Source organism: Geothrix limicola, assembly GCF_030268085.1.
Taxonomy (GTDB): domain Bacteria; phylum Acidobacteriota; class Holophagae; order Holophagales; family Holophagaceae; genus Geothrix; species Geothrix limicola.
The window spans coordinates 912740-969892 of record NZ_BSDE01000001.1 but is presented as its reverse complement, the minus strand read 5'-3'; the positions used below and the strand labels follow the sequence as shown (position 1 = coordinate 969892).

48 protein-coding genes (2 of these 48 only partly in view) are annotated in these 57153 nt (G+C 66.6%); 26 read left to right on the top strand and 22 right to left on the bottom strand.

Going from position 1 to position 57153, the window contains the following annotated elements; genetic code table 11:
• A protein-coding gene (locus tag QSJ34_RS04130) for a hypothetical protein (RefSeq protein WP_285570696.1) crosses the window boundary here: on the top strand, positions 1-190 show its 3' portion. 20 nt of this gene lie to the left of the window's left edge; the window shows 190 of its 210 coding nt (coding positions 21-210); the start codon falls outside the window, past its left edge; it ends in the stop codon at positions 188-190.
• Between the two features lie 17 nt (positions 191-207).
• On the opposite strand, the gene QSJ34_RS04125 is transcribed toward QSJ34_RS04130, so the two are convergent.
• The 10 genes from QSJ34_RS04125 to QSJ34_RS04080 form a co-directional block, all read right to left on the bottom strand.
• A complete protein-coding gene (locus QSJ34_RS04125) occupies positions 208-963 on the bottom strand; it encodes a LytR/AlgR family response regulator transcription factor (protein ID WP_285570694.1) in 756 nt (251 codons plus the stop codon).
• Positions 960-2024, bottom strand: a complete 1065-nt coding sequence (locus QSJ34_RS04120; protein WP_285570693.1) for a sensor histidine kinase — start codon at positions 2022-2024, stop codon at positions 960-962. Before QSJ34_RS04120 ends, QSJ34_RS04125 begins: the two co-directional genes overlap by 4 nt.
• Complete coding sequence (locus QSJ34_RS04115; protein ID WP_285570692.1) at positions 2024-2734, bottom strand: LiaF transmembrane domain-containing protein; 711 nt, start codon at positions 2732-2734, stop codon at positions 2024-2026. The genes QSJ34_RS04120 and QSJ34_RS04115 overlap by 1 nt, the downstream gene beginning before the upstream one ends.
• Entirely contained in the window at positions 2731-3156 is a 426-nt protein-coding gene (locus QSJ34_RS04110; RefSeq protein WP_285570686.1) for a LiaF transmembrane domain-containing protein, read from the bottom strand. Before QSJ34_RS04110 ends, QSJ34_RS04115 begins: the two co-directional genes overlap by 4 nt.
• 199 nt (positions 3157-3355) lie before the next feature.
• Positions 3356-3964 carry an IMPACT family protein gene (locus QSJ34_RS04105; protein WP_285570683.1) on the bottom strand — a complete coding sequence of 203 codons (609 nt, stop codon included), beginning with the start codon at positions 3962-3964 and terminating at the stop codon, positions 3356-3358.
• Positions 3965-4029: 65 nt separating this feature from the next.
• Complete coding sequence (locus QSJ34_RS04100) at positions 4030-5088, bottom strand: S41 family peptidase (RefSeq protein WP_285570681.1); 1059 nt, start codon at positions 5086-5088, stop codon at positions 4030-4032.
• 153 nt (positions 5089-5241) lie between these two features.
• Positions 5242-7467 carry an NADP-dependent isocitrate dehydrogenase gene (locus QSJ34_RS04095; RefSeq protein ID WP_285570679.1) on the bottom strand — a complete coding sequence of 742 codons (2226 nt, stop codon included), beginning with the start codon at positions 7465-7467 and terminating at the stop codon, positions 5242-5244.
• Between the two features lie 156 nt (positions 7468-7623).
• On the bottom strand, positions 7624-8574 hold the full coding sequence (locus QSJ34_RS04090; RefSeq protein ID WP_285570677.1) for a bifunctional metallophosphatase/5'-nucleotidase: 951 nt from the start codon (positions 8572-8574) through the stop codon (positions 7624-7626).
• Between the two features lie 9 nt (positions 8575-8583).
• Positions 8584-9381: a 5'-nucleotidase C-terminal domain-containing protein gene (locus tag QSJ34_RS04085; RefSeq protein WP_285570674.1), complete on the bottom strand. Its 798-nt coding sequence runs from the start codon at positions 9379-9381 to the stop codon at positions 8584-8586.
• Positions 9362-10291, bottom strand: a complete 930-nt coding sequence (locus QSJ34_RS04080; protein WP_285570672.1) for a hypothetical protein — start codon at positions 10289-10291, stop codon at positions 9362-9364. Before QSJ34_RS04080 ends, QSJ34_RS04085 begins: the two co-directional genes overlap by 20 nt.
• Positions 10292-10615: 324 nt before the next feature.
• Between QSJ34_RS04080 and QSJ34_RS04075 the strand changes: the two genes are divergently transcribed.
• The 8 genes from QSJ34_RS04075 (at position 10616) to QSJ34_RS04040 (ending at position 18713) form a co-directional block, all read left to right on the top strand.
• Positions 10616-12001 (top strand): anthranilate synthase component I family protein, encoded by a 1386-nt coding sequence (locus QSJ34_RS04075; RefSeq protein WP_285570671.1) that lies wholly within the window; start codon positions 10616-10618, stop codon positions 11999-12001.
• Positions 12002-12015: 14 nt separating this feature from the next.
• Complete coding sequence (locus QSJ34_RS04070) at positions 12016-12597, top strand: anthranilate synthase component II (RefSeq protein ID WP_285570669.1); 582 nt, start codon at positions 12016-12018, stop codon at positions 12595-12597.
• Positions 12594-13631 (top strand): anthranilate phosphoribosyltransferase, encoded by a 1038-nt coding sequence (trpD, locus tag QSJ34_RS04065; RefSeq protein WP_285570668.1) that lies wholly within the window; start codon positions 12594-12596, stop codon positions 13629-13631. Before QSJ34_RS04070 ends, trpD begins: the two co-directional genes overlap by 4 nt.
• The gene (locus QSJ34_RS04060) at positions 13628-14464 is read left to right on the top strand and encodes an indole-3-glycerol-phosphate synthase (protein ID WP_285570667.1); all 837 of its coding nucleotides are present in this window, start codon (positions 13628-13630) and stop codon (positions 14462-14464) included. Before trpD ends, QSJ34_RS04060 begins: the two co-directional genes overlap by 4 nt.
• Positions 14461-15081: a phosphoribosylanthranilate isomerase gene (gene trpF, locus QSJ34_RS04055; protein WP_285570666.1), complete on the top strand. Its 621-nt coding sequence runs from the start codon at positions 14461-14463 to the stop codon at positions 15079-15081. Before QSJ34_RS04060 ends, trpF begins: the two co-directional genes overlap by 4 nt.
• On the top strand, positions 15078-16262 hold the full coding sequence (gene trpB, locus QSJ34_RS04050; RefSeq protein ID WP_285570664.1) for a tryptophan synthase subunit beta: 1185 nt from the start codon (positions 15078-15080) through the stop codon (positions 16260-16262). Before trpF ends, trpB begins: the two co-directional genes overlap by 4 nt.
• Position 16263: 1 nt before the next feature.
• Positions 16264-17037, top strand: a complete 774-nt coding sequence (gene trpA, locus QSJ34_RS04045; protein WP_285570662.1) for a tryptophan synthase subunit alpha — start codon at positions 16264-16266, stop codon at positions 17035-17037.
• A gap of 146 nt (positions 17038-17183) precedes the next feature.
• Positions 17184-18713: an OmpP1/FadL family transporter gene (locus QSJ34_RS04040; protein WP_285570660.1), complete on the top strand. Its 1530-nt coding sequence runs from the start codon at positions 17184-17186 to the stop codon at positions 18711-18713.
• Between the two features lie 68 nt (positions 18714-18781).
• On the opposite strand, the gene QSJ34_RS04035 is transcribed toward QSJ34_RS04040, so the two are convergent.
• From QSJ34_RS04035 to QSJ34_RS04025, 3 genes are read right to left on the bottom strand one after another with little or no spacing between them, the layout of a single operon-like run.
• Positions 18782-19954: a thiolase family protein gene (locus QSJ34_RS04035; RefSeq protein ID WP_285570658.1), complete on the bottom strand. Its 1173-nt coding sequence runs from the start codon at positions 19952-19954 to the stop codon at positions 18782-18784.
• A gap of 28 nt (positions 19955-19982) precedes the next feature.
• Complete coding sequence (locus QSJ34_RS04030) at positions 19983-20519, bottom strand: DivIVA domain-containing protein (protein WP_285570656.1); 537 nt, start codon at positions 20517-20519, stop codon at positions 19983-19985.
• 35 nt (positions 20520-20554) lie between these two features.
• Positions 20555-20812 (bottom strand): YggT family protein, encoded by a 258-nt coding sequence (locus tag QSJ34_RS04025; protein WP_285570654.1) that lies wholly within the window; start codon positions 20810-20812, stop codon positions 20555-20557.
• 50 nt (positions 20813-20862) lie between these two features.
• On the opposite strand from QSJ34_RS04025, the gene bshA reads away from it, so the two are divergent.
• The 4 genes from bshA to QSJ34_RS04005 all read left to right on the top strand — a co-directional run bounded on the left by bshA (position 20863) and on the right by QSJ34_RS04005 (position 27156).
• Positions 20863-21972 carry an N-acetyl-alpha-D-glucosaminyl L-malate synthase BshA gene (bshA, locus tag QSJ34_RS04020; protein ID WP_285570652.1) on the top strand — a complete coding sequence of 370 codons (1110 nt, stop codon included), beginning with the start codon at positions 20863-20865 and terminating at the stop codon, positions 21970-21972.
• Positions 21973-22046: 74 nt separating this feature from the next.
• Positions 22047-24608 (top strand): ligand-binding sensor domain-containing protein, encoded by a 2562-nt coding sequence (locus QSJ34_RS04015; protein WP_285570650.1) that lies wholly within the window; start codon positions 22047-22049, stop codon positions 24606-24608.
• Between the two features lie 122 nt (positions 24609-24730).
• Complete coding sequence (locus QSJ34_RS04010) at positions 24731-26608, top strand: methyl-accepting chemotaxis protein (RefSeq protein ID WP_285570646.1); 1878 nt, start codon at positions 24731-24733, stop codon at positions 26606-26608.
• Between the two features lie 92 nt (positions 26609-26700).
• Complete coding sequence (locus QSJ34_RS04005) at positions 26701-27156, top strand: aminoacyl-tRNA deacylase (RefSeq protein WP_285570641.1); 456 nt, start codon at positions 26701-26703, stop codon at positions 27154-27156.
• On the opposite strand, the gene QSJ34_RS04000 is transcribed toward QSJ34_RS04005, so the two are convergent.
• A complete protein-coding gene (locus tag QSJ34_RS04000) occupies positions 27149-31264 on the bottom strand; it encodes an acyl-CoA dehydratase activase (protein ID WP_285570639.1) in 4116 nt (1371 codons plus the stop codon). The genes QSJ34_RS04005 and QSJ34_RS04000 overlap by 8 nt on opposite strands.
• Before the next feature lie 108 nt (positions 31265-31372).
• Positions 31373-31903, bottom strand: coding sequence for a flavin reductase family protein (locus tag QSJ34_RS03995; RefSeq protein ID WP_420798828.1), 531 nt, complete (start codon positions 31901-31903; stop codon positions 31373-31375).
• A gap of 292 nt (positions 31904-32195) precedes the next feature.
• On the opposite strand from QSJ34_RS03995, the gene QSJ34_RS03990 reads away from it, so the two are divergent.
• Together QSJ34_RS03990 and QSJ34_RS03985 are read left to right on the top strand one after the other, a co-directional pair.
• Positions 32196-33449 carry an NfeD family protein gene (locus QSJ34_RS03990; protein WP_285570634.1) on the top strand — a complete coding sequence of 418 codons (1254 nt, stop codon included), beginning with the start codon at positions 32196-32198 and terminating at the stop codon, positions 33447-33449.
• Entirely contained in the window at positions 33446-34213 is a 768-nt protein-coding gene (locus QSJ34_RS03985) for a slipin family protein (RefSeq protein WP_285570631.1), read from the top strand. The genes QSJ34_RS03990 and QSJ34_RS03985 overlap by 4 nt, the downstream gene beginning before the upstream one ends.
• On the opposite strand, the gene asnA is transcribed toward QSJ34_RS03985, so the two are convergent.
• The 3 genes from asnA to QSJ34_RS03970 form a co-directional block, all read right to left on the bottom strand.
• Positions 34214-35341, bottom strand: coding sequence for an aspartate--ammonia ligase (asnA, locus tag QSJ34_RS03980; RefSeq protein ID WP_285570628.1), 1128 nt, complete (start codon positions 35339-35341; stop codon positions 34214-34216). It lies immediately after the preceding gene.
• 147 nt (positions 35342-35488) lie between these two features.
• Positions 35489-36634, bottom strand: a complete 1146-nt coding sequence (locus tag QSJ34_RS03975; RefSeq protein WP_285570625.1) for a chromate transporter — start codon at positions 36632-36634, stop codon at positions 35489-35491.
• Entirely contained in the window at positions 36631-37596 is a 966-nt protein-coding gene (locus tag QSJ34_RS03970) for a chromate resistance protein ChrB domain-containing protein (protein ID WP_285570623.1), read from the bottom strand. The genes QSJ34_RS03975 and QSJ34_RS03970 overlap by 4 nt, the downstream gene beginning before the upstream one ends.
• A gap of 103 nt (positions 37597-37699) precedes the next feature.
• Here QSJ34_RS03970 and QSJ34_RS03965 point away from each other — a divergent pair, with 103 nt between their 5' ends.
• Positions 37700-38434 carry a superoxide dismutase gene (locus QSJ34_RS03965; RefSeq protein ID WP_285570621.1) on the top strand — a complete coding sequence of 245 codons (735 nt, stop codon included), beginning with the start codon at positions 37700-37702 and terminating at the stop codon, positions 38432-38434.
• A gap of 7 nt (positions 38435-38441) precedes the next feature.
• Here QSJ34_RS03965 and QSJ34_RS03960 read toward each other — a convergent pair whose 3' ends face one another.
• From QSJ34_RS03960 to QSJ34_RS03950, 3 genes are all read right to left on the bottom strand, one after another.
• Complete coding sequence (locus tag QSJ34_RS03960; protein WP_285570619.1) at positions 38442-39971, bottom strand: MFS transporter; 1530 nt, start codon at positions 39969-39971, stop codon at positions 38442-38444.
• A 17-nt stretch (positions 39972-39988) separates the two neighbouring features.
• Positions 39989-41515 (bottom strand): MFS transporter, encoded by a 1527-nt coding sequence (locus QSJ34_RS03955; RefSeq protein ID WP_285570617.1) that lies wholly within the window; start codon positions 41513-41515, stop codon positions 39989-39991.
• 93 nt (positions 41516-41608) lie between these two features.
• A complete protein-coding gene (locus QSJ34_RS03950; RefSeq protein ID WP_285570614.1) occupies positions 41609-42094 on the bottom strand; it encodes an RrF2 family transcriptional regulator in 486 nt (161 codons plus the stop codon).
• Between the two features lie 360 nt (positions 42095-42454).
• Here QSJ34_RS03950 and QSJ34_RS03945 point away from each other — a divergent pair, with 360 nt between their 5' ends.
• The 10 genes from QSJ34_RS03945 to QSJ34_RS03900 are packed head-to-tail and all read left to right on the top strand — an operon-like array spanning position 42455 to position 56919.
• Complete coding sequence (locus QSJ34_RS03945; protein WP_285570611.1) at positions 42455-43264, top strand: c-type cytochrome; 810 nt, start codon at positions 42455-42457, stop codon at positions 43262-43264.
• A 16-nt stretch (positions 43265-43280) separates the two neighbouring features.
• Positions 43281-46907 (top strand): nitrate reductase subunit alpha, encoded by a 3627-nt coding sequence (locus QSJ34_RS03940; RefSeq protein ID WP_285570608.1) that lies wholly within the window; start codon positions 43281-43283, stop codon positions 46905-46907.
• A 10-nt stretch (positions 46908-46917) separates the two neighbouring features.
• Entirely contained in the window at positions 46918-48414 is a 1497-nt protein-coding gene (gene narH, locus QSJ34_RS03935) for a nitrate reductase subunit beta (protein ID WP_285570605.1), read from the top strand.
• A gap of 2 nt (positions 48415-48416) precedes the next feature.
• Complete coding sequence (locus QSJ34_RS03930; RefSeq protein ID WP_285570602.1) at positions 48417-49043, top strand: nitrate reductase molybdenum cofactor assembly chaperone; 627 nt, start codon at positions 48417-48419, stop codon at positions 49041-49043.
• Complete coding sequence (gene narI / locus QSJ34_RS03925; protein ID WP_285570600.1) at positions 49033-49707, top strand: respiratory nitrate reductase subunit gamma; 675 nt, start codon at positions 49033-49035, stop codon at positions 49705-49707. Before QSJ34_RS03930 ends, narI begins: the two co-directional genes overlap by 11 nt.
• A complete protein-coding gene (locus QSJ34_RS03920) occupies positions 49704-50288 on the top strand; it encodes a cytochrome c3 family protein (RefSeq protein WP_285570597.1) in 585 nt (194 codons plus the stop codon). Before narI ends, QSJ34_RS03920 begins: the two co-directional genes overlap by 4 nt.
• 9 nt (positions 50289-50297) lie before the next feature.
• Positions 50298-53210: a Fe-S-cluster-containing hydrogenase gene (locus QSJ34_RS03915; protein WP_285570595.1), complete on the top strand. Its 2913-nt coding sequence runs from the start codon at positions 50298-50300 to the stop codon at positions 53208-53210.
• Positions 53200-54597 (top strand): NrfD/PsrC family molybdoenzyme membrane anchor subunit, encoded by a 1398-nt coding sequence (gene nrfD, locus QSJ34_RS03910; RefSeq protein WP_285570592.1) that lies wholly within the window; start codon positions 53200-53202, stop codon positions 54595-54597. Before QSJ34_RS03915 ends, nrfD begins: the two co-directional genes overlap by 11 nt.
• A complete protein-coding gene (locus tag QSJ34_RS03905; protein WP_285570589.1) occupies positions 54584-55780 on the top strand; it encodes a quinol:electron acceptor oxidoreductase subunit ActD in 1197 nt (398 codons plus the stop codon). Before nrfD ends, QSJ34_RS03905 begins: the two co-directional genes overlap by 14 nt.
• On the top strand, positions 55777-56919 hold the full coding sequence (locus QSJ34_RS03900; RefSeq protein WP_285570587.1) for a hypothetical protein: 1143 nt from the start codon (positions 55777-55779) through the stop codon (positions 56917-56919). Before QSJ34_RS03905 ends, QSJ34_RS03900 begins: the two co-directional genes overlap by 4 nt.
• A 169-nt stretch (positions 56920-57088) precedes the next feature.
• Here the strand turns inward: QSJ34_RS03900 and QSJ34_RS03895 are convergent, their stop codons facing one another.
• Positions 57089-57153, bottom strand: the final stretch of a protein-coding gene (locus tag QSJ34_RS03895) for a DUF6755 family protein (protein ID WP_285570584.1). 148 nt of this gene lie beyond the right edge of the window; 65 of the gene's 213 nt are visible here — the last part of the coding sequence; its start codon lies beyond the right edge, outside the window — the gene reads right to left on this strand; its stop codon occupies positions 57089-57091.

Below are 57153 nucleotides of genomic sequence, written 5' to 3'. Positions count from 1 at the left end.
CAAAGCCGAGCCCGTGTCGAAATCCGAGGGGGAAGGCGGCGTGGTGCGCACCACCAGGGTCATCCCGGCGATCAAGCGCCTGGAGCACCTGGACGAAGAAGAACCGCTGGACCTCCCGCCGTCCCTCCCGTGTAGCGGTCGGTGCGGCCACTGCGATTGCCATCCCTGCCGCCTGCACGCCCCGATTTGAAGGTCCAGGCCTGAAGCTCAGGCGCCTTCCCAGAGTTCCCGCAGCCGCTGGAAGCCCGCCCGGCTGACGGGCAGGCGGGTGCCGTCCCGCAGGATGGCGTCACGGTGTTCCTTGGTGTCCTGTTCGACGCGCACAAGGCGGTCGAGGTTCAGAATGTAACTGCGGTGGATGCGGATGAAACAGCTCGGATCGAGCTGCGATTCCAGGCTGGCCAGGGTCTGCTGCTTGAGCAGGTTCTTGCCCTCGGTCCGCAGCAGGACGTAGTCATCCTGGGCCTGCACCCAATCCAGCCGGTCGAGGTGGACCACCGTGACCTTGGGGCCGTCCTTCACGACGATGCGCTCCAGGGGCTTGCCCTGGCGGGCGGCCGCGGCGAGCTCCGTAGCCGCCGGGGTTGGCGTGGCCGGCGCGGCGGTCTGCAGGGCCCGCGCCTTGGCGAGGGCGGCGTCAAACCGCTCCTTCGAAAAGGGCTTCAGTAGGTAGTCGACTGCATGGGCCTCGAAGGCCCGCATGGCGTGCTGGTCGTAGGCGGTGACGAACACCACGGCCGGGCGCTTGCCCTCGGCCTCGAGCAGTTCGAGCACTTCGAAGCCGTCCAGCTTGGGCATCTGGATGTCGAGGAAGATGAGGTCGGGCTGATGCTGGGCCGCGGCCTTGAGGGCCTCGAAGCCGTTGGCGCATTCCGCGGCCACCTCCACGTCCGGGTGGGCGGACAGGTGCTCGCGCACGACGGCGCGGGCGAGATCCTCATCGTCGATGATCAGGGCTTTCATGGTTCGGTCTCCAGAGGGAACACCAGGGTGATGCGATGGATGCCGTCCAGCGCGCCGGCCTCGAAGCGGGCCCGGTTGCCGAATCGGCCGAGGAGGCGCTGGCGGACCTGGCGGAGGCCGATGCCGAGCCCCTTGGGAGCTGGAACGTCCGCATCCATCGGATTCTCCACCTTCACGATCACGTGGCCTTCCTGCACCTCGGCGCTCAGGCTCAGGGTGCCGCCTTCGGGCAGGGCCGCGATGCCGTGCTTGATGGCGTTTTCCACCAGTGGCTGCAGGAGCAGGGTGGGGAGCAAGGCCGGTTCGGCCGCAGGATCCACGGCCCAGGCCAGCTGTAGGCGGGCGCCGAAGCGGATCTGCTCGATGGCCAGGTAGGCCTTGGCCAGGTCCAGCTCCTCGCGGAGCGCCACCAGGCGGCGCTCGCCCAGGCCCAGGCTGCGACGGAGGAAATCGGACAGCAGGACGCACATTTCCCGGGCGCGGGCCGGATCCACCGCCGTGAGGGCGGACAGCGAGTTCAGGCTGTTGAAGAGGAAGTGCGGATTCAACTGGGCGCGCAGGGCCTTCAGCTCGGATTCCTGGGCCAGCAACTGCAGCTCCGCGCCCTTGCGCTCCGCCTCGATGGCGCGCTCCTGCGCGAGCATCAGATAGCTCAGCGCCACCGAGGCCAGGTAGAGCAGCACGCCGAGGCCCGTGAGCACGGGCAGGGCCGTGCCCACGCGCTGGGGCAGGGCGCCCAGGCCGGGGATCCAGGCCAGCAGGCGGGAGAGCAGCCAGGCGAGGCCGGACCAGAGGCCGCCCATCAGCACCGCAGCCATGCCCCAGGCCGCGCCATGGGCGCCGAGGCCTTCGAGGGTGCGGCCCAGGGGAAGGGCGCGGCAGAGAAACCAGGTGGAAAGGAAGAGCAGGGCAGCGAAGAAGCAGAGCGGCAGGGCCAGGGCCGCCGCCTCGGCCCAGCTCCAGTCCTGGCTGCGGGCGATGCCCGTGAGCAGCGCGGCGATGGGAGCCCACCCCAGAAGGTAGGCCCCCAGTCGGGCCCGGCTGGTGAGCAGCGGGTGCATCAGGACTTCACTTCCGTGCCGCCGAAGAGGATGAGGCCGGTAACCACGAGCCTGGGCCGTCCTTCGGTCGAGCCGGGGCCGTGGTGAGTGCTGTCATTCAGGGCGCCGAACATGGCGGTGGCGCGGTTGACGATTTCCCAGCCGTCGGGCACGCGGATCTCGCCGCCACCGAAGAGGACAAAGACATCGATGCGGGCCATGCCGTTCTCCACGGCCGCCTGGCGGAGATCCACCTCGTAGCCGCCGAAGATGGCCGTCAGCTCGCCGCCCTTGAAGGTCTGGGTCAGCATGCGCCGCTTGAAGGCGCCGAAGATGGCCGTGCCTTGGAGGAAATTTTCCGAGTGGGCGAGTTCGGGGGGAACGCCGCGATGCTGCTTGAGGGCCTTGGTGACGATGAGGATGCCCAGACCCACCACCAGCATGGGTCCCAGCGCATCGGAGAGATGGCCATGCGCGAAGGTGACGAGCAGGAGGAAGGCGCCGCCCGCCACGAGGAACCAGCCGCCCATCCCGCCGCCACTGCCGTCCTGGCGGATCTTGGCGACGCCCATGGCCACGAGGACGAGGGGCCAGAGCTTGAAGATGGTGTGGGCCTCGATGAGGTTCAGGTTGTCGAGGGTGAGCACCAGGCCCGCGGCGATGATGGCGATGCCGAGCACCAGCTTGGGGCTGAAAGAGCTGGGCGTCTTGGTGTCGTCGAGGGGGTTCATGGTTTCACCTGCGTGGGATCGACTTCAGGATCACCGGAAACGGTGGTGTTTGGCGATGGGCGTCCCCGCTTTGATCTGCGGCTGCGCTTGGGCTGGGGGAAGATGGCCCGCAGGGTGACGATGACGCCGCCCCAGATGATGAAGGCCGGCCACCAGCGCTCCAGCAGGCCCCAGGGGCCGAACTGCTGGATGAAGGCCGCCGTGGCGAAACCCAGCCAGATGTGGCCGCCCAGGCTGAGGATGCCGTCCTGGGCGAGGCGGGCGAGACCGAAGGCCGCCAGCACGAGGGGCCACCAGGTGAGCAGGTGCCAGGCGTCGTACCAGTGCAGGGTGTCGGCCATGAGGATGAGCCCGACCGCGACGACCGTCAGTCCGAACACCAGCCTGGTGGAGAAAAGGGGAGGGCGTTCCTGGGGGTTCATGAGCGGTGTTCCTTTCTGCCTGATCCGAAGGGGAAGATGAGGGCCAGCGAGGGCAGCCACAGCGCCAGCCACCACCAGGGGCCGTCGATGAACCATCCCGCGTAGGCCATGGTGTTTCCTCCCGCATGACCAAGTTACGGGCTTCGGGATCCGATTCCGGGCAGGGATCGGCGAATGACGGGTCAGGACCGGCGAACCATCATTCCCAACGAATCAGGCCGCCCCGGCTGCGTTCCCGCCAGGCGTGATCGAGGGCCGGCACCAGGTCCGGAGGACACTCGAAGCGCAGCCGGGCCGAATCCTCGTCGAAGGTCTGTTCGAGCACCGACGCTTCGGGGAAGGCCCCCAGCAGAGCGAAGGGCAGGTGGGCCTGGGCGCTGGGTACCTGCACCTCGCCGATACGGAGAATGCGGACCTCCTCCCAGGCCCCGCGGGCATCGGCTTCGGCCAGGGCTCCTTGCACGCCCTCCGTGTAGGCACGCACGAGGCCCCCGGTGCCGAGCCTCGTGCCCCCGTACCACCGGATGCAGACGGCGATGAGATCCGTGGCTTCCGCGCCTTCCAGCACCGCCAGCATGGGCCTTCCGGCGGTGCCCGAAGGCTCGCCGTCATCATCGGCGCCGAAGGCCGAGACCGGCACACCCTCCCGCCAGGCGCTGCAGTGGTGGGTGGCGTCGAAGTCGCGCTTGCGAAGCAGCGCCAACACCGCCGCCCGTTCGGCCGCATCCCGGGCGGGATGCAATTCCGTGAGAAAGACCGAAGCCTTCTCGCGGAAGCGGTGGGTGGCAACTTCCTTCAATCGGCGCATGGAACCAGCATGGGTGGGGGTGCCGCTGGAATCAACTCGCCCCTCATTCGCCAGACACCCTCATCTCATCGGCCTTCGAGCAGGCGCAGGTGGCTTTCGAGGGCATCGCGCCAAGTCCCGCTGTGTGCGCTCTTCAACAGCCTCTGGAGCGCACGGGTATGGGCGATGCGTAACGAATCGGAGCTGGTCGCAGGAATGTCTGGCAGCACGCCCTTGCCTTCCCAGCTTTGATTTCGAATGGCCGTTCGAACGCTTCCGTTCGGGATGGTCACGTCGAATCGGGAGTTGAGGCGATGCGTTTGTGCTTGATTCCCGGCCCCTTGAGTCACCTCGCCAATCACCTCGGCCCGATGGCGCTCCTGGAGGAGGAAGGCGAGTCCCTCACCCGCCGACCATGTGTTTCCGGAAACCAACACATAGGTGGGTCGCCGTTCATTTCGATCTTGGAGAGCGGTGGCTTCAGTCGTAAACGTGGTCACCTTTCCGGGTGGCCTAGGAACCACGTCGAAAAGGGGAAGGCCCTGGGCTTCGCAGAAATAGCTCGCCATCAAGGCGAGGGTTCCCGAGGATCCTCCACCGTTGTCACGGAGATCGAGGATGAGCGCATCCGTGTGGCGCAGGATGGCCATCGCCGAAGCGATGGCTTCGCGGGCTTCGTTCGGGCGATAGAAGGCTGTGAGGTGGAGGTATCCCACATTGCCCGGCAGGATTTCAATGCGCTGGATGCCGAAGTTTGCTCGCCGCGCCGTGACTTCACGCGGTGTATTGGCCGCTGCAGTAGCTTCGACTGCGCCAGGCGGAGTCACCGGAGCGATGGACACCTGAAGGTGCTTGTCGTTCGTCATCGCATAGAGATCATCTGTCAGCGTTTTTGCCAGTGACTCGAGTGTCGAAACCCGCTGATAGCGGCCTTCGGCTAGACGCCTTTGCAACCCTCCGGAAACCCTGGAGGCCACAACCGGATCGAAGTATTCACGACGCAAGGCGGTTCCGAGGGCCTCCACGGTCTCCCCAATGAAAGCAGGTTCGACGGTGGCTTCTGCAACCTGGGAGGGTCGGGAAGGCGCCTCGGCCGGCAGGTTCGCGCACAGAACCAGACCGACGAGAAGCAGCGCATGTACCATGGTGGTTCACCTATCAAGAGACGATCCGATCATCATGACAAGGACCTTGGCGGTTCAAAACCGTTGGCCAGGCTGGGTCCTGTTCGACCGGTTTTGCGATGGCAAGCAAACGGCCCGCGGATGCGGGCCGTTTCTGATGGCTGGATCAATCGACTACTTCAACCCGTCGATGATGGCGTTGAAGGTGGCGCTGGGGCGCATGGCCGCGCCGGTCTTTACCTTGTCGGGGTGGTAGTAGCCGCCCATGTCGACGGGGCTGCCCTGGGCGGCGATGAGTTCGCCGTTGATCTTGCCTTCGTTCTCGCTCAGGGCTTTGGCGACCTGGGCGAAGCGGGCCTTCAACTCGGCATCCTTGGTCTGGGCGGCCAGGGCCTCGGCCCAGTAGAGGGCGAGGTAGAAGTGGCTGCCGCGGTTGTCGATCTGGCCGACCTTGCGCGCCGGGGACTTGTCGTTGTCGAGGAACTTGGCGATGGCCTGGTCCAGCGTCTCGGCCAGCACGGCGGCCTTGGCGTTCTTGAAGGCGTTGGCCACGTGCTCCAGCGAGGCGCAGAAGGCGCTGAACTCGCCGAGGCTGTCCCAGCGGAGGTAACCCTCCTTCTGGAACTGCTGCACGTGCTTGGGGGCCGAGCCGCCCGCACCGGTCTCGAAGAGGCCGCCGCCGCCCAGCAGGGGCACGACGGAAAGCATCTTGGCGCTGGTGCCCAGCTCGATGATGGGGAACAGGTCCGTGAGGTAGTCGCGCAGCACGTTGCCGGTGACGGAGATGGTGTCCAGGCCCTTGCGGATGCGCTCGCAGGAGAGCTTCATGGCATCGACGGGATGCAGGATGCGGATGTCCAGGCCCGTCGTGTCGTGGTTCTTCAGATACTTCTCGACCTTGGCGATGATCTGCACATCGTGGGCGCGGTTCTTGTCGAGCCAGAAGATCGCAGGCGCGCCGGTGATGCGGGCGCGGGTGACGGCCAGCTTCACCCAGTCCTGGATGGGCGCGTCCTTGGCCTGGCAGGCGCGGAAGATGTCACCGGCTTCCACCGGCTGGCTGAGCAGGGTGGCGCCGTCGGCGTCGACGATGCGGATGGTGCCGTTGGCCGGGGCGAAGAAGGTCTTGTCGTGGGAGCCGTATTCCTCGGCCTTCTGGGCCATGAGGCCGACGTTGGGCACGCTGCCGATGGTGGCGGGATCGAAGGCGCCGTGCTTCTGGCAGTCCTCGATGACGGCCTTGTACATCGTCGCGTAGCAGCGGTCCGGGATCATGGCCAGGGTGTCATGCAGCTTGCCGTCGGCGCCCCACATCTTGCCGGAATCACGCACCACCACGGGCATGGAGGCATCCACGATGATGTCGTTGGGCACGTGCAGGTTGGTGATGCCCTTGTCGGAATCCACCATGGCGAGGGCGGGCCGGTTGGTGTAGACGGCCATGATGTCGGCCTCGATCTCGGCGCGCTTGGCTTCGGGCAGGGCCTGGATCTTGGCGTAGACGTCGCCCAGGCCGTTGGCGGTGTTGACGCCCAGCTCGCTGAGGGTGGCGCTGTGCTTGTCGAAGAAGGGCTGGAAGAACACCGACACGGCATGCCCGAACATGACGGGATCAGAGATCTTCATCATGGTGGCCTTCAGGTGCAGAGAGAGCAGCAGTCCCTCCTGCTTGGCCGTGTCGATCTGCTCGGCGTAGAAGGCCCGCAGGGAGCGGACGTTCATCACGGAGGCGTCGAGCACCTCGCCTTCCTTCAGGGCGAGCTTGTCCTTCAGCACCTTGACCGAACCGTCGCCGGCTACGAACTCGATGCGGGCCGTGGTGGGCTTCGGCAGGGTGGTTGATGTTTCGCTGCCGTAGAAGTCGCCGGCGCTCATGTGGGCGACGCGGGCCTTGGAATCGGGAGCCCAGGCGCCCATCTTGTGCGGGTGCTTCTTGGCGTAGTTCTTCACGGAGAGCGGCGCCCGGCGGTCGGAGTTGCCCTCGCGGAGGACCGGGTTCACGGCGCTGCCCAGCACCTTGGCATAGCGGGCCTGGATGGCCTTCTCCACCTCATCGGAGGGCTGCTCGGGATAGTCGGGAAGGTTGTAGCCCTGGGACTTCAGCTCCTTGATGGCCGCGATGAGCTGGGGGATCGAGGCGCTGATGTTGGGCAGCTTGATGATGTTGGCTTCGGGCTTCTGCGCAAGCTCGCCCAGGCGGGCCAGGTTGTCGGGAACCCGCTGGGCCTCGGTGAGGTTCTCCGGGAAGTTCGCGAGGATGCGCCCGGCCAGGGAGATGTCCGAGGTCTCGACCTCGATGCCGGTGCCACGGGTGAAGGCCTGGATGACGGGCAGCAGGGAATAGGTGGCGAGAGCGGGCGCTTCGTCGATCTCGGTCCAGATGATTTTCTGCGTGGTCATGGCTGCTCCTTAGGTGTCAGGCTCCGCCTGGGTCGGGCGACTGGCGGCAGGCGAATCCGAAGAACGGGTAACAAGGCAGACTCCCATGGGGGAAGGCTCGCATCAAGCGGCATTCCCCACGGAACCGGCGGTTTGGGACTTCGGTCACGACAGCAATCAACTCCCGACGGGCAGGGCCGATCCTGAGGCCGCGCGGACCTTCCCCTGGGTCATGGCGAAGTCCATGCGACCCAGATTCACGCCCCCGAAGCCCACCTGGAAGATGAGGGTTTCGCCCTGGGCCTGAGGCACCTTGGTGGGCTTGTCCAGGAAGGTGTGGCTGTGCCCGCCGATGATGGCGTCGATGCCCGCCACCTGGCCGGGCATCTGCAGGTCGTCCGGGGCCGTGCCGTGCAGGTCGTAGCCCAGGTGTGAGAGCACCACCACCAGGTCGACCTTCTCCACCTCGCGCAGGTGCTTCACGACGGGCTTCAGGGATTCGTAGGGATCCTTCCAGGTGATGCCCTCGTGGTTCTTCGGGGCCACCAGGCCCGCGAAGGCCACGCCCACGCCCGTGAGGCCCACGCGCAGGCCCGGGAACTCGCGCACCAGGTAGGGGCGCAGCCGCTTGCCGAGGGCGGGGGCGCCTTTGCAGTCGAAATTGCAATTGAGGAAGACGAATGGCGGATTGGCGTGCTGGAGCTGTTCCATGGATTCCATGGCTTCGACCAGCATGCCCACGCCGTTGTCGAAATCGTGATTGCCCAGGGTGCCCGCGTCGTAGCCCACCATGCGCATGAGCTGGTAGTCGAGGCGGCCCTTGTAACGGTTGAAGTAGGGCGTGCCCTGGAAGGTGTCGCCGGCATCCAGCAGCAGCACGGCGCCGAGCTGCTGGCGCAGTTGGCGGACGAGGGTGGCGCGGCGGGCCATGCCGCCCAGGCCGCTGAGGTTGCCGTTGCCGGGGCCGAAGGGCTCGATGCGGGAATGGGTGTCGTTGGTGTGCAGGAGGGTGATGCGGCCCGAGGCAGAAGGGGCCTGTTCGGCGCCGGCCCTCAGGGGGATCTGGCTGGTGACGGCGCTGGCGAGGGCGGTGGCGCTGAGGGAGGCGAGGAAATCGCGGCGATCCATGGTCAGCACCTACAGCTTGAATTTCTTGTCGCGGATGGCCGCCTGGATCGGCTCGGGGATGGTGTAGCGGCCGAGGGCCGGAGGCAGCAGGTCCTGCTTGGCCTTGGCCAGGGCGCCGCATTCGTCCAGCAGCATCTGGCGCAGCGTCACGCCCGTCGTGAAGGGCTTGCGCCCCTTCTTCAACGTCGGGATGGAGTCCCCGCCGCCGTAGAGGTAGTCCGAGGTGGCGACCTTCACGAGGGCTTTCGGATCGATGGGGCTGCCGTCCTCCCAGGTGAGGGTGTAGGTCCCGGCCTCGGGGGTGCCGCCCACCACGGCCTTCACGCCGGAGCAGGGCTCGCCACCGCGGCGGACGATGCCTTCCTTCACCACCTCGATGACTTCGGCGCCCGTGAGTTCGACGACCACCAGTTCGTTCTCGAAGGGCATCAGTTCGAAGATATCGGCCACCTTGAGCTGGCCCGGCCGCAGGTTCGAGCGCAGTCCGCCCGCATTGGTGATGGCGAAGCGCACGGGTGCGCCGATGACGTTCTGGGCCGCCTTGCGCATGACGTCGCTCACCCAGTAGCCCAGCAGGTTCTCCTCGCCCTTGCGGCCCCGGAACACGCCCTGGGGCGCCTGCACCAGGGGCAGGTCGAAGCTGGCCTTGATCTCGGCGGCGAGGGGCGCGATGACCTTCTGGATGGCAGGATCTTCGGGAATGGTGGCGTTGACCGGGATGACCTCGGCCTTCGTCGCCGCGACCTGCGCCGTCAGGGACAGCGACAGCAGGGAGAAGAGAAGGGCGCTAGCTGATCTGTGCTTCACGGACGGATTCCTTCAAGGCCACGCGGGCTTCCCGCACGGCGACATCGTGATTCCAGAAACGGGCTGTCGTCCTCAGCAGCCAGCCCATCAGCCAGCCGTTGAGGCCCGTGACCAGGAGCTGGAGCCCGAGAAAGAGCCAGACGCGGAAGGTGGTGCCGCCACCCATCCGCCAGGCCAGCAGCAGGACGAGGAAGGGCAGCAGGGACCGCAGCGCGGCGCCACCCACGGACACCAGGCCCCACTGGATGGGGTGCAGCCATAGGCGCAAGAACGAATCACCCAGGTGCGCGAGGTAGCCTCGGCTCAGTCCCGCGGCCCGGCCCATGCGGCAGAACCACCACTGCAGGTTGAGGGCCGCCACCAGCGCCATCCAGGCGAGGGGCCGGCCGAAGAAGGCGATCCAGCCGAGGAAATCCAGGCCAGATCCGCCGAGCTGTCCGAGGATCGAGGCGATGGCCCAGGTCAGGGCGCCCAGGGGCAGGAAGCCGATGAGGACCGTGTCCAGCGCGCCTAGCAGCCACGGGCCCAGGCGGGCCTTCAGTTCGGCGCTTTCGGCCTGCATCCGCCACCCGCACCAGAGGACGATGACCATGCCCAGACCCAGCAGGTGCACGGTGGGCGAATTGGTGAGGCGGTGCTGCAGGCCACCGTTCTCCCAGAGCTCCCAGATGTCGCGGGTGGTCAGGCTCTCGCCCCAGTGGCTGGGCAGGGCGCTCCACCCGGCGGCCCGGCGCAGGTGGCCGGCCCAGCCGAGGGCGGGCCCCAGCAGCACGAGCATCCACCCGCCCATGAGGCCCCAGCCCCAGCGGGTGAAGCCGCCGGGCAGGGAGGCCCGCAGGAAGTGCCAGGGCGCCCGGGGTGCCAGGGCTTCCTCGGTGTGAATGGTGGAGGGCCGTTCTGAAGAATCCATGTCCATCCGCAAGCAATCCCCCATCAAACCACACTTGCCGGAAGGAGGCCCGCCAGGACTTGACAGAAGGCACGGGAATCGGGTTTCATCGCTTCCATGCTGCTGTCCTTCCCGATCCCCTGCCAGGGCCTCTCTTGCGAGGCTTGGTGGTGGCGTATGGGCTCGGACGGCTCCCTGTGCGAGGCCTGACGGCCGACGCCATTCCGGACCCTCCGAGCCCGACCTTCTGGTCGGGCTTTTTCGTTCATGCCCGCCGGTGCTTCCGCGCTTCGCGCACACCCCCGAACCCCCACACCCCATCTGGTTTTCTCCAAGGTCTTCCCCATGCACCTGATCCGACATCCCCTCCCCGCGGACCTGCTGACGCCCCTCGCGACCTACCTCGCGCTGCGGCCCGCGGGCGCCAGCCTGCTGCTCGAATCCTGCGACCAGGGCGAGCGGGTGGGCCGCCACAGCTTCGTTCTGCTCGAAGGCCCTGCCGAATGCCGCATGGAGGCCCCCGCCAGGGGCTGGGTGGAGGCCCTGCGCGAGCTGGGGGGCGAGACGCCCGCCGACACGATCCATGATCCGGAGGCTGTCCTGCCGGCCTTACGTGAGGGCCTGCCCGTGGGCGTGGGCTGCGCCGGGTACCTGGGCTTCGAGGCCATGGGGGCGCAGGAACCCAGCCTGGCCCTGCCCGCGCGGAACAGCCTCGGTCTGCCCGGCCTCTGGGTGCGCCGCTTCGACACGGCCCTCGTCTTCGACCACCTGCACCAGGTGGCGGAGTTGCAGACCCTGGATGCGGATCCGGCGGCGGGCTTTGCACGGCTGGCGGCCCTGAAGGCCCTGCTGCTGGAAGGGGCGAAGGATCCGGGCCCCGGCCATTTCGAGCCCAAGGCCCGCCCGCTCATGGCCCGCGAAGCCTACGAGGGTGCCGTGGCCGCGGCCCAGGAGCTGATCCTCGACGGCGACATCTACCAGCTGGTGCCCAGCCAGCGCTTCCGCATCGAGGATCCGCCCCGGCCCATGGAGGCCTACCGGCGCCTGCGCCGCCTCAACCCGAGTCCCTATGGCTTCCTGCTCGAATGGGGTGATTTCGCATTGGTGGGCGCCTCGCCGGAAATGCTCGTGCGCGTCCAGGGCGATGAGGCCGAAACCCTGCCCATCGCGGGCACCGTGCCCCGGGGCGCCAATGCCGAAGAGGACGCCGAGCGCTTCGAAGCCCTGAAGCGCGATCCCAAGGAACTGGCCGAGCACCAGATGCTGGTGGACCTCGCCCGCAACGACCTGGGCCGCGTCGCCGTGCCCGGCGGCGTCCGGGTGGAACTGCCGCTGGCCCTGCAGCGCACCAGCCACGTGCTGCACCTGACGACCACGGTGAAGGCGAAGCTGAAACCTGGCGTGGACGCGCTGGACGTGCTGGCCGCGGCCTTCCCCGCGGGCACCGTCAGCGGCGCGCCCAAGCTCCGCGCCTGCCAGCGCATCGCCGAACTCGAAGGCGAGGTGCGCGGCCCCTACGGCGGCGTGCTGCTGAGGCTGGGCGCCGACGGCGTGCTCGACACGGCGCTGATCCTGCGCACGGCGGTCTACACCGGCGGGTCGGCTTACATCCAGGCGGGGGCCGGCGTGGTGCGCGCCTCGAAACCCGAAGCGGAATATTTTGAAACCCTGCACAAGCTCGGCGCCATCGCTCAGGCCCTGGGCGTCCAGTTGCCCGGAGCCTCCCGATGATCCCAGTGGCCCCCATGAAGGTTCTTCTGATCGACGCGCTGGATTCCTTCACCTACAACCTGGTGCAGGCCTTCGAGACCCTCGGCGCCGAGGTGCGCGTGGTCCGTCACGATGCGATCACCTTGGCCGATGCGAAGGCGCTCCATCCCGACGCCGTGGTGCTCTCGCCGGGCCCCGGCCACCCCACGGAAAGCCCCGCCCACATGGCCCTGGCGGGTTCGGACTGGGCCGTGCCGCTGCTCGGCGTCTGCCTCGGTCATCAGGCCCTGGCCGCCGCCACGGGCGGCCGCGTGACCCGCGCCCTCGAACCCCTGCACGGCGAAGCCACTTCGCTGGAACACGACGGCACCGGCCTCTTCACGGGCCTGCCCGCGGGGCTGCCCGTGGGCCGATATCACAGCCTCATCGCCGATCCGGCCTCTCTTCCGGATTGCTGGCGCGTCACGGGCCGCAGCCCCGGCGGCGAAATCATGGCGATGGAACATCGCCACCTTCCGCGCTGGGGCGTCCAGTTCCACCCCGAAAGCATCCTCACGCCCGATGGCCCAGCCATGCTCGCCAACTTCCTCCGACTCGCCCAGGAAAGATCCCGATGACCCTGCTGACCACCCACAACCCCATCCGTCCCCTGCCGGCGGAAACGGCCTCCGAACTCATGCGCATGTTCATCGACCAGGATACGGACGCCCTGCTGGTGGGCGCCTGCCTGGCCCTGCTGGCCCAGCGCGTGCCCGAGGCCCACGAGCTGGCGGCCTTCGCCGACGCCCTGTCGGACGTGGCCGTGCCCTTTCCCTCCGTGCCCTCAGATGCGCTTGATACCTGCGGCACGGGGGGAGACGGTTCCTCCACCGCCAACCTCAGCACCCTGGCGGCCCTGCTGTTGCCCCACTTCGGCGTGCCCGTCGTGAAGCACGGCAATCGCGCCGCCACGGGCGTCTGCGGCAGCGCGGACCTGCTGGAGGCCCTGGGCTACGATCTGGCGCGCCCCAGCGCCGATCTGGCCGAGGATCTGAAGACGCGATCCTTCGCCTTCCTGTTCGCGCCGGCCTACCACCCGCTGCTGGGCCGCCTGCGCGAGATCCGCAAGCGCCTGGGCATCCCCACGATCTTCAATCTGCTGGGCCCCCTGCTGAACCCCGGCAAGCCGCCCCTGCAGCTGCTGGGCGTGGCCCGCGAAGACCTGCTGGCCCCCATGGCGGGCGCCCTGGCGCGGCGTCCCAGCCTGCGTCGCGCCTTCGTCATCCACGGCAAGGACGCGGAAGGGAAGGGCCTCGACGAGGCCTCCATCGAAGGTCCCACCACCGTGCGCGCCGTGGTGGACGGCCAGGTGGCGCCGCCCCAGGTGCTGGTGCCCCGCGAGCTGGGCATCGCGCCGCCCCCGCGTCATGCCCTGCGCGTCAGCGACCGGGCCGAGGCGTTGGCCGTGGCGCGGGGCCTCTTCGGCGGCGTCTCCCACGCGGATTTCCGGCCCCCCGTGGCCGAGGCCGTGGCGCTGCAGGTCTCCCTGGGCCTCCACCTTCACCGGAACCTCGGCCTCGAGGGCCTGGGCGACACCCTGCGGGAAGCCCGCCTGCGGCTCGACCGGGGTTTCAGCCTGCCTTTCACCCTGCCTCCCCAGGTGCCCGCATGATCCGCCTTCCCGAGCCGGCCTCCCTCGTCCACACGACTGGACTGCCCTCTACCTCCCACCTGCAGCGGGTGCTCGTTTCCGAACTGGCCCGCGTGTCGAAGCTGCCCGCGACTCCCGCGCCCCGGCGCCCGCGCCTGAATCCGCCCGGCCCCTTCGAAGCGGCCCTGCGCCGTGATGCGGCGGCCAGGGGCGGCGCCGTGATCGCCGAGTACAAGCAGGCCTCGCCCTCCCTCGGTCCCTTCGCCATGGGCACGCCGCTGCTGGCCCAGCTACGGGCCTACCTCGAAGGTGGCGCTTCGGTCTTCTCCATCCTGGCGGAGCCGGCCTATTTCAAGGGCTCCTCCGAGCACCTTCGGACCGCGGCGGAACTGGGTGCGCCGAGGCTCTACAAAGGTTTCGTGATCTCCGAAGCCCAGCTCGCTGAAGCGGAATCCGCGGGCGCCGAAGCCGTGCTGCTCATCGCGCGGGTGCTGAAGGGCCACACGGCGGCCTTCGCCGAGGCGGCACGCGCCCGTGGCCTGGAGCCTCTGGTCGAACTGCATGACCTCACGGAGGTGGGTTTCGCCCAGGCAGCCGAGGCGCGCCTCGTCGGCATCAACGCCCGCGACCTCTCGACCTTCACCCTCGGCGAACCCACGGCGGCGCCTCTGCGGAAGGCCTTTCCGGAGGCGGTGCTCATCCGCGAATCGGGACTGGCCACGCCCGAGGACGCGCGGGCGGCCCTGCGCGCGGGCTTCGATTCCGTGCTCATCGGTGAGGCGCTGATGCGCAGCCCCGATCCCCGCGACTTCCTCGGCCGCATCCTCACGGGCCTGCGAACGGAGGTTTCGTGAAGGCCCTCGCCAAGGTCTGCGGCCTGGTCCGCGCGGAGGACGTCGCCCATGCGGCGGCGGAGGGCGCCGATCTGCTGGGTTTCGTGTCGCATCCGCCGAGTCCCCGGCACTGCGCCGACTTGTCGGTGGCCTCGCCCTACCTGGATCGCGCCGTGCTCGTGCAGGTGGCGGAGCGCGGCGAAGCCATCCTGGAAGCGGCCCGCCGCCACGGTTTCCGCCGCGTGCAGCCCCACCTGCCGCTGTCGGAGCGGGAACGCGGCGCGCAGCTGCTGCGCGAGGCGGGCCTGTTCGTCCTGCTGCCCTGGTCCGACGAGCCCGACCAGGCCGTGATTCCCGCGGATCTCTACCTCTGGGAGCCCAGCGCCAAGGCCACGGGCCTGGCGGGGGGATCGGGGCAAGGCCACGCCATGGTCCATCCGCCGCCGGGGCCCTTTCTGTTGGCCGGTGGGCTCGAGGCTTCGAATCTGAGTGAACGCCTCGCCTCACTTCCCGGCTCGTCACGCGCTCAATTCCAAGGCGTTGACGCTGCCAGTCGCCTCGAAGCCTCGGCGGGCTGCAAGGACCCCGCGAAGGTTTCGGCCTTCATCCGCACCGCCCACGCACTGGAGTTCCCATGACCGAAGGATTCGGCCTTCCCTCGCGCTTCGGCGCCCAGGGCCTCGGTGGCTGCTATGCCCCGGAAACCCTCGTGCAGCCGCTCCTGGATCTGGAAGCGGCCTTTCGCGCCGCGATCTCGGACGCGGCCTTCCAATCGGAACTGAAGGCGGAGTTGCGCCATTTCGTGGGCCGTCCCACGCCGCTGACCTCGGCGCCGCGGCTCGCTGCGAAGCTGGGCCTGAAGGCCCTCTTCCTCAAGCGCGAAGATCTCACCCACACGGGCGCGCACAAGATCAACAACGCGCTGGCCCAGGCGCTGCTCGCCCGTCGCATGGGCAAGAGCGAGATCATCGCCGAGACCGGCGCCGGCCAGCACGGCGTCGCCACGGCGGCCGCCTGTGCGCGTCTGGGCCTGGACTGCACGGTCTACATGGGCGTGGTCGACATGGCTCGCCAGGCCCCGAACGTCGCGCGCATGCGGCTCTTCGGTGCCAAGGTGGTGCCCGTGGAGGCGGGGCAGGGCACCCTCAAGGAGGCGGTGAACGAAGCCCTCCGGGCCTGGGCGGGGCGCTGCGACAAGGCCCACTACATCCTGGGTTCGGCATTGGGTCCCCATCCGTTCCCGACTCTGGTGCGAAGCTTCCAGACGGTGATCGGCGAAGAGGCGCGCGCCCAGATGCTGGAGCAGTCCGGCGTTCTGCCAGAGGTCGTTCTCGCCTGTGCGGGTGGCGGCAGCAACGGGCTGGGGCTGCTGGTGCCCTTCCTGGGAGATGACCTCCGTCGCGTCGTGGTGGAGGCCGGCGGCCACGGTTCGGCCCTCGGCGAACACGCCGCGCGCCTCGATGGCGGACGCATGGGCGTGCTGCATGGTTGCAAGACCCTGCTCCTTCAAGATGAGCACGGCCACACGGCGGAAACCGCCAGCATCAGCGCGGGCCTGGACTATCCGGCCCTGGGGCCCGAATTGGCGGCCCTCGCGCTGGATGGGAAGGTGGAGGTGCGTCGCGCCTCCGATGATGAAGCGCTCTCCGGCGCGCGCGCCCTGTGTGAAGCCGAAGGCATCCTGCCGGCCCTGGAAAGCAGCCATGCCCTGGCCCTCTTGCCCGCCCTCGCCGCCGAGGGCGCCGCCACCGTCCTGCTGGGCCTCAGCGGCCGCGGCGACAAGGACCTGTCCACTTACCAATCGCGTCTGGGAATCTGAGATGAGCCTGAACCCCCTGCTTCCTTTCATCATGGCCGGCGATCCCTCTCTGGACGCGCTGCCGGGGCTGCTCTCCGAGGCGAAGGCCCTCGGTCTCGACGCCATCGAACTGGGCCTTCCACACTCGGATCCCATCGCGGATGGTCCCGTGCTCCAGGCCGCGGCGCACCGGGCCATCGCCCGCGGCGCCACGCCCCTGCGCGTGCTGGAAGCCTTGTCGGGACTGCAGGACAGCCCCGACATCATCCTCTTCACCTACCTGAATCCGCTGCTTCAGATCGGGGCGGAGAAGCTCAAGGCCCTGCTCGCGCCCACGCCCGTGAAGGCGCTGCTGGTGGTGGATCTCCCCTTCGGTGAGGAGGCTTCCTTCGAAGCGGAACTGCGTGCTGCGGGCTATCCGATGGTGCCGCTGCTGGCGCCCACCACCACCCTGGACCGGGCCCGTCAGATCCTTTCGGAGCGCCCGGATCCCGGCCCCGCTGCGCCTTTCGCCCAGCGCTTCGCCTACGTGGTGGCGCGTTTGGGCGTCACAGGCGTAGGACAGGGCGCAGGGCAGGGCACGGATCTCGGGCCCGTCGCCGCGCGAATCCAGGGACTGCGGACGCTGGGGGATCGTCCGCTGGCCGTCGGCTTCGGACTCTCCGATGCCCGGAGCCTGAACGCCATCCGTGCCCAAGGCGCCACGCCAGTGATCGGTTCGGCCCTGGTGCAGGAATTGGCCGAAGGCCGCGCGCTGCACGAGGTGTTGGCTCCACGTCTGCTTGCTGATGTCTAGATCGTGAATCAGCCTTCCTTACGGTAGGCTTCGGGGAGTGGTTGCAGGACGGCATCGATTTGGTATCGTGGTCCATCTTCATCCCATGCGTCCGGCTGGAAACAGCCACTCTCCCCGGGGGAAACCGGGTCAGGAGCACTGTTCCTATGAGTCATCGTTCACGCCTCACCCTCACCGCCCTGACTCTGATCGCTGCCGGTGCCTTTGCTCCCCAGGCCCAGGCCAGCGGCTTCCAGCTGCGCGAGCAGAGCCCGAGCGCGCAGGGCAACGCCTTCGCGGGCATCAGCGCCGGCGGCAACGACATCAGCGCCCTGTTCTTCAATCCGGCGGTGATGACCCAGTACCAGGACACCCAGTTCTCCCTGGGCGGCACCTACGTGGGGCTGAGCGCCAAGTTCGAGAACGGTTCGGCCTCGCGCACCTCCGTGCTTCCGGCCCTGGGATTCTTCAGCGCCCCGGTGACGGGCACGAACCTGAACACCATTTCGGGCCCCGCCAATCATGGCAACGCCGCCATTTCGGCCGTGCTGCCTGAGTTCAACATCATGTACAGCGTCAGCAACGACCTCAAGCTGGGCCTGTCGCTGAACGTGCCCTTCGGCCTAACCACCGAATACGACTCCAACTGGATCGGCCGCTACCACGCCCTGAAGTCCGATCTGAAGACCATCGATATCGCCCCGAGCCTGGCCTACCGCGTGAGCAAGGAGTTCTCCTTCGGCGTCGCGTTCATCGCGCGCAAGGCCAACGCCGAACTCACCAACGGCGTGGACTACGGCACGGCGCTCGCCGTGAAGGTCGGCACGGGCCTCGCGGCGGCCGGCCTCTCCACCGCCTCCCCCGGACCTGGTCAGAACAGCCCCGTGGCCAACGTGGCCATGGGCGCCCCCAATGCCACCTTCGGCACGCCCGGCTATGCCATTCCCGGCGCCTGGGACGGCCAGGCAGGTCTGAAGGGCGACGGATGGGGCTACGGCTGGAAGGCCGGCTTTACCTACGAACCTTCGCAGGACTTCCGTCTCGGTCTCGCGTACCAGGCGGCCATGACCATGACCCTCAAGGGCGATGCCACCTTCCAGATTCCCACGTCCATTCCCGCTACGGATCTGGCCGCCCTGAATGCGGCCGGCCTTCGCAATGGCAAGGGTCAGGCGGACCTCGCGCTGCCCGCCACGGCTTCGCTGGGCTTCGACTGGAAGGCCACGCCCACCTTCTCCCTGCAGGGCGAGCTGGCCCGCACCACCTGGTCCCGCTTCAAGGAACTGCGCGTGAAGTTCGATACGGGGCTGGCGGATTCCATCACGGATGAAAGCTGGAACGACACCACCTTCGTCTCCGTGGGTGGCACCTGGAAGCTCAACCAGGAGTGGACGCTCCGCGGGGGCCTCGCCTTCGACAAGAGCGCCGTGGATGATGCCCACCGCACCCCCCGCATTCCCGACAACGACCGCAAGTGGGTATCGTTGGGCATGAGCTACGCCTTCTCGAAGAAGGTGGCCATCGACGTGGGCTACAGCCACCTCTTCATCAGCGATGGCAAGGTCGAACTCAACTCGGGGACGGGCACCAACTTGAACGCTCTGCTCGCCAACGACAACCTCACCCGCGGCAACCTGAACGGCACCATCAAGGCCGACATCAACATCCTGGGCGCCCAGCTGCGCTACACGTTCTAGATCGCGGTTCACGCAAAGAAGAGGCCCGGCATGCCGGGCCTCTTCTGGTTAGGCGACGAAACGCCGGACTACACCCGTTCCACAGCCATGGCGATGGCGTTGCCGCCGCCCAGGCAGAGGGCCGCGACGCCGCGCTGCTTGCCGTGGCGTTCCAACGCATGGATCAAGGTCGCCATCACGCGGGCGCCCGAGGCCCCGATGGGGTGGCCCAGCGCCACGGCGCCGCCATGCACATTGATGCGGTCCGCGGCGATCTTCAGCTCGTTCATGGTGGCCACGATCTGTACAGCGAAGGCCTCGTTGATCTCCCAGAGGTCCACGTCGCTCACCGCCCAGCCCACCTGGGTCAGGAGCTTGCGGATGGCCTCCACGGGCGCCATGAGCACCCACTCGGGATCGAGGCCGGCGGTGGTGGTGCCGAGGATGCGGGCCTGGACGGGCAGCCCGTGGGCCTTGGCGTAGGACTCGGTGCTCACCAGGACGGCGGCCGCGCCATCATTCACGCTGGGCGCGTTCCCGGCGGTGACAGTGCCGTCCTTCTTGAAGGCCGGGCGCAGCTTCGCCAGCGATTCGGGCGTGGAGTCGGCGCGGGGGCCTTCGTCCTCGCTGACGATGAGATCACCCTTCTTGCCGGGCACGGCGATGGGCACGATCTCGGCCTTGAAGGCGCCGGACTGCGTGGCGGCCACGGCCTTGCGGTGGCTTTCGGCGGCCCAGGCGTCCTGGGCTTCGCGGCCAACGCCGTACTTATCGGCCACCAGCTCGCCGGTGTGGCCCATGTGCTGATCGGTCATGGCACACCAGAGGCCGTCGAGGATCATGGCGTCCTTGGCTTCGGTGTGGCCCATGCGCGCGCCGGCCCGCAGCTTGGGCATGAGGTAGGGCGCGTTGGACATGGACTCCATGCCGCCCGCCAGCACGACCTGGTGGTCCGCCAGGCGCACCGCATTGGCCGCGAGTTGGATGGCCTTCAGGCCGCTGCCGCAGACCTTGTTGATGGTGAGAGCCGAGATGCTGGATGGCAGGCCGCCGCGCAGGGCCGCCTGACGGGCCGGGGCCTGGCCGACACCGGCGCTGACGACGTTGCCGAAAATGGCTTCGGTGGGCTCGGCGCCCGGCACGGCGGCCAGCAGGGCCTTGATCACCTGGGCCGCCAGATCCGGCGCGGCCAGGGGCGCGAGGGCGCCCTGGAACTTTCCGATGGGACTGCGAAGGGACTTGAGGATGACGGCCTGGGTCATGGACGCTCCGATGCGAACGGCTATTGGATTACAGGTGGCGGGGCGGCTGGGTGGGATCTTCGAGGGAGCTGAGGTCCAGTCCTTCCAGATTGAGGGTCGGCGGCTGGGCCACGTAGACGTCCGGGGCCTCTTCCTGCAGGTGGCGGCGGGTCCGGTCCATGAGCGATTCCACTTCGCGCAGGAACTTGAGACGCTCCATCTTGAGGTTGCGCAGCTGCACTTCCATCTCGACCACGTGCTGCTGTGCCTCGCGGATGATCTCCTCGGCCTTGAACTGGGCCTCGCGCAGGATCAGCTCCTTCTCGCGGTTGGCGCCGTCCAGCACGTCCTCGCGGGTGCGCTGGGCCTGGAGCAGGGTTTCGCGGAAGATGCGGTCCTGGTCCTGGTACTGGCGGAGGCGCTCGCGGCTGTCGAGGATCTCCTCCTTCAGCTTCTGGTTCTCGGCCAGAAGCTCTTCCCACTCCCCCGCGATCTCGTGGAGGAAGGTGCGGACCTCGGATTCCTCGATGCCCCGGAAGGCCTTTTCAAATTCCCGACGCTGGATGTCGAGCGGCGTGTATTTCATGGGAAGCGCCTCACTGGCTCAGAAAACGAAGGGGCTCAGGAAACGAGGGCCCTGAGAAAGACCCGCTGGATGACGCCGAGCAGCAGCACGGCGATGAGGATGTCGAAACTGAATCCGCCGATGGGCGGCACGATGGCCCGGATGGGGTGGAGGATCGGATCCGTGATGGCATGGAGCAGCCGGATCCACCGGTTCCGCGGATCGATGGGGAACCAGGACAGGATCGCTACCGCCAGAAGCAGGTAGATGATCGCATCCAGGGCATAGTAGGCGATGGCGAAGAGAAGGGGCATGGGCACGATCCTGGGTACCCGATCATCATAGCTTGGAGAGGGCTCCATCCATGCGCATTGGCATCTCCTGTTACAGCACCTTCGGTGGTTCGGGCGTCGTGGCGACGGAAGTCGGCAAGGCCCTGGCCGGCCGCGGCCACGAGGTCCACATCCTCAGTCCGAGCCTGCCACCGCGCCTGGTGGGTTTCGAGGACCGCATCAATTTCCACGAAGTGCGGGCCAGTCCCTATCCGCTCTTCGAGGACGCACCCTATTCCATCGCCCTGGGCTCCAAGATGGCCGACGTGGCCGAGAAATATAGCCTCGACATCATCCACGCCCACTACGCCATCCCCCATGCCATGGCGGCGCTGCTGGCGCGCATGGCCGTGCCCAGCCTCAAGGTGGTGACCACCCTCCACGGCACGGACATCACGGTGGTGGGCAGCGATCCCAGCTACCTGCCCATGGTGAAGATGGCCATCCGCGAAAGCGACGGCGTGACGGCGGTGTCCGAGTACCTGCGCCAGGAAACCATCCGCACCTTCGGCGTGAACCGTCCCATCGACGTCATCGGAAACTTCGTCGAACCGCCGGGCTTGGAGCGCCCCGAATGCCGGTCCTGGCTGGCTCCCAAGTCCGCCTTCGTGCTGACTCACATCTCGAATTTCCGGCCCGTGAAGCGCGTCATGGACGTGCTCAAGACCTTCGAACTGGTGCGGAAGGAAGTCCCCGTGCGCCTGGTGATGGTGGGCGACGGCCCCGACCGGGTGGAGGCCGAGACCTTCTGCCGGGAGCGTGGCTTCGCGTCGGAGGTGCGCTTCACCGGCAAGCAGCTGGACATCGGCACCGTGCTCGCGTGTTCGGATATCTTTTTGCTGCCCAGCGCCACGGAAAGCTTCGGCCTGGCGGCCCTGGAGGCCATGGGACACCGGGTCCCCGTCATCGCCAGCCGGGTCGGCGGGCTGCCGGAGGTGATCCGCCATGGCGTGGACGGATATCTGGAAGCCCTGGGCGACGTGGACGCCATGGCCGAGGACGTGTTGAGACTGGTCCGCGATGAGAAGCTGCGGCTCTCCATGGGCCAGGCCGCCCGGGACCGGGCCCTGGGCACCTTCGCGGAAGGCCCCATCGTCGATCAGTACGAGGCCCTGTACCACCGGGTCCTGGGACGCAACTGAAAGGCGGCCCCGGAATCGCCTGGGAATCAGCTTCCGCGGGCTTTGGCCGATGAGTCTGGCTTGCAGGAGTCGATGTGAAGGCTTGGCGAATCGTCGTGCTGGCCTTGGCCGCCCTTCTGGTTGGGACGGCCAGAGCTGGCGAAGACTGGCACCGTCCTTTCGTGGTGCTGGGCCCGGACCAGGGCCTGCCCAACGGCGGCATCATGTGCATGGCCCAGGATTCAGACGGGTTCATCTGGCTGGGCACGCAGAACGGCCTGCTCCGCTACGAAAGCGGGCAGTGCAGCCGTTGGACGCGGAACGAGGGGCTGCCTTCGGAATCCGTCGACCAGCTGCTGGCCATCCCAGGTGGCGGATTGTGGATCTCCACCGCCCAGGGGCTCGCCAGGCTCCGCCAGGGGCACATTGAAGCCATCTCCTTCCAGGAACTCAACGCCTTCCCCGGAATCCGCGGCATGGCCATGGACCCCTCCGGCCATGTCTGGGTGGCCACGGGGAAGGGTCTCTTCGTGCAGACAGGGGACCGGGAATTCAGGCTTCATCCCTACGCGTTCCCAGGCGAGGTGCTCACCGTCAGCCGCGGCGACGCGGGCACCATGCATGTGGGGACGGACCGCGGCCTGTTCAGCTTCCACGCCGATGGCGGCACCGAATCCTGGACTGCGACTCAGGGCCTTCCCAAGGAAGGCGCGGGGCTGATCGGGGAGGATGCGGTGGGCCGCCTGTGGGTCTACACGGGGCGGACCCTCGTCATGAAGGAACCCGGGGCCGCCGCTTTCAAGGACCATTCCCGATTGCTGAATGCGGCCGTCACGCCTTACGGCGTTTTCCTGCGGGATCAGGATGGAACCCTGTGGCTTCCCACCCGGAAGGGCGCCGTGCACCTCAACGGAAGTCAGGCCGTCCTGCTGGACGCCACGGCGGGCCTGCCCATGCGCTGGGTGCGGAACGTCTTCCGGGACCGGGAAGGCGGGTTCTGGATCCTGGGTGCCACGCTGGCCCGCCTGCTGGGCGACGAACGGCTCTGGTACCACCCGCTGACCACCGGCCCTTCGGGCGAAATCGTCTGGGCCATGCTGCGGGATGCCCACGGGGAGCTCCTGGTGGGCACGGATGACGGGGTGATGCGGATGGGGCCTGCGGGCCCCAAGCGCATCCCGGGGACCGAAGGGCATCGCGTCAAGAGCCTGGCCCTCGACCGGTCCGGCGTGCTGTGGATGGTGGGCACCCTCGGCCCCGCCCTGTGGCTCGAACCGGGCAGCGAGCGGGCCCGAGTCGCCCCCCTGGGTGAAAGGGGTGTCGGCCTGAACACCGTCATGGCCGATCAGGCAGGGCAGATCCGGATCGGCCACGCCAGCCAGGGCATCCTCCGCTGGGATGCCGGTCAGCGCCGTCTCGTGCAGGAAGTGGGAACCTCTCCAAAGCAGCCTGGATACCTCTGCGCATTCCAGATCCGGCAGGACGGTTCGGGGCGCATGTGGGCCGCCACCTCGGCGGGACTTCACGTGCGCGACACGTCGGGCACCTGGCGCCTGTACACGGAAAAGGAAGGGCTGCCCGCCTTCGGTCTGCACGGCCTGGCCTTCCTGCCGGATGGCAGCGCCTGGATCCACTCCCGCGAGCCCCTCGGGCTCCATCGGATCCGCCTGGAGGGATCCCAGGTGAAGGTGCTGGATCATCGCAGCGCGGGGCAGGGGCTGCGTTCCAACGTAATCTACGCGGTGGACGTCGACTCCCAGGGCCGCACCTGGGCCACCACGGACCAGGGTTTCGACTGCATCGACACGAACCTCCACGTGGGACGCCAGGATGGGATGGTCAGCGAGGACTGCGATCTGCTGGCCCTGCTCATCGAGAAACAGCACATCTGGGTCGGGACTTCCGCGGGACTCGTGCGCTACGAGCCTCGCTCGAATGAAACCCACGCCAGCGCCCCCATGCCCTACATCCTGCACGTCATGAAGGGGGACCAGCGGCTGGAGGCACCTCTCGAAACCTTCGCGCCCGTGGGGCCGCGGGAATCCAGTCTCGCCTTCCGGGTGGCGGTGCCGAGCTACCGCAACGAAGGGCAGATGAGGATCCAGGTGCGCCTCGCGGGTCTGGAAGAGGGCTGGCGGGATCTGGATGCCCCGCTCACGCGGTATCCGGCCCTTCCCGGCGGCACCTACCGATTCGAGGCGCGCGCGGCCCTGCCCGGCGGGGAGTTCGGCCATGTGGTCGGCCTCAACTTCAAGGTTCTGCCCCCCTGGTGGCGCACCTGGTGGGCCCTTACTCTCTGGGGACTCGGCGCCTTGGGCCTGGTCCTCCTCATCATCCGCCTGAGGGTGGCCAGCCTGGCCGAAAGCAAGGCGGCCCTGGAGCATCTGGTCGCCGAGCGCACGGAGGAACTGTCCGGGCGCAACGCCGAACTCACCGATGCGCTGGGCCGCGTGAAGCAGTTGTCGGGCCTGCTGCCCATCTGCGCCTCGTGCAAGAAAATCCGGGATGACAAGGGCTACTGGAACCAGCTGGAGCACTACATCAGCGAGCATTCGGAAGTCGGCTTTTCCCATGGCATCTGTCCGGATTGCATCGGCACGCTCTATCCGGGCCGCGCCGCGCGCCAGGCAAACAAGGCCGCGGATTCGAAACCCTAAGGGGCGAACCTTCTCGAAGGACGGAATTTATCCTGCGCCATGGTGCGTCGATGAACGGGTACACCTCCTCTTCGCACACGCGCCGTCCCGACCCCAGAGCGGGTGCCTCTCCCGGGGATCCCATGAGCCGCAGAGCCAGCATCCTGACCAGAATCGCGCTTTGGTTCGGGGTGATCTTCGCCGTCACGATCGTCGTCCTCATGGCGGTCACGGCCCTGATCATCCGGGGGAACCTGTCGGACCGGCTCATGAAGATCGAGATCCCCAAGTCCTCCAACGCCATCTATGCCGAGATCGAGCGGGGGCTGCTGCAGCCGGCCTCCCAGCTGGAACTGCCCGCCTCGGATCCCTTCCTGAAGGCCTGGTTGAATGGCGGCGAATCGGAAAAGGATCTGCCCAAGATCATCGAAATCCTGAACGGCATCAGCAAGAAATTCCACACCTCGGGCGCCAGCCTCGTCTCCAAGCGCTCGGGCAACTACTACGCGGTGGAGAACGGCGTCTACAAGCCCCGCAAGCTCGGGCCCGCCGACACTTGGTTCGAGGCCTACGGCCAATCCAACCTGCCCTTCGAGGTCAACGTCTACACCGATCATCCCGAGTTCCACGAGGTGGCCTTCATCAACCGCCGCATCGATGACAAGGGCGCCTTCCTGGGCGTGGTGTCCACGCAGTTGAGCCTGGGCGACCTCGTCCAGCGGGTCGTGGGGCAGCGCATCGGGAAGCTCGGGCGAACCTTCCTTTGCGACGCCAAGGGCATCATCCGCGTCCACGAGGACAAGACCCTGATCAACAAGGCCTCGGTCCTGAAGACGCCCGGATTCCAGGAGGCGTGGCCTTCCGTCCAGGCCTCGGATCAGTATCTCTTCAACACCGAAAGCGAGGGGGATGCCTGGATCGTCTCTACCCAGCGCGTGCCCGGCATCAACTACTACCTGGTGGTCGAGGCGAGCCGGTCCGAACTGTTCTCCGAGCTGAACCGCTCCCTGCTCCTGGCGATCCTGATCGCCGTGGTGCTCGGCGGCTCGCTGCTCTACGGGGCCATCCTCATGCTGCGCCGCGTGCTCATCCACCCGCTGCAGAGCCTGCTCGACGGCATCCGACGCAACGACCTGACGCTGCAGCTCCAGAACCTCGGCGACGACGAGATGGGTGAACTGGGCCAGGCCTTCAACGCCAGCTCCGCGCGCTTCCGGGAGATCTTCCGGGGGCTTTCGCTGGAATCGGACCGCGTGGCCAGCGGGTCCACGGAAATGAGCGCCACCGCGGAGGAGATGCGGACCACCAGCGGCGAGATCGCCATGGTCTCGGAACGCCAGCGCAACGGCATGTCCAGCATCGCCGAGGCCATGGACAACCTGTCCAGCCTCATCGCCCGGATGCAGGAATGGATCGAGGCCTCCCGCAGCCGCACGGGGCTTGCGGTGCACGCGGCGCAGACCGGCTCCCAGTCCGGGGAGGCTACGGCCGGCGCCATGACGGCCATCCGCGAGGCCACCGTGCGCATGGGCGCGGCGGTGGGGGTCATCCAGGGCATCGCCCGCCAGACCAACCTGCTGTCTTTGAACGCGGCCATCGAGGCGGCCAAGGCCGGCGCCCAGGGCAAGGGGTTCGCCGTGGTGGCCGAGGAAGTCCGCAAGCTCGCCGAGCAGAGCGCCCAGTCCACCCTGGACATCAAGCGCTTCATCGAAGAGGTGGACGCGGCCGTCAGCCGGGGCGAGGAAACCGTCACGGGCAGCGTGGATGCGCTCACGAAGATCCGGGAGCACATCAATGCCCTCGCCGTCGAGGTGGAGCGGCTGCACGGCGCCGTGGTCGAACAGATCGGCATGCGCGTCGAAGTGGAGCGACACGTGCAGGCGACCAACCTCGACACCGAGCGGAGTTCGGCCGCGAGCATCGAACTGGCCGCTTCGGTGGCCGAAATGGCCAAAACTGCCACCGAGCTCGCCAACGTATCCGAGAACCTCGCCCACGCGGTGTCCAGCTACAAGATCTGACCTCCGGCAAAAGACTGGGCCGAGCCATTCCCGATGGCTCAGGCCCCGTTCGGGACCGATATTGTCCTTGCCTGTTTCAAAAAGGAGGTCCCATGCTTGCCCCTCGCTTGAAAGAGTTCCTGGACGCGAACGGGGTGAAGTACATCACCATCCCCCATCGCCAGGCCTACACCGCCATGGAGGTGGCCGAGACCGCCCACGTCCGGGGCCAGGACATGGCCAAGACCGTGATCGTGGATCTGGATGGCCGCCTCGCCATGGCCGTCCTGCCGGCCACCAAGCACGTCAGCGTCTCGCGGCTGGAGAAGTCCGTCGGCGCTCAACACGTGGAAATCGCCCACGAAGGGGAATTCCGGTTCGACTTCCCCGACTGCGAAGTGGGCGCCATGCCGCCCTTCGGCAACCTCTTCAACATGGAGGTCCTGGTGGATCCGGCGCTGGCCGAGGACGAGGAGATCGTCTTCAATGCCGGCACCCACGCCGAAGTCGTGCGAATGGCCTACAAGGATTTCGACCGGTTGGTGCACCCCCGTACCGCGGTCATGTAGGAATGGCTGCAAGCTCCACCCTGCGGTGCCTGGCCTTCACCTGGCTGACGAAGGCCTCGAGCGCCATGCGCCTCGAAGGATCCTCCCCACCCGCATAGACCGCCGTGAGGATGGGGAGGTCGTCGTAGTTCCTGCGGATCCGCTCGATCACGGCGGATGAGGCGTTGCCCACCATGCACCCGAAGCAGATGGCGTTGATGATGCCGTCGACGCCGCCTTCGGCGAAATCAACGATCTTGGCGATGTTGAGGAAGAGCAGCTCGTGTGCCTCATTGGGCATGTAGGGGGTGGCCAGCCGCTTGATGTCCTCGTAATCGGGCTCGCCGAACCTTGGAACCCTGGGGCCGGCCACCTGCTTCACGCGCCACTGGTGCAGGGCCCGCCGGAGCGCCACGGGGCCATGGACGACGATCCCCGGCAGATCCAGGGCGGAAAGGCTCTGGTGCAGGCGACGCGAGATCCCGAAATCCAGCAGGTCGATCTGGAAGGGCGAGGGCCAGACCTGCAGGCCCTGGGCCTCCAGCCAATGGGCTAGGCGCTGATTGGCAACCGGGTTCACCCGCGTGTAGATGTCCCCGGCGACGCCGACCAGGGGGCGGGGGCCTTCCTGGGTCCGGGGCACCAGGGCCAGCAGGTCCAGGGAGCGCTTCAGGGCTTCCAGGAGGTCACCTCCGGCGATGGCGGCCTCCATGCGTTCGAGGTTCTGCTGATGCACCTGGTCCGTGCTTCCGGGCACCTGTTCGTAGGGGCGCACCTGGCAGACGGCCTTGCCGAGGATCTCGATGGCCAGCAGGCCCACGTAGAAGCGTTCGATGGCCGCCAGGCCCGCCCCCGCGACCAGGTGCTCGCCATCGGGGGAACTGACCCGGATGTCTTCCACGCCCAGTTCTCCGAGCAGGGCCTGCATGGCGGCGCCGTATTCGTGGAGCAGGCAGGGCAGCGCGGTTCCCGGGAAGTAGAAGGTGGTCTTCGTCCGGGGAGCTTCGGCGGCCAGCTGGAGCAGATCCCCCGCGATCATCGTGTAAGCATGGCACTCCTTCCCCAGGGAATGCTTCTCACCCAGGGCGCGCACGGCGCCGTTCGCGGGGGGCAGCACGCGGGCCTCGTGCCCCATCAACTTGAATAGGCCACTGAAGGCGTAGGCGCCATCGGCGAAGTAGGGGATGCGCACGTGCGCGGGCGCGGCGGGCAGCAGGGCCGTGGAGGGCAGCGGGTTTGCCGGCGCGAGGGCCGTCCGCCTACCATGTCCCTCGAGCTGATCGAGGAAGGCCTCCAGCCGCGTCATGAGCCCCGCTTCGCCCCGGTGCTCGTCCAGCTCGAGCACCAGGTGCGGCCGGTTCCGCAGGGCCGCGGTGATGGGTCCCAGCGCGAAGGCATCGGGGCCGCAGGCGAAGCTGGAAAGGATGACGGGCTCGATGGCGTCTTCCTTCGCCAGGGCCGCCGCGGTGCGCAGGATGTCCGTGGGATGGCGCCAGGGCAGCGACGATTCCGGGGCCACCGACTCCAGGGGCAGGAAGGGCAGCGGCACCGCCAGCACGTCCATGCGGCGGAGGCGCTCGAACAGTCCCAGGTTCAGGTAGGTGTCGAACAGGGCGTAGGGTCGGCCCAGGATGCCGAAAACGTGCCGATAGCCACCTTCCTGGATGAGGGCCTGGACGCGGCGGCGGAAGAGGTCGTCCAGGGCGTTCTGGCCCCAGATCGCCGCGCGATAGGCCTGGGCCACCTCCTCCTTCGAGACCTGGAGCCGGTCGAGGAAGGGTTCGAATCCCGCCGAGAAGGCGGCCTCATCCGTGAAATGGATAGCCGGAGTCAGCCCCTTGGCCTCGCCTTGAAGCCCCAGCATGTAGGGCGCCGCCATGGTGTAGGGGCAGGCGTAGGCCTGGGAGGGATCTTCGCCCTGGAGCAGCACCATCGAAGGGAGGAAGACGGGCTCAATCCCACGCCCCAGCAGGGCGTGGACATGGCCGGCCGTCAGCTTGATGGGCAGGCACACCCCCACGGCGAGATGGTTCAGGCCCATCGACAGTGTGTCCTGGGAGGAAGAGGCCGACAGCACGGGCGCGAAACCCAGCTGCTTCCAGAAGAGGGCCCAGAAGGGCAGGGCCCCCATGAGGCTGGAGGCCCGTGGGATGCCGATGAGGCGGTCCTGGCCGACCCGGCTCGCGAACAGGGCCTCACACTCGGACAGGTATTCCTCGCTCAGGTTCGGCACCCGGCAGGCGTTCGAGGTGGCACCGCTGGTGTAGCGCTCGCAGGTGTCTCCGAAGAAGGCCCGCTCGCCGCCGCTTTCGATCACGTTCACGTCGCAGCGGTTGGAGCAGTGGTGGCAACTGAAAGAGCGCAGGCGCGGGGCCTGGGCCTGCTGGAAACCCTTGAAGCGGGACGGCCGATCGCCAGGGGCCATGGCGGTTCTCGCGGCCAGCGCCGCGCCGATGGCACCCGAAATGCGGTTGAAGGGATGCACCTGGACAGGCCGCTGCAGGGCCTCTTCGAAGGCGGCCACCACCGCGCCATTGGAGGCCACGCCGCCCTGGAACATGACCCGCTCTCCGATGGACCGGTTTCCCACGACCTTGTCGAGGTAGTTCCGCACGATGGCGTGGGCCAGCCCCGCGCAGATCTCGCCTACGGAAACGCCGCCGGCGCGCGCGCCCACCACCTCGGTTTCCATGAAGACCGTGCAGCGGGAACCCAGGTCCGGCGGCGGTCCCGCAGCGAAGGCCCGTGCCGCGAAGTCGTCCTTGATCTCCACACCCAGCGCGAGGGACTGCTCCTCGAGGAAGGATCCCGTGCCGGCCGCGCAGACCTTGTTCATGGCGAAATCCGCGAGGGCGCCGTTCCGGAGTCGGATGAACTTCGAATCCTGACCGCCGATCTCCAGGATGGTGTCGACGTCCTGCGCGTACCGCTGGGCCCCCAGCATCTGGCAAGTGATCTCGTTCTTCGCCACATCGGCCCCCGCCAGTTTCGCCGCCAGGTGCCGTCCGCTTCCGGTGGCGCCGCAGCCCAGCACCCGGAAGGCACCCGCGAAGCGCGCTCCGAGCGCCGCCAAGCCCTCCCGAAGCACGTCCACAGGGCGGCCGCAGGTGGGCAGGTAGACCGAGGCCAGGAGGTTTCCGTCCCCATCCAGAATTACGAGATCCGTGCTCACCGAACCCACGTCCAGGCCCAGGTAGCCTTCCGCAGGAAGCGTGGATCCGCCGGTGGGCTCTTCGGGCGCGGGCCCCCTCGTGGGCGGCCTCAGGGGGGCGAGGGTGGTCCGGTTCGGGCGGGATTCCGCGAGCATCTCGCGGATTAGGTCCCCGATCTGATCCAGGGAGAGATCCGGAAGCGTCGTCGTCTGTGCCCACCGCGCAGCGCCGATGGCGCCTTCCAGACCCGGGTGGGAGGAGATCTGCAGGGGCGTGGCCGGCTCCAGGCCCAGCACCTCGCTGAAGGCCCTCCCGATGCCTGCGTTGTGGGCACATCCCCCCGCGAGAAGGACCGGGGGCACCAGGCCCCGGGCCTTCAGCAGGGTGGTCATGAAGTTGCGGGCGATGGCCGTGCAAAGGCCGTAGGCAATCTCGGGCAGGGGGGTTCCCTTCTGCTGCAGGTGGATCATGTCGGAGTTGGCGAACACCGAGCAGCGTCCCGCGATGGTGGCCGCGCGCGGCGCCTCCAGGGCCATGCGCGACAGTTCGGGAACGGAGAGGCCCAGGCGCCGGGCCTGCTGTTCGAGGAAGGATCCCGTGCCCGCCGCGCAGGCCTCGTTGGTGGCGAAATCCAGCAGGCGTCCATCCGCGCCCAACACCAGGAACTTGGCCGTCTGCCCGCCCACTTCGAGGATGCTGCGGGCCTCGGGATGCAGGTGCCGGATGCCAGCCGCCAGGGCGATGAGCCCGTTGGTCCAGCCGGCCCGGCCCTTCAGGGGCCGTGGCTCCTCGGCATTCGAAAGCCCCAACCGGAACCGGACATCCTTCGAATCGGGGATTCCATCGAGGAAGGCCAGGAGGGCCGTCAGATCCTCGGCATCGCGGTGCCGGTAGAGGGAACACAGCACCTGCCCATCCGCGTCGAGACAGACGGCTTTCACGTAGACCGAACCAAGATCGAGTCCGATGGAAGGCATCCTGCGCCCCGCGTCTCCAGATCCCGCCCGGCGGCTGGAGCGCGCGCAGGATTTTACGACCTATGCATCAAGTTAATCGTTTCCCAGGGTGCCGCAAGCAGGAAGCCCTCAGGGTTTGCCGGAAGCCAGATGGATCAGGTCGCCATCCACGGCGAAGGTGCCGAAGCCGCGGTGGTGAAGGGTCTTGGAGGCCCTGCGCGCCGGATCGATCCAGGCCTGGATCACCTCCAGCACGAAGAGACCGTAGCGCGTGACCAGCCGCGCATCCGCCACCCTGCATTCGAGATTGGCGAAGCAGTCCGGCAGCAGGGGCGCCGCCACGAGCTTGGCGGGCTTCATGGCGAGGCCCAGGGTGGTGAACTTGTCGAGGTCGCGGCCGGAACAGTTGCCGATCTCCACCACCTTGGGCGCGAACTCCGCCGGAGGAATGGCGATCACGGCTTCGCCGGTCTTCTTGAGGGCCGTGAAACTGTGGTTGGCGTTGCTGACGATGCAGCCCACGAGCGGCGGTTCGAACTCCATCATCATGTGCCAGGACATGGCCATGACGTTGGGCCGCCCCTCTCGGGCCGTGGTCAGCAACACCACGGGGCCGGGCTCCAGCAGCTGATAGACCTTGGAGAGCGGAAGGGCTTTCATCATGGGGAACCCTCCTTCCCATCGCAGGCACCATAGCGCCTTTCGGCTTCGAGAAGAGAACCTTCCGAAGGCTTTCGCATGTCCCCCCTGGGCGTCCCGTGAAACGGCAAAGGTGCGAACAATTGATCCAAATGGCATGGGCGCCGCGGGCTCGGTGGACGTAGCTTAGGGTTCTCCTGCGAGGTGTCCCATGGCGGGATGCCGCGAACTGATGGGCCGCATCGCGTGCGCGTTCGCCTTGGCGTCGCTGGGGCTGGGTGGGGACCCGGCGCCTACGATGTCGGTGTCTACGATGTCTTCGACGTCTTCGGTGCCTTCGCGCGTCTGCCTGGCGCGGGTGCAGGGCACCATCGGGCCGGCCACGGCCAGCTACCTGAACCGCGCCATTCAAGAGGCCGCGGGGCAGGGTGCCCAGTGCCTCGTCATCGAGCTGGACACGCCGGGCGGCCTGCTGGATTCCACCAAAGAGATCACCCAGGCCTTCCTGCGCTCGCCCGTACCCACGGTCGTCTTCGTGTCGCCCCCGGGCGCCTGGGCGGGCAGCGCGGGCTGCTTCATCACCATGGCCGCCGACCTCGCCGCCATGGCGCCCAGCACGAGCATCGGCGCCGCCCACCCCGTGGGGATCGGCCCCGGCAGCGAAAAGCAGGACGAGGCCATGAAGCAGAAGCTGGAGAACTTCTCCACCAGCTACATCGAGGCCATCGCCGCGAAGCGGCAGCGCAACACGGAATGGGCCAAGGCCTCGGTGCGCGACAGCGCCGCGATCACCGCCGAGAAGGCCCTGGAACTGCATGTCATCGATGTGGTCGCCAAGGATCTGCCCGACCTGCTGACGCAGATCGACGGGCGCGAGTTCAACGGCCGGAAGCTGGCGACGGCCGGGGCTTCCAGCGTGCCCATTCCCATGTCAGCGCGCGAGCAGGTGTTCCAGATCATCGCGCATCCCCAGGTCATGCTGATCCTGATGCTCGTCGTGATGTACGGCGTCATCGGCGAACTGACGAGCCCAGGCGCCATCCTCCCTGGTGTGGCGGGCGTGATCGCGCTCGTGCTGCTGCTGTACCTCGGCTCGGTCCTGCCCATGAACCTCGCCGGGCTCGCCCTGGTGGCGGTGGCCATCGCGCTCTTCATCATCGATGTGTTCGCGCCCACCCACGGCATCCTGACGGCCGGCGGCGTCGTGGCCTTCTTCCTCGGTGTCTTCATGCTGTTCGACCGGAGCGAGCCCTACCTGCGGCTATCGCTGGTCTGGGTGGTTCCGGCGACGGTGGTGACGGCGCTGTTCTTCATCTTCATCGTCGGTGCGGGCATCCGCGCCCAGCGCCAGCCAGCACAATCGGGCGCCGGGGCGTGGGTGGGCCGCGTGGTCACGGCCCTCGAACCCATCGACCGCGGGCAGGGCCGGGTCTTCCTGGAGGGCGAGTACTGGAACGCCGTTAGCGATGCGCCCGTGGAAGCCGGACAGGCCGCGGAGATCCTCGCGGTGGAGGGATTGACGTTGAAGGTGAAACCCGTGGTTCATTCCAAGGAGGTGCCATCATGAACGACTTCGCAATCCACGTGGGGCCCTGGCTCTTCTTCATTCTGCTGCTGGCGGTGATCACGCTGCCCCAGGCGGCGCGCATCCTGCGCGAATACGAGCGGGGCGTGATCTTCCGCTGGGGCAAGCTCCGGGGCGCCAAGGGGCCGGGCCTGATCTTCCTGATCCCCTTCATCGACCGCATGGTGAGGATGGACCTGCGGGTGGTGACCATCGACGTGCCCAAGCAGGAGATCATGACCCGTGACAACGTGCCGGCCACCGTGGATGCGGTCGTCTACTTCCGTGTCATGGATCCCCAGGCCGCCGTGGTGACGGTCGAGAACTTCCTCAAGGCCTCGTCCCTCATCGCCCAGACCACCCTGCGCAAGGTGCTCGGCCAGTCGGAACTGGACGAACTGCTGGCCCACCGGGAGAAGATCAACCTCCAGCTGCAGGAGATCATCGACCGCCAGACCGAGCCCTGGGGCGTGAAGGTGAGCACGGTGGAGGTCCGCGACGTGGTGCTGCCAGACGGCATGAAGCGCGCCATGGCCAAGCAGGCCGAGGCCGAGCGCGAGCGCCGGGCCAAGGTCGTCAACGCCGAGGGTGAATTCCAGGCAGCGGAAAAGATGGTTCAGGCCGCTGCCATGATGGCCGAGCAGCCCATTTCACTGCAGCTGCGCTTTCTCCAGACCATGGTGGAGATCGCCAGCGAACACAACAGCACCACCTTCGTGCCGCTGCCCAGCGAGCTGTTCGGGCCCCTCCTGAAGCGGTTGACCTGACTATTCCAGCACCAGGATGTTGCGCTCGGCGCAGATCTTCTTGAGCTGCTGGGGCCAGACGGAAACAGTGACTTCGCCCAGGTGTGCGGTGCGGAGCAGGTACATGAAGGTGCGCGCCTGACCAATGCCGCCGCCGATGCTGAGGGGGATCTGGTCGTTGAGGATGGCCTGGTGATAGGGCAGCTTGAGGAAATCCATCTGGCCCGACAGCTTCAGCTGCACCTTGAGGGTGTCCTTGGTCACGCGGATACCCATGCTGGACAGCTCGTGCCGGCGGTGTGTGACGGGGTTCCACACGAGGATGTCGCCGTTCAGTCCATGCGTGTCCCGCCGCGTCATGGACGAGGTGTCCGTGACCCAGTCGTCGTAGTCGGCGGCGCGCATCTCATGGGGATAGCCGTCCTTGAGCGTCCAGCCGATGCCGATGATGAAGACCGCGGGATGGATCTGCAGGATGGCGGTCTCCCGCTCCTTCCGGGGCATGTCCGGGTAGGTGCCCAGCAGGTCCTCGGCGTGGATGAAGGTGATCTCCTCGGGGATGGGCGGGTAGCCGCCTTTCTGAAGGGCGGGGAACATCTCCTGGGCATGCAGGCCCGCCTCGCGGATCACCTTCCAGATCTTACGCACCGTGGTTTTCAGGAAGTCCAGGTTCCGCTCGGCGGGCGTGATGCGCTGTTCCCAATCCCACTGGTCGACGTAGCAGCTGTGGTCGTGGTCGAGGAAGTAGTCCTTGCGCACCGCCCGCATATCCGTGCAGATGCCTTCGCCTTCCTTACAGCCGAATTCGGCCAGGGCCATCCGCTTCCACTTGGTGGCCGCCTGCACCACCTGGGCCTCGATGCGCTTCTCCAGGCCCAGCCCGCAGGGGAATTCGATGGGAGTGCGGGACCCATCACGGTCCAGATAGTCGTTCACCCCGCTGGCCTTGTCCACGATGAGCGGCACCTGGACCATGTCCAGGTTCAACGCTTCGCAGAGGTGATCCTCGATGTAGCGCTTGATGGCGAACACGGCCCGCTGGGTGTCCATGCGATTCAGCAGGGGTTTGTAGTTCCTGGGGAGGATCTTGGCCACCTCCTCGTAGGTGCTGATCCCGGGGCCCGCCAGGTCTGCGGTCTTGGTCGACATGGGCATCCCTCCTCCGATTCGAAGGGGTCCCAGTCGCACATCGACCCATTTCGATGGGTGACTCATGGGTCCCCAACGCGGCCGGAAGTATGATCCCCATGGAGGCCGGAGGCAAGGTCCGTGTGTGCCGCGGCCTGTGTCGATCCATCAGCCTCGGAAGAGCAAGCTTCCCGACATCGCTGCCGCAAGCACCAGCACGGGTTCGGGAATCTTCGTCTTCCAAACGAGGCCGAGGGTGCCAAGGGCGATGAGGGCCGTGGGCAGGTCGCGGATGGCACCTCGACCCAGCACCACCACCGCCCCGGCGATGGCCCCAGCCGCGCCGGCGGTGATGCCCTGAACCAGGGCCTTGAGGCCGGGCCGCTGGCCGTGGCGTCGCAAAAGCGGGGCCGCGAGGATCACCACCACGAGGACCGGCAGAAACACGCCGAGCGCCGCCGCGACCGCACCCAAGGGGCCCGCCACCAGGTAGCCGATGAAGGCCACGGTGATGACGACGGGGCCCGGTGTGATCATGGCCACGGCCACCGCATCCAGGAACTGCTGCTCGGTGAGCCAATGGAATTCCGTCACCACCGTGCCCCGCAGGAAGGGCACGATGGCGAGCCCGCTGCCGAAGACGAAGAGCCCGGCCTTGGCGAAGAAAAGGAAGATCCCGCCCACGGTGCCCAGGGCGGCGGGGCCGTGCAATCCTGTCATCCAGAAGGGGGGCATCAGGCCAAGGCTGGCCGGGGCATGACGCCAGGGGCGGGTCTTCACGAGCCAGAACAGCAGCCCGCCGCCGATCACCAGCAGCACCCATTCCCGCCCGGTGATGGCCGTGGTCAGGCCCACGACCGCGAAGATCCCCCAGGCCAGGGCATCCCGCTTCTGCGTGGCCTTGGCGAGCTTGAAGGCGCTTCGCGTGATGAGGCCGATGACCGCGGCCCCCACGCCGTAGAACACGGCCTGCATCCAGTGGAGGCCGCCGAACCTCAGGTAGAGCGCCGCGAGGAGCAGCACCATCAGGAAGGAAGGCAGGATGAAGACGAGACCCACCAGGTTGGCCCCGAGGATGCCCGCCCGCACGTAGCCCAGGTAGATGGCGAGCTGGGCCGCCAAGGGGCCGGGCGAAACCTGGGCGAGGGTCAGCCCCTCCTGGTAGTCGGCTTCGCTGATCCAGCCGCGCTGCTCCACCAGGTCGCGGTGCATGGCGCCCGCCAGGGCGATGGGACCCCCGAAACCGAGGGTGCCTAGCCTCAAGAAGTAGGCCAGGAAGGTACCCAGGGGAACCGCTTCCCGATTCGAGCTCATGACGCTGCTTTCTGGAAGGCGGCATAGAATGCGTCCAGCAAGCCCGATCCGGCCTCCAGGCGAGCCTCGTCCTTGGCGTGCAGCAGGGCCACACCCAGGATCGCCCGATCAAAGCCGGCCACTTCGGGTCGCCTGAACCTGGCGTCCTTCAGATCGACGTCGTGGATCAGCTCACCAAGGACGCGCAGGGCCGGATCCTCCAAGCCCAGGCGGTGGAGGATGGTTTCGAAACTGCACCAGTCGCCCTCGTGGGTGAACTCGCCTTCGAACATGTCGAAGCGAAGCTCGTCCTTCCGGATCGGGGCGGTCTTGGGATCCACGAAACGGAACCGCGCCTTGGGATCGATGAAGCGGCGGATGAGCCAGGCCGAGGCGATACGGTCCACATGGACGCCCTTGCGGGTGACCCAGGTGCGCCCCTGAAGCTCCGCGATGTTCCAGGCGGGACCGCCTTTGGCGCCGACCGATTCCGGAGCAAGAAGCCCCTCCAACCGGCCGATCTGGGTGCGCACCTCGGCGGCGCCCCCGGCGGCGAAGAAGTCGATGGCCTGAAGATCCGTGAAGCGCTTCCTCAGTTTGGCAAGCTGGGCTTCGGCCTCTCCTTTGCGGGCTTCGTCGGGTTTCCTGGGAAGCGCTTTCCGAATCGCCTGGAGTTCCTCCTGGAGCGCGGCGTAGTCCTCATCGCGGGCCGCGCGAAAGCGCTCCTTCAGCTCCCCGTCTGAAAGGCCATCGACGAACGCGGCTTCCACCACACTGGCTTCACCGCCCCCCGCCTCGATCTGCTGCACCATCCACTGGAAGTCTTCGCGGGTCCCCTCACTGAGGGGAAGGGCATAGACCGAATTCTTGAGGGCGACGGATCCCAGGCCCTGGAGCTGGCGCCAGACCTTCACGCGGAAATAGGCCGGATGGGGTGGGAGCTGGTGGATCAACAGCAGCCACTGCGCGGGAGTCTCGGCCATGTCCGCCTCAAAGCATATGAATCAATGATAGATACAAATGTATCTTGCACAAGATGGGTCGGGCTCCTACCTTGGGGCTCACCATTCGACCTCGGGGGTTCCCATGGAAGTGACTCGTCGGAAGGCCTTGGAATTGTTGGTGGGCGGTGGTGCTGCGGCGGCCACCCTGGCCTTGGGGGGAGGGGAACTGAAACTCCCGGATCCGCAGGCTTCGTCACCAGCGCCGCCTCCCACCTTGACGCCGAAACCCCTCCCGTTCGCCCCGGCGCGATTGAAGGGCCTCTCGGAAAAGCTCATCGTGTCCCACCACGACAACAATTACGCGGGGGCCGTGAAGAACCTGAACGCCGTACGCGCCGAACTGGCCAAGGCCACGAAAGACGCGCCGGGATTCCTGGTGGGTGGTCTACGCGCCAAAGAGCTGGCCTACGCCAACTCCATGACCTTGCATGAGGCCTACTTCGGCAACCTGGGCGGCGATGGCAAGGCCGATGGCCCGGTTTCCAAGGCCCTGGCGGCCACCTGGGGTTCGCTCGGCGCATGGGAGCAGTCCTTCCGCGCGCTAGGGATGAGCCTGGCTGGTGGCAGCGGCTGGGCCATCCTCGACCTTCACCTGCCCAGCGGCGAGCTGCGCCTATCCTGGGCAGGGGATCACAGCCAGACCCTCGCGGCAGGCCTGCCCCTGCTCGTGATGGACATGTACGAACACGCCTACCAGATGGATTACGGCGCAGCCGCAGCCAAGTACATCGAGGCCTTCTTCCAGAATGTGAACTGGGATGAGGTCAACCATCGCTATGAGCGGGCGCTGAAGGCCCAGGTCGTCCTGAGGGCCTGAACGCTTCCTAGCACTTCACCTCGGCGTTCTTCCGGGCGTAGTAGTACCAGTTCAGGACGAGGCAGAGCACATAGAAGAGGGCGAAACCATAGAGGGCCACCTCCACCTTGCCGGCATCCACCTGGATCTTGAAGATGGCGGGAATGATGAAGGCGCCGTAGGCCGCCGCGGCCGATGTCCAGCCCAACACCGGGCCCGCGAGCTTGGGCTCGAAGATGAAGGGCACCATCTGGAAGGTGGAGCCGTTGCCCAGGCCCGAGGCCACGAAGAGCAGCAGGAAGAGCACGAGGAAGGGCATGAAGTGGACCGCCGGATCCGGCGCGGCCTGGGCCAGCTTGACGAAGTGCGCCACACCCAGGGCGCCGAGGATCATCAGTACGGTGGCCCACTGGGTGACGCGCGAGCCGCGGAACTTGTCCGAGAGCAGGCCGCCGATGGGCCGCACGATGGAACCCACCAGGGGCCCGAGGAAGGCGTAGGCCAGGGGGTTGGGGCTGTGCGGGTTCAGCACGCCCACCGGGAAGCGGCCGAAGACCACCTTGATGAGCAGGGGCAGGGCGGAGCTGAAGCCGATGAAGCTTCCGAAGGTCATGAGGTAGAGCACGGTCATGATCCAGGTGTGCTTCTTGGGGAAGATGGCGAACTGCGCGTCCAGGCCCGTCTTGATCTTGCCCGGCAGGAGCTTCATGAGGCCCAGGCAGACGAGGATCGTGAGCACCAGCACACCCATCTGGAGCATCAGACCGAGCTTGAAACGGAGCAGCAGCATCACGCCCATGGCCGTGGCCGCGAAACCAATGAGGTGCAGGCCGAGGATCTTGAGCAGGGCGAGGCCCGTGGGCTCGCAGTCCTGGCCTTCGCGGTTGTCCATGAAGAACCAGGCCAGCACCGCCAGCACGGCAAGGAAAGGCACCCAGACGAGGGCGCCGTTCTGCACCCAGAGTTGGCGGCCCGCTGCGTTCAGGTGGGGTGCGCCGGCCAGGGCGCCGAACATCGACGCGCCCATGACCGCTGGCACGAGCACCTGCATGATGCTCACGCCCAGGTTGCCGATGCCCGCGTTCAGGCCCAGCGCGAGGCCCGCCAAGCGCTTGGGAAAGAACCCGTTGATATTGGCCATGGATGAAGCGAAGTTGCCGCCGCCGACGCCGCTGAGGGCCGCCAGGATCGCGAAGGTAGCGAAGGGCGTGGCCTTGTCCTGCAGGGCGATGCCCGCGCCCAGGGCCGGAGCCACGAGCAGGGCCGTGGTGAGGGCGATGGTGTTGCGGCCTCCCGCCAGGCCGACGAGGAAGGCGCTGGGGATGCGCAGCGTGGCGCCGCTCAACCCCGCGATGCTGATGAGGGTGAAGAGCTGGGCGGCGGTGAAGGGGAAGCCTGCCTCCTTCATGCGCACCGTCAGCACGCTCCAGAACATCCAGATGCAGAAGGCCGAGAGCAGGGCGGGCACGGAGATCGAAAGGTTCCGCCAGGCAGTGCGGCTGCCGCCGGCAGCCCAGGCCTGGGGATCTTCAGGTTTCCAGTTGGTGAGCTTGGCCATGGATTCTCCTGGGCGGTTCAGGCGGGTTCGACGGCATCATCGGGGGAGATGGCCGGGGCATGGTGTTCGAAACGGGTGAAGAAGGTTTCATTCTGCTCGCGGGTGATGCGCCGCACCACCGTATGAAGCCAGATCAGACAGACGGCGGAAAGGCCCATGAGGAACACCCACATGGTTGTCCACAGCCCCGTGGCGCGCAGCAGGTAGCCGAAGAGGATGGGCCCCGCGAAGCCGCCCAGGCCGCCGATGACGCCGACGATGCCGCCGACCACGCCCACCTCGTCGGGGAAGTAGTCCGGGATGTAGCGGTAGACGGCCGCCTTTCCGATGCCCCAGACGATGCCCACCAGGAAGACGAGGAAGGTGAAGATCCAGACATTGGCCTGGAAAAACACATGGGTGGTGCCCGAAGCCAGCAGTTGTTTCTTCTTCACGCGGTCGCCGACCTTCACCACGGGGCTCTGCCAGAAGCGACTCTGGGGCAGCACGAGCATCTGCTCGTTGCGAAGCTCTGGCTCGGCGGCCTTCGTGCGCAGCGGATAGGTTGTTTCGCCCACGGTGATATGCCCGGGGTGGACTTCAGTGACGACGCCGCCGAACTGAGCGAGCACCGAGGGGCCGGGACTTTCGATGGACATGCGCGGCACCATCAGAGCCGCACAGGCGAAGATGCTGAGGCCGAAGGTCCAGTACATGACCGTGCGGGCGCCGAAGCGGTCCGACATCCAGCCGCCCGCGGCGCGGATGAGGCCCGAGGGCAGGCTGAACAGGGAGGCCAGGAGGCCCGCCATGACGAGGCTCATGCCGTAGACGCCCACGTAGTAGGGGATCAGCCACTGGGCCAGGGCCACGAAGCAACCGAAGACGAGGAAGTAGTAGAGCCCGAAGCGCCACACGCGGACGTTGCGCAGGGGCGTGAGCATCTGTGCGAAGGACTTGCCCTTGGCGCCCTCGGCCTTCTTTTCGTGGGTGAGGAGGAAGAAGGACACGCCCATGACCAGCAGGACCATGGCGTAGATCCGAGGCAGGGTGCGCCAGGCCTCCAGGTTCGCACCACCCGACGTGAGCTTCTTCAAGAGGAGCGGCGCGCCCATGCTGGTGATGGCCGACCCCGCGTTGCCCGCGCCGAAGATGCCCAGGGCCGTGCCCTGGCGCGCCTTGCTGAACCACACACTGGAATAGGCGATGCCCACCGCGAAGGCCGCGCCGGAGAGACCGAAGCCAAGGGAGGCCAGGAGGAAGCCCTGGTAGTCGTGCACGCTGCCCAGCAGCCAGGTGGGCAAGGCGGAAAGGAGCAGGAGGATCGTGTAGACCTTCCGGCCGCCGAAGCGGTCCGTCAGCAGGCCCACGGGCAGGCGCATGATGGAACCCGTGAGCACGGGAATCCCGATGAGCCAGCCGATCTGAGCCGTGTCCCACCGGAACAGGCCGTTCTCCACCAGGAAGGTGACGAGAACCCCGTTGAGCGTCCAGACGGCGAAACAGAACGTGAAGGCCAAGGTGCTCATGGCCAGGGCGGTGACGGCTTGGGATCGTTCGGACATGGGGGCTCCGAGGTTTCAAATCGGAATATTTAATCCTAAATCCAAAGAAAATGGCGGGGTGAAAAAGTGATTCGGATCACGTGATCATCAAACTTACACAGGAGCGGCGAAGGGGCGGTCCGGGTCGTCCGGACGGTGGGACCAATCCTGGGAGGATTGGAGGTCTCGGAGAGAGGTCGTGGCCAGCACCGTGGTCAGGAGGTTCTGAAGGATGTCCCAGGTGGGGCGGATGGGGCACCGGCATCCGTCCTCGCCACCGTGATGGCCCAGAAGGCAGGCCTCGAAGGGTTCGGGCCCTTCCATGGCCACCACGATCTCCTTGAGGGAAATGTGCTCAGGAGCGCGGTTCAGGCGAAATCCACCCGAGGGGCCTCGATGGGATTCCAGGATTCCAGCGTGTCCTAGGGTCTGAAGGATCTTGGCTAGGAAGGGTCCGGGCAGGCCGAGTTCGCGGGCCAGACTCCGCGCCAGGCGGTAGGTGCCATCATGCGGCATCCGCACCAGGGCTTGCAGCGCGTAACGGGTGGGCGCGTGGAAGAGGCTACGCGATGGGGGCAGGCCGGGATCGGAATGATGCATAGACCTTCCATGTCATTATTAAAGAATTATTAATCTGAATATAATTGCGACTGCACGAAGCACAATGCCCGATTTTTCTCATTTTTTTGAAATTCGCCTTCTGAGGGGGCGGGCTGATGTTCGCCAGCCAGGGGTCTGCCGGCTCGTGACTTTAGGAGAGCTTCGAAGGCGACACGGGTTATTAATATTTGTTAACTACAATTAAAACAATAAATAAACAAAACAAATCACATCTGTTTATTTTCGACAATACCCCTTGCGCAATGGGGAGATCGAGCTCCATACTTTTGAAAATATTTCCGAATCATTCATCTTAAATATGTCCGCCCCAGACGCGGACCGCTCCGTCGAGGAGGTGCCGTGTTTCCCAAGCCCGCGCCACGACTGGTATTGCTGGCCACTCTGCTCCTCCCATGGTCCCAGCCGCTGGGCGCCCAGGATGCAGAATCCCAGTTCCGGAAGAGCTGCATGAGCTGCCACACCATCGGCGCCGGCCGGAAGGTGGGTCCCGATTTGAAGGGGCTCGGCCAGCGCCGCCCCCACGATTGGTCCTCCCGATTCATCCAGATGCCATCGGCCCAACTGGATGGCGGCGATGCGACGGCTGCGGCCCTGCTTCGCGAATTCAACGGCACGCGGATGCCCGACCTCGGCGTGACCGCCGCCGAATCCCTGGCCTTGTTGAAGCTCATCGACGACTACACGGCCTCGGGCAAGACCCTGGGCACCGCAGCCATCGCCCGGCAGGCCACGCCCGAGGATATCCGCCAGGGCCAGCGGCTCTTCCTCGGGCTTTCGCGTTTCAAGTCGGGGGCGCCCGCCTGCCTCTCCTGCCACAGCGCCCAGGGCCTCGGCGGATTCGGCGGCGGCCGCCTGGGCCCGGACCTCACGGGGGCTTCAGGAAAACTCGGCGTGGGCCTGGTTTCGGCCATCGAGAATCCCGCATTCCCGACCATGCAGGGCGTCTTCCAAAAGACCCCGCTCACGGGCGAGGAAGCCTTCGCCGTGGGGGCGTTCCTGAAGAGCATCGCCTCCCAGCCTCCGGCGCGCACCGACATGGCCTTCCCCGTCCTCGGCATCGTCGGATTGGTTTCGGGGATGCTGCTGGCGGGCCGCCTGGGCCGCAAGCGCTTCCGCGGCCTGCGCCGCAACCTCAAGCCCCGCCGTTGATCCCGAAGGAACTCACATGACCGAGCGCAAGCAGAGCCACTGGATCACCGATATCGTCGATCCCGAAACCCGCTCCTGGGAGGAGTTCTACCGGAACCGCTGGGCCCACGACAAGGTCGTGCGCAGCACCCACGGCGTGAACTGCACGGGCAGCTGCGGCTGGAACATCTACGTGAAGGAAGGCATCGTCACCTGGGAAATGCAGGTGACCGACTATCCGATGCTGGATGAGAAGGTACCGCCCTACGAACCCCGAGGTTGCCAGCGCGGCATCAGCTTCAGCTGGTACCTTTACAGCCCGCTGCGGGTGAAGTTCCCCTACCTGCGGGGCGCCCTCATGGATCTCTGGGAAGAGGCCAAGGGCAAGCACCAGGACCCCGTGGCGGCCTGGGCCAGCATCCAGAATGATCCCGACAAGCGGGCCCGCTACCAGCGCGCCCGGGGCAAGGGAGGCTTCCGCCGCGCTTCCTGGGAGCAGGCGGCCGAACTCATCGCCGCGGCCAACATCCACACCATCAAGACCCATGGTCCCGATCGCATCGCGGGCTTCAGTCCGATCCCGGCCATGTCCATGCTGAGCTACGCCGCGGGTTCGCGCTTCATCCAGCTCATGGGCGGCACCAACCTCAGCTTCTACGACTGGTACTGCGACCTGCCGCCCAGCAGCCCCGAGATGTGGGGCGAGCAGACGGACGTGCAGGAAAGCGCCGACTGGTACAACGCGAAGTTCCTGGCCGTCATGGGCTCGAATCTGAACATGACCCGCACGCCGGACTGCCACTTCGCCGCCGAAAGCCGCCACAACGGCACGAAGATGGTGGTGTTCAGCCCCGACTTCAACCAAGTGGCCAAGTACGCCGACGAGTGGATGCCCGTGCACCAGGGCCAGGACGGCGCCTTCTGGATGGCCGTGAACCACGTCATCCTCACCGAGTTCCACCATCAGAAGCAGGTGCCCTTCTTCCTGGACTACCAGAAGACCTACACGGACGGTCCCTTCCTGGTGGAACTGACGGAAACGAACGGCGGATACCGTCCGGGCCAGTTGCTGCGAGCGGGACGCCTTGCGAAGTACGCGAACGAGGAACACGGCGAGTGGAAGTTCCTCATGTGGGACGAGGGCAGCCAGACGCCGAAGATGCCCAAGGGCTCCGTGGGTCACCGCTGGGGCACCAAGCAGGGGGAGTGGAACCTGCTGCTGCAGGATGGCAAGGACGACAGCCCCATCGCCCCTTCGCTGACTTTTTTGGGTCAGGGATCCGAGCAGGTTCAGTTCGATGATTTCGCCGATGGGAAAACGTTCCTGCGCGGTGTGCCCGTGCGACGCGTCGCGCTGGCCGATGGCGGCACGGCCCTCGTCACCACCGTCTACGACCTGCTCATGGCCCAATTCGGCGTGGAACGCGGTCTGGGCGGCGCCTATCCAAAGGATTACAACGACGGGGCGGCCGTCTACACACCGGCCTGGCAGGAGCGCATCACGGGCCTGTCGCGCGAGAACGTCCTGCGTTTCGCCCGCGAATGGGCTCGCACGGCCGAACTCACCAAGGGCAAGTGCACCGTCATCATCGGCGCGGGCATCAACCATTGGTACCACAACAACCTCATCTACCGCGCCGCGCAGCACGCCTTGGTCTTCTGCGGCTGCATCGGCACCAACGGCGGCGGCCTCGCCCACTATGTGGGACAGGAGAAGCTGGCGCCCGTGGCGTCCTGGTCGGCCATCGCCATGGCCCGGGACTGGATCCCCGTGAACCGCCTTCAGAACGGCCCCAGCTGGCACTACGTCAACTCGGACCAGTGGCGCTACGAGAAGGAGTTCAAGGCCTACAACACGGTGCCGGACGGCAGCGAGCTGGTGGAAGGCCACTGCATGAACATGCAGACCCGGGCCGTTCGCAGCGGCTGGTTGCCCTTCTACCCGCAGTACAACGAAAGTCCCATGTCCGTGGTGGCCGATGCCCGGAAGGCCGGCGCCAAGGACGAGGCGGCCATCATCGCCAGCACGGTTTCCCGCCTGAAGAAGAAGGATCTCCGCTTCTCCGTGGAGGATCCCGACGCCCAGGAAAACTGGCCACGCGTCTGGTTCATCTGGCGGGGCAACGCCATCGGCACGTCGGCCAAGGGTCACGAGTTCTTCCTCAAGCATTACCTTGGCACCCACAGCAACGCCATTGCCGAAGAGGTGGCTGAAGGCACCTGCAAGGACGTGACCTGGCGCCCCACGGTGACCGGGAAGATGGACTTGGTCGTCGACATCAACTTCCGCATGGACACTTCGGCGCTCTACAGCGACATCGTGCTGCCCACGGCCACCTGGTACGAAAAGACGGATCTGAATTCCACGGACATGCACAGCTTCATCAACCCGCTGTCCGCGGCCGTGCCGCCCTGTTGGGAATCTCGCAGCGACTGGGACATCTTCAAATACATGGCCAAGGTGGTGAGCGACCTGGCCGCCAAGCACCTGCCCGATCCCATCGAGGATCTGGTGTCTTCGCCGCTGTCCCATGATTCACCGGCGGAGATCGCCCAGCCCCACATCAAGGATTGGATGGCCGGCGAGTGCGAAGCCATTCCCGGTAAAACGATGCCGGGCCTGAAGCTGGTGACCCGGGACTACAAGACCGTCTACGAGAAGTTCATTTCGCTTGGGCCCATGGTGCGCGAGCAAGGCCTCGGCGCCCACGGCGTGAAATATCCCATCGCCGACATCTACGACGACATGCTGAACACCCACCCCACGGTGGTGGTGGAAGGCCAGGCCCGCCCCAGCCTGGAAGAGGATGTCCATGCCGCCAACGTGCTCCTGCACCTGGCGCCCGAATGCAACGGCGAACTGGCCTACCGGGCCTACCAGTTCATGGAGGGGCGCACGGGCCTGCCCCTCAAGGACCTGGCTGAGCCCTACCGTGGCATCAAGCGCACCTACAAGGATCTGCTCTCCCAGCCCCGCCGCGTCATCAACAGCCCCTGCTGGTCGGGGCTCGTGGATGAGAAGCGGCCCTATTCGGCCTTCACCTACAACGTCGAGCGCATGGTGCCCTGGCGCACCCTCACGGGCCGCCAGCACTGCTACCTGGATCATGAGGGGTACCTGGCCTTCGGCGAGCACCTGCCAACCTACAAACCCACGCCGCCGGCCCAGATCCTCGGCGACCTCCGCTGCTCCAAGCGGGAAGGGAAGACGCTCCTGCTCAACTTCCTCACGCCGCACGGCAAGTGGCACATCCACTCCACCTACGGCGACACGGAGCGCATGACCACGCTGTCCCGCGGCATGGATCCCCTGTGGCTCAGCGAGGAGGATGCCGCCTCCATCGGCCTCAAGGACAACGACTGGGTGGAGGTCCATAACGACAACGGCGTGGTGGTGGTGCGCTGCTGCGTGAGCGCCCGGATCCCCAAGGGCGCCTGCATCCAATACCACGCCACCGAGCGCACCTACGGCGTGCCCAAGTCACCCCTACGCGGCATGAAGCGGGGTGGCATGAACAACAGCCTCACCCGGACGCGGCTAAAACCAAACCTGATGGTCGGCGGCTACGGGCAGTTCACCTACCACTTCAACTACTGGGGACCCACCGGCGTGAACCGCGAAACGGTGGTCTACGTCCGCAAGCTCGGCCAGCTGGTCTGGTAGGAGGACCGACATGGATATCCGCTCTCAAGTGGCGATGGTGTTCCACCTGGACAAGTGCATCGGCTGCCATACCTGCTCCATCGCCTGCAAGAACGTGTGGACCGACCGCAAGGGCGCCGACTACATGTGGTGGAACAACGTGGAGACCAAGCCTGGAACAGGCTATCCCACCCAGTGGGAAAACCAGGAGGAATACAAAGGCGGCTGGGTGGTGAAGGACGGCAAGCTCCAGCTGCGCCTCACGGCCAAGGGCAAGTTCCTCCAGAAGATCTTCCACCAGCCTTCCATGCCCACCATGGACGAGTACTACGAGCCCTGGACCTACCGCTACGAAGACCTCTTCACGGGCCCCGAACAAGACGATCAGCCCACGGCCATCCCTATCAGCAAGGTCACAGGGGAGTACATCGACATCGAGGCCGGTCCGAACTGGGACGACGATCTGGGCGGTTCCACTCTCTACGCCCGCAACGACGTGAACCTGTCGGCGCTCAGCGAAGAACAACGGCTCCAGCTGCTCTCCATCGAGACGCTGGTGATGTTCTACCTGCCGCGCATCTGCAACCACTGCGCGAATCCGGCCTGTGTGGCCGCCTGCCCCAGCGGGGCCCTCTACAAGCGGGGGGAGGATGGCATCGTCCTCGTGAACCAGAAGGTCTGCCGTGGCTGGCGCTACTGCGTGAGTGCCTGCCCCTACAAGAAGGTCTTCTACAACTGGAGCACCGGCAAATCCGAGAAGTGCCTGCTCTGCTACCCCCGTGTGGAAACGGGCCAGGCCCCCGCCTGCTTCCACTCCTGCGTGGGTCGCATCCGCTACATGGGCGTCCTGCTCTACGATGCCGACAAGATCCAGGCCGCCGGCCTCAGGCCCGATGCGGAGCTGGTGACGGCTCACCGCGATCTCCTGGCCGATCCCAACGATCCGGCTGTCATTGAATCGGCCCGCAGGAACGGCGTCAGCGAACAGACTCTGCAGGCCGCCCGGAAGAGCCCGGTCTACCAGTTCGTGAAGGCCTGGGGCCTGGCCCTGGCGCCCCATCCCGAGTACCGCACTTTCCCCAGCCTCTTCTACGTGCCGGCCCTCGGGCCCGTCACCTACTCCATGGAGAACGGCGTGGCCCTCAATCCCACCTCCGTGGACGAGATCTTCGCGCCCCTGGACCAGGCCCGCCTGCCCATGGCCTACCTGGCCAACCTCTTCGGGGCAGGGCAGGAGGCACCGGTGCGCTACGCCATGAAGAAGATGCTGGCCATTCGCACATGGAAGCGCGCCCAAACCGTGGGCGACGTGGACATGAAGCTGGCTCTGGCAGGTCTGCGCGAGGCCGATTGCGATCCCGTGCAGGCCGAAGCAATCTACCGCATCACCAGTCTCTGCACCTTCGAGGAGCGCTTCGTCATTCCGCCTTCGCATCGCGAGCAGGCGGTGGAGGTGCTCACCAATCCGTTGGAGCGCAAGGGCGCTTCAGGGTTCGGCTTCCGCGAAGCGCCTCAGAGGGGGATGTGATCATGAAGGTACCTGTCCACCTTATTCCCCCCATCAGCCAGCTGCTCCGCTATCCCGGAGAATGCACCTCAGAACTGGCCGCCTCCCTCGCCGACGCGGCCATGGCCACCGGACATCCCTGCCAGGAACACCTGGAGGCCTTCGCCCTCACGGTCAAGGATCTCGACCTGCGGGAACTGCAGGAACTGTTCACCCGCAGTTTCGATCTCAATCCTGATTGCAGTCTGGATGCGGGCTGGCACTTGTTCGGCGAGACGTACCAGCGGGGCCAGTTCATGGCCATGATGCGCCATCACCTCCACGAGCACGGCATCGAAGAAGGCAAGAACCTGCCGGACCACCTCCCGAACTTGCTGGACCTGGGCATGAGGCTGGAACGCCAGGACGCCATGGATCTTGTGGACGATTGCATCCTGCCCACGGTGGAGAAGGTCCTGCCCGCCCTTAAAGACAGCCCCTACGTCCATGTGCTCCATGCGCTCTTCCTGATTTTCACCGTGGATCGAATGCCCTCCGAGGGGGACCGCCCGGACCATGCGGCCCTCTGCGTCCCCCCCGGACCCCCCCACGCCCGGCCCGGGCAAAGCCCGGACCAGTCGTCCCCTGCGGAGGCGGCCTGTGCTGAATAATTTCCTCTTCGTGGGATTCCCCTATGTGGCCCTCGCGCTGGCCATCGTGGTGAGCATCCTCCGCTTCACCTGGCGGCCCTTCAGCTATTCGAGCCTGTCGAGCCAGTTCCTGGAGTCGGAGAACCTCTTCTGGGGCTCGGGCCTATGGCACTGGGGCATCCTCTGGGTGCTCTCCGGGCATCTCTTCGCCTTCTTCCTGCCCGAGGCGATCATCGCCTGGAACGCCCGCCCCCTGAGGCTCTACCTGCTGGAAATCACGGGCCTGTCCATGGCCCTGCTGGCCCTGGTGGGCGTGGTGGCCCTGATCATCCGAAGGTTCGCGGACCGCCGCGTGAAGGTGGTGACGAGCACCCTAGACCTCGTGCTCCTGGCCGTACTGCTCTTCCAGGTGGCCAGCGGCATCGACGTGGCCATCCGCTTCCGCTGGGGCAGCTCCTGGTTCTCCACCAATGCCGCGCCCTACCTGTGGAGCCTGGTCAAGCTGGCGCCCCGGCCCGAATTCATCGTGCCGCTGCCCTGGATGGTGAAGGTCCACTTCCTCAGCGGGTTCACCGTGATCCTCCTGCTGCCCTTCACGCGCCTGGTCCACTTCCTGGTGGTTCCGGTCTTCTACTACTGGCGGCGGCCCCAGGTGGTGATCTGGAACCGAAAGGGACTGCGATGAGACTGAGGACGGTGGCCATCACGGGCTGTGTGGCCTTCGGCGCCTCGCTCATGATCTTCGCCTTGAGCCTGGACACCCGCCTGCTGGGGGATCAGAGCGGCTACAAGCCCATCCAGCCCATCGCCTATTCCCACGCCCTGCACGCAGGCGAGCTGAAGATCGATTGCCAATTCTGCCACTCGGCTGCGGAAACGAGCCGCCATGCGGGCATCCCCCCGCTCAGCACGTGCATGAAATGCCACGAGTCCGTGCTCAACAAGGCCGGCACGCCCGCCGGGAAGTCGAATCCCAGTCCCGACATCCAGAAGCTCCGTGAAGCCTACGTCAGCGGGCGCGGGATCCAATGGGTTCGCATCCACCGCCTGCCCGCCCATGTCACCTTCCCGCACAGCCGCCACGTCCGATCCGGGGTGGCCTGCCAATCCTGCCATGGCGAGATCCAGGGCGAGGAGCGGGTAGAGCAGTTCATGGCCCTGGCCATGGGTGAATGCCTGGCCTGCCATCGCCTCGAAAACCAGAAACAGCTGTTGGCCGGCAAGCCCGCCCAGGCCCCGACTGATTGCGCCGCCTGCCATCACTGAGGAGACCCCATGAAGACCTGGAAAAGCCTCGGTGAGCGACGCGGAACGGTGCGCGCCAGGAAGGCCGAATTCGAGGATGAACTGCCCGTGGGAGAGAGCGTCCGGCAGATCAGCCGCCGGGACTTCTTCCGTTTTTCAGGCCTCAGTTTTGCTGCAGGCCTGGCCCTCGGCTGCAAGAGCAAGGTGGTCGAAAGGGCCATGCCCTACCTCAACGCCCGGGAGGGCCTGACACCCGGCGTCGCGCAGTGGTACGCCACCGTGTGCGGAGGCTGCAGCGCCGGGTGCGGCGTGCTGGCCAAGAGCCGCGACGGGCGCCCCGTGAAGCTGGAGGGGAATCCGGATCATCCTCTGAACCGCGGCGGCCTGTGCGCCATGGGCCAGGTGCAGACCCGGGGCCTCTACGATGAGTCCCGTCTGCGCGGCCCGCGCATCGAAGGCGGGGATGTGGACTGGACGAAGCTGGATGCCGATCTCGCGGATCGCTTCGCCGCGCTGCGGACCTCCGGCGGCGCCGTCCGTGTGCTGTCCGGAACCCTCACCAGTCCTACGCTGAAGGCGGCCGTACTGGCCTTCCTAGGCACCTTCAAGGATGGCCGCCTCGTCCAGGCCGACGCCCTCGGTTGCGCCGCCCTGGCCGCCGCCTACGAGCGGACCCACGGCCAGCGGCTGGTCCCGCACTACCGGCTGGAGGAGGCGGACCTCATCGTGGGTGTCGAGGCGGATTTCCTCGGCACCTGGCTGGACCCCGTGGGCTTCACCCGTGCCTACGCGGAACGCCGCGGTCCCGACCGGCCCAAGGCCATGTCGAAGCACATCCAGGTGGAAAGCGGGATGTCGCTCACGGGCAGCAATGCGGATGAGCGGGTTCGCCTGGCGCCCTCCGAAGCGATCATCTTCCTGGAACACCTGGCCCATCACGCCGATCTTGATGGGCCGGTCGGCGTCCTGCCTGCCGCCCTGAAGGCCAAGGCGGAGGCCGTCGCCCATGCCCTCCTGCGCCACCGCGGTCACGGCCTGCTCCTTTGCGGCCTCAATGACCCTCGGGCACAGGAACTCTGCGCACGGATCAACCATGCCCTCGGCCATGAGGGCGTCACGGTGGATCTGGCCCATCCCAGCCTGCAGAAGCAGGGCGATGACCGGGATCTTGAATCGCTGATCCGAGACATGGCCGCAGGCAAGATCGGGGCTTTGATCCTCCTGGGGACCAATCCCCTCTACGACCAGACACCCGCCTTCGCGGCCGCCTTCGAAAAGGTGCCGTTGCGCATCTCCATGGCCCTCACGGAGGACGAAAGCGCCGCCCGCTGTACCCACCTCGCCCCTGACCATCATTGGCTGGAGACTTGGCGCGATTCGGAGGCGGTGGCGGGAACATTCGCCCTGGCGCAGCCCCTGATCAACCCGCTCTTCAACACTCGCGACGCCGTTGAAAGCCTCGGTGCCTGGTCGGGCCACCCCACCCAGGCCCTCGCGGCCCTGCGCGAGCATTGGAAGACCGCGGTGTTTCTGCGTCAGAAGGGGGTCGCTGATTTCGATGCATTCTGGAACGGGGCTCTGCAGAAGGGCGTCGCGCAGATAGAAACCGGAAACGCGCCCAGCTACCGGGCAGGCCGCGTGGAGGGCGCCTCGAGGCCCGCCCACCAGGGTGGTTACGAACTGCTGCTCTACGCCAAGGTGGGCCTGGGAGATGGCCGCCACGCCCACATCCCCTTCCTCCAGGAGCTGCCCGACCCCATCACCAAGGCCACCTGGGACAACTACGCGCAGGTCTCGCCCGCCGCCGCGGCCAGGCTGGGCCTGGAACAGGGCGATCTGCTGAGGCTGCGCCCGGAAGGGCATGCCCTGGAGCTGGAACTGCCGGTCCTCGTTCAGCCGGGCCTGGACGACCGCACCGTCGCGGTGGCGCTGGGATACGGCCGCACCGCGGGGGGCAAGGCCGGACTTCACGTGGGGAAGAACGCCTACCCATGGCGGTCCTTCACGGCGGGATTCCTGGCGGCCGAGGCGGCGCCCCTCCAGGTGCGACGCGGTTCGGGACGCGTGGAACTGGCCTGCACGCAGGACCACCACAGCCTCGAAGGCCGGGAGCTGGTGCGGGAAATGGCCCTGGCCCCCTACCTGCGCGATCCGGCCTCCGCGCGGCCCCACGAGCACGTGGGGCCATCGGTCTATGGCGAGCATCCACACGGCGCCCACCGCTGGGCCATGGTCATCGACCTGAGCGCCTGCACGGGCTGTTCCGGCTGTGTGGTGGGCTGCCAGATGGAGAACAACATCCCCGTGGTCGGCCGCGATGAGGTGGCCCGCAAGCGGGAAATGCACTGGCTGCGCATCGACCGCTACTACACGGGTTCAGAGGCCGAACCCGGCGTTGTGCACCAGCCCATGATGTGCCAGCAGTGCGACCAGGCCCCCTGCGAGAACGTGTGCCCCGTGCTGGCCACCGTGCACAGCGAGGAGGGCCTCAACCAGCAGGTCTACAACCGCTGCGTGGGCACCCGCTACTGCGCCAACAACTGCCCCTACAAGGTGCGCCGCTTCAACTGGTGGGAGTATCCCCATGCCAGTGAACTGGAACGGCTGGGTCTGAACCCTGATGTCACGGTGCGCAGCCGCGGGGTCATGGAGAAGTGCTCCTTCTGCGTCCAGCGCCTCATGGCCGCCAAGATCACGGCCAAGAATGAAGGGCGCGAGTTGAAAGACGGTGAGGCGCTGCCGGCCTGCATGCAGAGCTGCCCCGCGCAGGCCATCGTCTTCGGCGATGTGCAGGATCCTGACAGCCGCATCAGCCAAGTCCTGCGCGATCCCAAGCGCTTCGTGGTGCTGGGCGACCTGGGCATCGGACCGGCCGTGAGCTACCTGACAAAGATACGCAATGTCGAGGGCGAACCCAATCAGAGAGGTCACCATGGCGCATGATGCGGATGTGCTGACGGGGGCCGCCCTGTCCGGAAATCCGGAACAGTACGGCCACAACCTCCCCCTCATCGATGGGAACAAGAGCTACAGCCAGGTCACCGCGGAGGTTTTCGCCCCTACGGAACGACGACCCCCCGCGCTCTGGTGGATCGCCATCGCCATCACCTTCTCCATGCTCAGCCTGGGTGCCTGGGCGGTGTTCCAGACCCTCACCCGGGGCATCGGCACCTGGGGCCTCAATCGGACGGTGGGCTGGGCCTTCGACATCACGAACTTCGTGTTCTGGGTGGGCATCGGCCATGCAGGCACCTTGATTTCCGCCATCCTCTTCCTCTTCCGCCAACGCTGGCGCACCTCCATCAACCGCGCCGCCGAAGCCATGACGCTCTTCGCGGTCATGTGCGCGGGGACCTTCCCGATCATCCACATGGGCCGGCCCTGGCTGGCCTTCTGGGCCACGCCCTATCCCAATTCCCGCGGCCCCCTTTGGGTGAACTTCAAGAGCCCGCTGCTCTGGGACGTGATGGCGATCTCGACCTACTTCATCATCTCGCTCACCTTCTGGTACATCGGCCTGATCCCCGACCTGGCCACCCAGCGGGACCGCGCCAAGACGAAGCTCAAACGGACAGTCCTCAGCATCTTCTCCCTGGGGTGGAACGGATCCAACCGCACGTGGAGCCGCTACGAAACGGTCTACATGCTGCTGGCGGGCCTGAGCACACCGCTGGTGGTCTCCGTGCACACCATCGTGTCCATGGATTTCGCGACGTCGGTCATTCCCGGATGGCACGCCACGATCTTCCCGCCCTACTTCGTGGCGGGGGCCGTCTTCAGCGGCTTCGCCATGGTGCTCACCCTCATGATCATCGCCCGCAAGGTGATGAACCTGGAGGAGTACATCACCACCCGCCATCTGGAAGCCATGACCAAGGTGGTCCTCGCCACGGGCATGATCGTGGGCCTGGCCTACGCCACCGAATTCTTCACGGCCTGGTACAGCGGCAACCCCTATGAGCGCTACGTGTTTCTCAACCGCGCGCTGGGACCCTTTGCCTGGGCCTACTGGATGATGGTGGGCTGCAACGTGCTCAGCCCCCAGTTCTTCTGGTTCAGGAAGGTGCGCACCACCCCGTGGATGATCTTCATCCTCAGCATCTTCGTGAACATCGGCATGTGGTTCGAGCGCTTCGTCATCATCGTGACGAGCCTGCACCGGGACTACCTGCCATCCAGCTGGGCCATGTACCGGCCCACCTTCATCGAAGTGGCCATCTTCATCGGCAGCTTTGGGCTCTTCTTCACCCTGTTCCTCATCTTCACGCGGGTGCTGCCCATGATTGCGGCCAGCGAAGTGAAAGGAGTGCTGAAGAATGCCGAACACTGAGCACCTCCGCCGCAGCCGCTTCCGCGCCTCCTTCGCCGATCCGGATCGCCTGCTCTTTGCGGTCAAGCATCTGCGGGCCGCGGGGCACACCGTGCTGGACACCTACTCGCCCTTTCCCGTGCACGGCATGGATGAGGCCCTGGGAGTGCGTCCCTCGCGTCTTCCCCGTGCTTGTCTGGCTTTTGCGGCCCTGGGCCTCACCCTCGCCTTTGGTTTCCAGATCTGGAGTTCCGCCGTCGACTACCCATTGCGCATGGGCGGCAAGCCCCTCATCGCGCTGCCGGCCTTCATCCCCGTGGCCTTCGAACTGACGGTGCTCCTGGCGGGCCTGGGCGTGGTGGCCAGCTTCTTCGCGGTGGCGCGCATGTGGCCCCGCCTGCATGTGTCCGACCTGCATCCGGGGGCCAACGACGATCGCTTCATCCTTGCGGCCGAACTGGCCATGGACACGCAGTTCTCTGCGGTGGCCGCCGATTTGGATGCGCTCGGAGCCGTGGAAATGTCCCTGCTGGTGGAGGACCGCCTGGTGAAAGGCGCCTCTTTCTGGGATCGGCCCGCCGGGGCAGGGGCCCTCATCCTGGCCTGCCTGCCGGCCTTCCTCCTGGTGGCCTCGGTTCCGCTGTTCAACCGCGACTTCCAGAAGCGCAACCTTGCCTGGGACGGGGGCATGGGGGCTCCGGTATCGGCCCAGGCCTTTGATGCCAGCGCCGTGCTGCGAGGCGGTCTGGTGCTGCAGGCGCCGCCGCCTGGAACCCTCTCGAGGAGTGGGGCCGCCCCCCTGGCATTCGCGCCAGGCAAAACCGAAGCCGAGCGGGCGGGACGCGAACTCATCAACCCCTACCAGCCCACCCAGGCCCGCTTCAACCGGGGGAAGGCCATGTTCGAGCGCGTCTGCGCCACCTGCCACGGCCGCGAAGGGGACAACAACGGAAGCGTGGTCGTCAACCGCGGCGCCTTTGCGCCGACGGTGCTCGTGTCGCCGCTGGTCCGGGACATGCCCGACGGGCGCCTCTTCCACATCGCGACCTACGGCGGGCCGATGAAAATGAAGGGGTATGGCGATCTGCTCAGCCGCGAGGACCGCTGGTTGGTGGTGCTCTACATCCGGGAGCTGCAGAAGGCCGCCGCCAGGCCAACTTCCGCCCCTGCGGTGACGCCCCTTCCTGGAGGAGTCCAGCCATGAGCCCATCTTCCACGGTTCCTGTCCGGGATCTGACCAAGACCGGCATTCCCACCCTGGCTGACATCGGCGACCGGCTGCAGGGCGGCGCCTGGACCTTCGTGATCCTAGGCGGCCTGCTGCTCGCGCTCGGCCTGGTGCTCCAGGCGGAACGTGGCTGGGCGAACCTGCTGCTGACCGCCTTCAACCTGGCCTGCGTGGGGCTCGGCGGGCTCTTCCTCCTCGCCATCCAGTCCATCACAGGGGCGCGATGGAGCGATCCCATCCTCAAGGCCCACCGCGCGATGCCGGCCCTGCTGCCCGTGGCCGGTGTCCTCATGCTGTTGCTGGCCTACGGTGCCGCGGTGCTCTATCCCTGGGCGAGGCCGGGCGCGGACCTGGATCCGGTGCTGCACGGGCGGCTCGCTTGGCTGAACACGCCATTCTTCTTCGGTCGGGTGATCCTGATCTTTGCCGCCTGGATCTGGGCGGGGCGACGGCTGGCGCGACAGGGCAGGGGGGCGGCGGCCTTCATCCTGATCTTCGCCCTCACCTTCTGCTTGGCGAACTTCGATTGGCTGATGTCCCTCGAGCCCATCTGGTCGAGTACCATCTTCGCGATCTACGGGTTTTCCGGCATGTTCCTCCAGGGCATCGCCATCGTCACCATCAGCGCCATCGTGCTGCGCCGCGTGGGGCTCATTCCCGCCGTATCCAAGGCCCAGAACCATGACCTGGGCAAGCTCCTCTTCGCCTTCAGCAGCTTCTGGGCCTACATCTTCCTCAGCCAGTTCCTGCTCATCTGGTACGCGAACCTCCCCGAGGAAACGGGCCCCCTGCGCCTGCTGCTGCAGGCGCCCTGGGTGCCCCTCTTCTACCTGAACCTGCTGCTGAATTTCGGCCTGCCCTTCGTCCTGTTGCTCCAGCGGAAGGCGAAGACGAGCGAAACGGTGCTGCTGGCGACCTGCGCCATCCTGTTGGTGGGGCGCTGGCTGGATCTCTACCTTCAGATCATGCCGCCGGTCCTGCGCGGAGCCGCGCCGGCCTTCGGCTTGCCCGAGCTGGGCGGCATCCTCCTCCAACTGGGCGCTGGCCACCTGGCCTGCTGGCCCGTGTTCATGAAGGACGTGAACCCCAGCCAGGAACTGCCGCAGGCTGACTAAGGCTCGGATCGGAAGCCCGCGAACCCGCGGATCCTGGAACCATTCTTCTTATCACCGTCCATCTCCGGCACATTCTTTTATCCGGTGATGAACGGTGATGGATGGTGATGAAAAGGATCTTCGGTTCTGGCCGTGCCCTATCGACCGGAATGGGTTCTCATCGGCCGTATCAGTCCTTCGGCCCGTGCTCCACTGTGCTGCGGAAGGCGAGGAAGAGGCAGATGGCCGTGAGGG

Excerpts from the sequence above, each read along its gene's own strand:
- QSJ34_RS04125 (WP_285570694.1), bottom strand. The coding sequence starts at position 963 with ATGAAAGCCCTGATCATCGACGATGAGGATCTCGCCCGCGCCGTCGTG.
- QSJ34_RS04120 (WP_285570693.1), bottom strand. The coding sequence starts at position 2,024 with ATGCACCCGCTGCTCACCAGCCGGGCCCGACTGGGGGCCTACCTTCTG.
- QSJ34_RS04115 (WP_285570692.1), bottom strand. The coding sequence starts at position 2,734 with ATGAACCCCCTCGACGACACCAAGACGCCCAGCTCTTTCAGCCCCAAG.
- QSJ34_RS04110 (WP_285570686.1), bottom strand. The coding sequence starts at position 3,156 with ATGAACCCCCAGGAACGCCCTCCCCTTTTCTCCACCAGGCTGGTGTTC.
- QSJ34_RS04105 (WP_285570683.1), bottom strand. The coding sequence starts at position 3,964 with ATGCGCCGATTGAAGGAAGTTGCCACCCACCGCTTCCGCGAGAAGGCT.
- QSJ34_RS04100 (WP_285570681.1), bottom strand. The coding sequence starts at position 5,088 with ATGGTACATGCGCTGCTTCTCGTCGGTCTGGTTCTGTGCGCGAACCTG.
- QSJ34_RS04095 (WP_285570679.1), bottom strand. The coding sequence starts at position 7,467 with ATGACCACGCAGAAAATCATCTGGACCGAGATCGACGAAGCGCCCGCT.
- QSJ34_RS04090 (WP_285570677.1), bottom strand. The coding sequence starts at position 8,574 with ATGGATCGCCGCGATTTCCTCGCCTCCCTCAGCGCCACCGCCCTCGCC.
- QSJ34_RS04080 (WP_285570672.1), bottom strand. The coding sequence starts at position 10,291 with ATGGATTCTTCAGAACGGCCCTCCACCATTCACACCGAGGAAGCCCTG.
- QSJ34_RS04075 (WP_285570671.1), top strand. The coding sequence starts at position 10,616 with ATGCACCTGATCCGACATCCCCTCCCCGCGGACCTGCTGACGCCCCTC.
- QSJ34_RS04070 (WP_285570669.1), top strand. The coding sequence starts at position 12,016 with ATGAAGGTTCTTCTGATCGACGCGCTGGATTCCTTCACCTACAACCTG.
- trpD (WP_285570668.1), top strand. The coding sequence starts at position 12,594 with ATGACCCTGCTGACCACCCACAACCCCATCCGTCCCCTGCCGGCGGAA.
- QSJ34_RS04060 (WP_285570667.1), top strand. The coding sequence starts at position 13,628 with ATGATCCGCCTTCCCGAGCCGGCCTCCCTCGTCCACACGACTGGACTG.
- trpB (WP_285570664.1), top strand. The coding sequence starts at position 15,078 with ATGACCGAAGGATTCGGCCTTCCCTCGCGCTTCGGCGCCCAGGGCCTC.
- trpA (WP_285570662.1), top strand. The coding sequence starts at position 16,264 with ATGAGCCTGAACCCCCTGCTTCCTTTCATCATGGCCGGCGATCCCTCT.
- QSJ34_RS04040 (WP_285570660.1), top strand. The coding sequence starts at position 17,184 with ATGAGTCATCGTTCACGCCTCACCCTCACCGCCCTGACTCTGATCGCT.
- QSJ34_RS04035 (WP_285570658.1), bottom strand. The coding sequence starts at position 19,954 with ATGACCCAGGCCGTCATCCTCAAGTCCCTTCGCAGTCCCATCGGAAAG.
- QSJ34_RS04030 (WP_285570656.1), bottom strand. The coding sequence starts at position 20,519 with ATGAAATACACGCCGCTCGACATCCAGCGTCGGGAATTTGAAAAGGCC.
- QSJ34_RS04025 (WP_285570654.1), bottom strand. The coding sequence starts at position 20,812 with ATGCCCCTTCTCTTCGCCATCGCCTACTATGCCCTGGATGCGATCATC.
- bshA (WP_285570652.1), top strand. The coding sequence starts at position 20,863 with ATGCGCATTGGCATCTCCTGTTACAGCACCTTCGGTGGTTCGGGCGTC.
- QSJ34_RS04010 (WP_285570646.1), top strand. The coding sequence starts at position 24,731 with ATGAGCCGCAGAGCCAGCATCCTGACCAGAATCGCGCTTTGGTTCGGG.
- QSJ34_RS04005 (WP_285570641.1), top strand. The coding sequence starts at position 26,701 with ATGCTTGCCCCTCGCTTGAAAGAGTTCCTGGACGCGAACGGGGTGAAG.
- QSJ34_RS04000 (WP_285570639.1), bottom strand. The coding sequence starts at position 31,264 with ATGCCTTCCATCGGACTCGATCTTGGTTCGGTCTACGTGAAAGCCGTC.
- QSJ34_RS03995 (WP_420798828.1), bottom strand. The coding sequence starts at position 31,903 with ATGAAAGCCCTTCCGCTCTCCAAGGTCTATCAGCTGCTGGAGCCCGGC.
- QSJ34_RS03990 (WP_285570634.1), top strand. The coding sequence starts at position 32,196 with ATGTCTTCGACGTCTTCGGTGCCTTCGCGCGTCTGCCTGGCGCGGGTG.
- QSJ34_RS03985 (WP_285570631.1), top strand. The coding sequence starts at position 33,446 with ATGAACGACTTCGCAATCCACGTGGGGCCCTGGCTCTTCTTCATTCTG.
- asnA (WP_285570628.1), bottom strand. The coding sequence starts at position 35,341 with ATGTCGACCAAGACCGCAGACCTGGCGGGCCCCGGGATCAGCACCTAC.
- QSJ34_RS03975 (WP_285570625.1), bottom strand. The coding sequence starts at position 36,634 with ATGAGCTCGAATCGGGAAGCGGTTCCCCTGGGTACCTTCCTGGCCTAC.
- QSJ34_RS03970 (WP_285570623.1), bottom strand. The coding sequence starts at position 37,596 with ATGGCCGAGACTCCCGCGCAGTGGCTGCTGTTGATCCACCAGCTCCCA.
- QSJ34_RS03965 (WP_285570621.1), top strand. The coding sequence starts at position 37,700 with ATGGAAGTGACTCGTCGGAAGGCCTTGGAATTGTTGGTGGGCGGTGGT.
- QSJ34_RS03960 (WP_285570619.1), bottom strand. The coding sequence starts at position 39,971 with ATGGCCAAGCTCACCAACTGGAAACCTGAAGATCCCCAGGCCTGGGCT.
- QSJ34_RS03955 (WP_285570617.1), bottom strand. The coding sequence starts at position 41,515 with ATGTCCGAACGATCCCAAGCCGTCACCGCCCTGGCCATGAGCACCTTG.
- QSJ34_RS03950 (WP_285570614.1), bottom strand. The coding sequence starts at position 42,094 with ATGCATCATTCCGATCCCGGCCTGCCCCCATCGCGTAGCCTCTTCCAC.
- QSJ34_RS03940 (WP_285570608.1), top strand. The coding sequence starts at position 43,281 with ATGACCGAGCGCAAGCAGAGCCACTGGATCACCGATATCGTCGATCCC.
- narH (WP_285570605.1), top strand. The coding sequence starts at position 46,918 with ATGGATATCCGCTCTCAAGTGGCGATGGTGTTCCACCTGGACAAGTGC.
- QSJ34_RS03930 (WP_285570602.1), top strand. The coding sequence starts at position 48,417 with ATGAAGGTACCTGTCCACCTTATTCCCCCCATCAGCCAGCTGCTCCGC.
- QSJ34_RS03920 (WP_285570597.1), top strand. The coding sequence starts at position 49,704 with ATGAGACTGAGGACGGTGGCCATCACGGGCTGTGTGGCCTTCGGCGCC.
- QSJ34_RS03915 (WP_285570595.1), top strand. The coding sequence starts at position 50,298 with ATGAAGACCTGGAAAAGCCTCGGTGAGCGACGCGGAACGGTGCGCGCC.
- nrfD (WP_285570592.1), top strand. The coding sequence starts at position 53,200 with ATGGCGCATGATGCGGATGTGCTGACGGGGGCCGCCCTGTCCGGAAAT.
- QSJ34_RS03905 (WP_285570589.1), top strand. The coding sequence starts at position 54,584 with ATGCCGAACACTGAGCACCTCCGCCGCAGCCGCTTCCGCGCCTCCTTC.
- QSJ34_RS03900 (WP_285570587.1), top strand. The coding sequence starts at position 55,777 with ATGAGCCCATCTTCCACGGTTCCTGTCCGGGATCTGACCAAGACCGGC.